At 54.8% G+C, this 57,224-nt stretch carries 56 protein-coding genes, 1 tRNA gene and 1 other RNA gene (1 of these 58 running past the window's edge); 14 read left to right on the top strand and 44 right to left on the bottom strand.

From position 1 onward, the window contains the following. Positions 1–273: 273 nt before the first annotated feature. Together MUU51_RS07845 and actS are read right to left on the bottom strand one after the other, a co-directional pair. A tRNA-Gly gene (locus tag MUU51_RS07845) sits at positions 274–347 on the bottom strand. 93 nt (positions 348–440) lie between these two features. Next, positions 441–1,178: an amidase activator ActS gene (actS, locus tag MUU51_RS07850; protein ID WP_159773858.1), complete on the bottom strand. Its 738-nt coding sequence runs from the start codon at positions 1,176–1,178 to the stop codon at positions 441–443. 216 nt (positions 1,179–1,394) lie between these two features. Here actS and idi point away from each other — a divergent pair, with 216 nt between their 5' ends. After that, entirely contained in the window at positions 1,395–1,946 is a 552-nt protein-coding gene (gene idi, locus MUU51_RS07855) for an isopentenyl-diphosphate Delta-isomerase (RefSeq protein WP_159773860.1), read from the top strand. 86 nt (positions 1,947–2,032) lie between these two features. Here the strand turns inward: idi and lysS are convergent, their stop codons facing one another. The 5 genes from lysS to xerD form a co-directional block, all read right to left on the bottom strand. Then, on the bottom strand, positions 2,033–3,550 hold the full coding sequence (gene lysS / locus MUU51_RS07860; RefSeq protein ID WP_159773862.1) for a lysine--tRNA ligase: 1,518 nt from the start codon (positions 3,548–3,550) through the stop codon (positions 2,033–2,035). Between the two features lie 9 nt (positions 3,551–3,559). Beyond that, positions 3,560–4,658 (bottom strand): peptide chain release factor 2 gene (gene prfB / locus MUU51_RS07865; protein ID WP_159773864.1). Its coding sequence is split into 2 segments (ribosomal slippage): positions 3,560–4,582 and positions 4,584–4,658, totalling 1,098 coding nucleotides; the frame shifts between segments, so codons are not numbered across the junction. A 90-nt stretch (positions 4,659–4,748) separates the two neighbouring features. Then, positions 4,749–6,482, bottom strand: a complete 1,734-nt coding sequence (recJ, locus tag MUU51_RS07870) for a single-stranded-DNA-specific exonuclease RecJ (protein WP_159773866.1) — start codon at positions 6,480–6,482, stop codon at positions 4,749–4,751. Positions 6,483–6,487: 5 nt separating this feature from the next. Further along, positions 6,488–7,201 (bottom strand): bifunctional protein-disulfide isomerase/oxidoreductase DsbC, encoded by a 714-nt coding sequence (gene dsbC / locus MUU51_RS07875; RefSeq protein ID WP_159773868.1) that lies wholly within the window; start codon positions 7,199–7,201, stop codon positions 6,488–6,490. Between the two features lie 28 nt (positions 7,202–7,229). Further along, positions 7,230–8,126 (bottom strand): site-specific tyrosine recombinase XerD, encoded by an 897-nt coding sequence (gene xerD / locus MUU51_RS07880; protein WP_159773870.1) that lies wholly within the window; start codon positions 8,124–8,126, stop codon positions 7,230–7,232. A 98-nt stretch (positions 8,127–8,224) separates the two neighbouring features. Between xerD and fldB the strand changes: the two genes are divergently transcribed. Continuing rightward, on the top strand, positions 8,225–8,746 hold the full coding sequence (fldB, locus tag MUU51_RS07885; RefSeq protein ID WP_159773872.1) for a flavodoxin FldB: 522 nt from the start codon (positions 8,225–8,227) through the stop codon (positions 8,744–8,746). A gap of 7 nt (positions 8,747–8,753) precedes the next feature. Here fldB and MUU51_RS07890 read toward each other — a convergent pair whose 3' ends face one another. Both MUU51_RS07890 and sdhE read right to left on the bottom strand, forming a co-directional pair. Further along, a complete protein-coding gene (locus MUU51_RS07890; protein WP_159773874.1) occupies positions 8,754–9,164 on the bottom strand; it encodes a protein YgfX in 411 nt (136 codons plus the stop codon). Next, positions 9,145–9,411 (bottom strand): FAD assembly factor SdhE, encoded by a 267-nt coding sequence (sdhE, locus tag MUU51_RS07895; protein ID WP_110511985.1) that lies wholly within the window; start codon positions 9,409–9,411, stop codon positions 9,145–9,147. The genes MUU51_RS07890 and sdhE overlap by 20 nt, the downstream gene beginning before the upstream one ends. 247 nt (positions 9,412–9,658) lie before the next feature. Here sdhE and ygfZ point away from each other — a divergent pair, with 247 nt between their 5' ends. The 4 genes from ygfZ (at position 9,659) to MUU51_RS07915 (ending at position 12,664) form a co-directional block, all read left to right on the top strand. After that, a complete protein-coding gene (gene ygfZ, locus MUU51_RS07900; protein WP_159773876.1) occupies positions 9,659–10,642 on the top strand; it encodes a tRNA-modifying protein YgfZ in 984 nt (327 codons plus the stop codon). 133 nt (positions 10,643–10,775) lie between these two features. After that, the gene (locus tag MUU51_RS07905; RefSeq protein ID WP_159774049.1) at positions 10,776–11,537 is read left to right on the top strand and encodes a helix-turn-helix transcriptional regulator; all 762 of its coding nucleotides are present in this window, start codon (positions 10,776–10,778) and stop codon (positions 11,535–11,537) included. 90 nt (positions 11,538–11,627) lie between these two features. Beyond that, positions 11,628–12,350, top strand: a complete 723-nt coding sequence (locus tag MUU51_RS07910; RefSeq protein WP_235033667.1) for an AzlC family ABC transporter permease — start codon at positions 11,628–11,630, stop codon at positions 12,348–12,350. Next, the gene (locus tag MUU51_RS07915) at positions 12,350–12,664 is read left to right on the top strand and encodes an AzlD domain-containing protein (RefSeq protein WP_258967548.1); all 315 of its coding nucleotides are present in this window, start codon (positions 12,350–12,352) and stop codon (positions 12,662–12,664) included. The genes MUU51_RS07910 and MUU51_RS07915 overlap by 1 nt, the downstream gene beginning before the upstream one ends. A gap of 81 nt (positions 12,665–12,745) precedes the next feature. Here the strand turns inward: MUU51_RS07915 and trhA are convergent, their stop codons facing one another. Continuing rightward, the gene (gene trhA / locus MUU51_RS07920) at positions 12,746–13,405 is read right to left on the bottom strand and encodes a PAQR family membrane homeostasis protein TrhA (RefSeq protein WP_159773880.1); all 660 of its coding nucleotides are present in this window, start codon (positions 13,403–13,405) and stop codon (positions 12,746–12,748) included. 161 nt (positions 13,406–13,566) lie between these two features. After that, positions 13,567–13,878 (bottom strand): N(4)-acetylcytidine aminohydrolase, encoded by a 312-nt coding sequence (gene yqfB / locus MUU51_RS07925; RefSeq protein ID WP_258967549.1) that lies wholly within the window; start codon positions 13,876–13,878, stop codon positions 13,567–13,569. Positions 13,879–13,922: 44 nt separating this feature from the next. Here yqfB and MUU51_RS07930 point away from each other — a divergent pair, with 44 nt between their 5' ends. Beyond that, positions 13,923–14,657, top strand: a complete 735-nt coding sequence (locus tag MUU51_RS07930) for a MurR/RpiR family transcriptional regulator (protein ID WP_159773884.1) — start codon at positions 13,923–13,925, stop codon at positions 14,655–14,657. A 119-nt stretch (positions 14,658–14,776) separates the two neighbouring features. Continuing rightward, positions 14,777–16,210: a 6-phospho-beta-glucosidase gene (locus tag MUU51_RS07935; protein ID WP_258967550.1), complete on the top strand. Its 1,434-nt coding sequence runs from the start codon at positions 14,777–14,779 to the stop codon at positions 16,208–16,210. Between the two features lie 88 nt (positions 16,211–16,298). On the opposite strand, the gene MUU51_RS07940 is transcribed toward MUU51_RS07935, so the two are convergent. The 8 genes from MUU51_RS07940 to MUU51_RS07975 form a co-directional block, all read right to left on the bottom strand. Continuing rightward, positions 16,299–17,042 carry an SDR family oxidoreductase gene (locus tag MUU51_RS07940; RefSeq protein WP_159773889.1) on the bottom strand — a complete coding sequence of 248 codons (744 nt, stop codon included), beginning with the start codon at positions 17,040–17,042 and terminating at the stop codon, positions 16,299–16,301. A 59-nt stretch (positions 17,043–17,101) separates the two neighbouring features. Then, on the bottom strand, positions 17,102–19,975 hold the full coding sequence (gcvP, locus tag MUU51_RS07945; RefSeq protein WP_258967551.1) for an aminomethyl-transferring glycine dehydrogenase: 2,874 nt from the start codon (positions 19,973–19,975) through the stop codon (positions 17,102–17,104). 212 nt (positions 19,976–20,187) lie between these two features. After that, positions 20,188–20,574: a glycine cleavage system protein GcvH gene (gene gcvH / locus MUU51_RS07950; protein ID WP_159773893.1), complete on the bottom strand. Its 387-nt coding sequence runs from the start codon at positions 20,572–20,574 to the stop codon at positions 20,188–20,190. Between the two features lie 27 nt (positions 20,575–20,601). Continuing rightward, complete coding sequence (gcvT, locus tag MUU51_RS07955) at positions 20,602–21,696, bottom strand: glycine cleavage system aminomethyltransferase GcvT (RefSeq protein ID WP_258967552.1); 1,095 nt, start codon at positions 21,694–21,696, stop codon at positions 20,602–20,604. Positions 21,697–22,115: 419 nt separating this feature from the next. Further along, a complete protein-coding gene (gene ubiI / locus MUU51_RS07960) occupies positions 22,116–23,318 on the bottom strand; it encodes an FAD-dependent 2-octaprenylphenol hydroxylase (RefSeq protein WP_258967553.1) in 1,203 nt (400 codons plus the stop codon). A gap of 11 nt (positions 23,319–23,329) precedes the next feature. Further along, positions 23,330–24,496 (bottom strand): 2-octaprenyl-6-methoxyphenyl hydroxylase, encoded by a 1,167-nt coding sequence (ubiH, locus tag MUU51_RS07965; protein ID WP_159773899.1) that lies wholly within the window; start codon positions 24,494–24,496, stop codon positions 23,330–23,332. Then, positions 24,493–25,806 carry a Xaa-Pro aminopeptidase gene (gene pepP, locus MUU51_RS07970; protein ID WP_159773901.1) on the bottom strand — a complete coding sequence of 438 codons (1,314 nt, stop codon included), beginning with the start codon at positions 25,804–25,806 and terminating at the stop codon, positions 24,493–24,495. Before pepP ends, ubiH begins: the two co-directional genes overlap by 4 nt. A 25-nt stretch (positions 25,807–25,831) precedes the next feature. After that, complete coding sequence (locus MUU51_RS07975; RefSeq protein ID WP_159773903.1) at positions 25,832–26,410, bottom strand: YecA/YgfB family protein; 579 nt, start codon at positions 26,408–26,410, stop codon at positions 25,832–25,834. A 167-nt stretch (positions 26,411–26,577) separates the two neighbouring features. On the opposite strand from MUU51_RS07975, the gene zapA reads away from it, so the two are divergent. From zapA to MUU51_RS07990, 3 genes are all read left to right on the top strand, one after another. Then, on the top strand, positions 26,578–26,907 hold the full coding sequence (zapA, locus tag MUU51_RS07980; RefSeq protein ID WP_110511969.1) for a cell division protein ZapA: 330 nt from the start codon (positions 26,578–26,580) through the stop codon (positions 26,905–26,907). Positions 26,908–26,948: 41 nt separating this feature from the next. Next, positions 26,949–27,132, top strand: a non-coding RNA gene (gene ssrS, locus MUU51_RS07985) — 6S RNA. 18 nt (positions 27,133–27,150) lie between these two features. Next, positions 27,151–27,747: a 5-formyltetrahydrofolate cyclo-ligase gene (locus MUU51_RS07990; protein WP_258967554.1), complete on the top strand. Its 597-nt coding sequence runs from the start codon at positions 27,151–27,153 to the stop codon at positions 27,745–27,747. 94 nt (positions 27,748–27,841) lie between these two features. Here the strand turns inward: MUU51_RS07990 and serA are convergent, their stop codons facing one another. Further along, the gene (gene serA / locus MUU51_RS07995; RefSeq protein WP_159773907.1) at positions 27,842–29,074 is read right to left on the bottom strand and encodes a phosphoglycerate dehydrogenase; all 1,233 of its coding nucleotides are present in this window, start codon (positions 29,072–29,074) and stop codon (positions 27,842–27,844) included. A 262-nt stretch (positions 29,075–29,336) separates the two neighbouring features. Next, positions 29,337–29,996, bottom strand: coding sequence for a ribose-5-phosphate isomerase RpiA (rpiA, locus tag MUU51_RS08000; RefSeq protein ID WP_159773909.1), 660 nt, complete (start codon positions 29,994–29,996; stop codon positions 29,337–29,339). 160 nt (positions 29,997–30,156) lie between these two features. Between rpiA and argP the strand changes: the two genes are divergently transcribed. Beyond that, a complete protein-coding gene (gene argP, locus MUU51_RS08005) occupies positions 30,157–31,050 on the top strand; it encodes a DNA-binding transcriptional regulator ArgP (RefSeq protein WP_159773911.1) in 894 nt (297 codons plus the stop codon). A gap of 50 nt (positions 31,051–31,100) precedes the next feature. Here argP and MUU51_RS08010 read toward each other — a convergent pair whose 3' ends face one another. Together MUU51_RS08010 and argO are read right to left on the bottom strand one after the other, a co-directional pair. Beyond that, the gene (locus tag MUU51_RS08010) at positions 31,101–31,838 is read right to left on the bottom strand and encodes an oxidative stress defense protein (protein ID WP_159773913.1); all 738 of its coding nucleotides are present in this window, start codon (positions 31,836–31,838) and stop codon (positions 31,101–31,103) included. A gap of 90 nt (positions 31,839–31,928) precedes the next feature. Beyond that, positions 31,929–32,564, bottom strand: a complete 636-nt coding sequence (argO, locus tag MUU51_RS08015) for an arginine exporter ArgO (RefSeq protein WP_159773915.1) — start codon at positions 32,562–32,564, stop codon at positions 31,929–31,931. Between the two features lie 204 nt (positions 32,565–32,768). Here argO and dctP point away from each other — a divergent pair, with 204 nt between their 5' ends. Then, positions 32,769–33,815, top strand: coding sequence for a TRAP transporter substrate-binding protein DctP (dctP, locus tag MUU51_RS08020; protein WP_258967555.1), 1,047 nt, complete (start codon positions 32,769–32,771; stop codon positions 33,813–33,815). 49 nt (positions 33,816–33,864) lie between these two features. On the opposite strand, the gene MUU51_RS08025 is transcribed toward dctP, so the two are convergent. The 11 genes from MUU51_RS08025 to tkt form a co-directional block, all read right to left on the bottom strand. Beyond that, the gene (locus MUU51_RS08025) at positions 33,865–34,728 is read right to left on the bottom strand and encodes a small-conductance mechanosensitive channel MscS (RefSeq protein WP_159773919.1); all 864 of its coding nucleotides are present in this window, start codon (positions 34,726–34,728) and stop codon (positions 33,865–33,867) included. Positions 34,729–34,920: 192 nt separating this feature from the next. Then, a complete protein-coding gene (gene fbaA, locus MUU51_RS08030) occupies positions 34,921–36,000 on the bottom strand; it encodes a class II fructose-bisphosphate aldolase (RefSeq protein WP_110511960.1) in 1,080 nt (359 codons plus the stop codon). Between the two features lie 103 nt (positions 36,001–36,103). Then, positions 36,104–37,267, bottom strand: coding sequence for a phosphoglycerate kinase (pgk, locus tag MUU51_RS08035; protein WP_159773921.1), 1,164 nt, complete (start codon positions 37,265–37,267; stop codon positions 36,104–36,106). A 47-nt stretch (positions 37,268–37,314) separates the two neighbouring features. Then, a complete protein-coding gene (epd, locus tag MUU51_RS08040) occupies positions 37,315–38,334 on the bottom strand; it encodes an erythrose-4-phosphate dehydrogenase (RefSeq protein WP_159773923.1) in 1,020 nt (339 codons plus the stop codon). A 287-nt stretch (positions 38,335–38,621) separates the two neighbouring features. Continuing rightward, on the bottom strand, positions 38,622–39,332 hold the full coding sequence (locus tag MUU51_RS08045; RefSeq protein ID WP_159773925.1) for a nucleoside/nucleotide kinase family protein: 711 nt from the start codon (positions 39,330–39,332) through the stop codon (positions 38,622–38,624). Then, entirely contained in the window at positions 39,329–39,838 is a 510-nt protein-coding gene (locus tag MUU51_RS08050; protein WP_159773927.1) for an MltR family transcriptional regulator, read from the bottom strand. The genes MUU51_RS08045 and MUU51_RS08050 overlap by 4 nt, the downstream gene beginning before the upstream one ends. An 18-nt stretch (positions 39,839–39,856) precedes the next feature. Next, on the bottom strand, positions 39,857–40,822 hold the full coding sequence (glpX, locus tag MUU51_RS08055) for a class II fructose-bisphosphatase (protein WP_258967556.1): 966 nt from the start codon (positions 40,820–40,822) through the stop codon (positions 39,857–39,859). After that, a complete protein-coding gene (locus MUU51_RS08060) occupies positions 40,819–42,096 on the bottom strand; it encodes a zinc-binding dehydrogenase (RefSeq protein WP_159773931.1) in 1,278 nt (425 codons plus the stop codon). The genes glpX and MUU51_RS08060 overlap by 4 nt, the downstream gene beginning before the upstream one ends. Before the next feature lie 23 nt (positions 42,097–42,119). Further along, a complete protein-coding gene (locus MUU51_RS08065; protein ID WP_258967557.1) occupies positions 42,120–43,496 on the bottom strand; it encodes a PTS mannitol transporter subunit IIBC in 1,377 nt (458 codons plus the stop codon). 27 nt (positions 43,497–43,523) lie between these two features. Further along, complete coding sequence (gene cmtB, locus MUU51_RS08070) at positions 43,524–43,967, bottom strand: PTS mannitol transporter subunit IIA (protein WP_258967558.1); 444 nt, start codon at positions 43,965–43,967, stop codon at positions 43,524–43,526. Positions 43,968–44,310: 343 nt separating this feature from the next. Then, positions 44,311–46,302 (bottom strand): transketolase, encoded by a 1,992-nt coding sequence (gene tkt / locus MUU51_RS08075; protein WP_258967559.1) that lies wholly within the window; start codon positions 46,300–46,302, stop codon positions 44,311–44,313. A gap of 288 nt (positions 46,303–46,590) precedes the next feature. Here tkt and loiP point away from each other — a divergent pair, with 288 nt between their 5' ends. Then, on the top strand, positions 46,591–47,349 hold the full coding sequence (loiP, locus tag MUU51_RS08080) for a metalloprotease LoiP (protein WP_159774053.1): 759 nt from the start codon (positions 46,591–46,593) through the stop codon (positions 47,347–47,349). 44 nt (positions 47,350–47,393) lie between these two features. On the opposite strand, the gene MUU51_RS08085 is transcribed toward loiP, so the two are convergent. From MUU51_RS08085 to MUU51_RS08130, 10 genes are all read right to left on the bottom strand, one after another. Next, positions 47,394–49,034, bottom strand: coding sequence for a thiamine pyrophosphate-binding protein (locus tag MUU51_RS08085; RefSeq protein WP_258967560.1), 1,641 nt, complete (start codon positions 49,032–49,034; stop codon positions 47,394–47,396). A gap of 14 nt (positions 49,035–49,048) precedes the next feature. Then, positions 49,049–50,518 carry an aldehyde dehydrogenase gene (locus tag MUU51_RS08090; RefSeq protein ID WP_159773939.1) on the bottom strand — a complete coding sequence of 490 codons (1,470 nt, stop codon included), beginning with the start codon at positions 50,516–50,518 and terminating at the stop codon, positions 49,049–49,051. A gap of 9 nt (positions 50,519–50,527) precedes the next feature. Then, positions 50,528–51,298: an aspartate dehydrogenase gene (locus MUU51_RS08095; protein WP_159773941.1), complete on the bottom strand. Its 771-nt coding sequence runs from the start codon at positions 51,296–51,298 to the stop codon at positions 50,528–50,530. A gap of 9 nt (positions 51,299–51,307) precedes the next feature. After that, positions 51,308–52,102, bottom strand: a complete 795-nt coding sequence (locus MUU51_RS08100) for an SDR family oxidoreductase (RefSeq protein ID WP_258967561.1) — start codon at positions 52,100–52,102, stop codon at positions 51,308–51,310. Next, positions 52,086–52,856, bottom strand: coding sequence for an alpha/beta fold hydrolase (locus MUU51_RS08105; protein ID WP_159773945.1), 771 nt, complete (start codon positions 52,854–52,856; stop codon positions 52,086–52,088). The genes MUU51_RS08100 and MUU51_RS08105 overlap by 17 nt, the downstream gene beginning before the upstream one ends. 9 nt (positions 52,857–52,865) lie before the next feature. Then, complete coding sequence (locus MUU51_RS08110; RefSeq protein WP_159773947.1) at positions 52,866–53,396, bottom strand: cupin domain-containing protein; 531 nt, start codon at positions 53,394–53,396, stop codon at positions 52,866–52,868. A gap of 10 nt (positions 53,397–53,406) precedes the next feature. After that, positions 53,407–54,663, bottom strand: coding sequence for an MFS transporter (locus MUU51_RS08115; protein WP_159773949.1), 1,257 nt, complete (start codon positions 54,661–54,663; stop codon positions 53,407–53,409). A 26-nt stretch (positions 54,664–54,689) separates the two neighbouring features. Then, positions 54,690–55,886, bottom strand: coding sequence for an NAD(P)/FAD-dependent oxidoreductase (locus tag MUU51_RS08120; protein WP_159773951.1), 1,197 nt, complete (start codon positions 55,884–55,886; stop codon positions 54,690–54,692). Then, complete coding sequence (locus MUU51_RS08125) at positions 55,883–56,809, bottom strand: VOC family protein (protein ID WP_159773953.1); 927 nt, start codon at positions 56,807–56,809, stop codon at positions 55,883–55,885. The genes MUU51_RS08120 and MUU51_RS08125 overlap by 4 nt, the downstream gene beginning before the upstream one ends. Before the next feature lie 88 nt (positions 56,810–56,897). Continuing rightward, a protein-coding gene (locus MUU51_RS08130; RefSeq protein WP_159773955.1) for an IclR family transcriptional regulator crosses the window boundary here: on the bottom strand, positions 56,898–57,224 show its 3' end. 462 nt of this gene lie beyond the right edge of the window; 327 of the gene's 789 nt are visible here — the last part of the coding sequence; the start codon falls outside the window, past its right edge — the gene reads right to left on this strand; it ends in the stop codon at positions 56,898–56,900.

Genomic DNA, 57,224 nt, shown 5'->3' on the forward strand with positions numbered 1-57,224 from the left:
ATTATATCGTTGGGTATTACAGCGCGCTCAGGCCGCATGAATATAACGGCGGGTTACCCCCCAACGAATCGGAAAATCGATACTGGGAAAACTCTAAAGTGGTGGCCAGTTTTTGTTGACCACTACAAAGCATTTGTCGGATGAATAGTATTGCTTTGAATCATGCTTGTAAGCCCATAAGGGTTACACAGTAGGTTACAGTCAGCTACTGTCAGGAGGCGTTAAGCCATGTCCTCAAGGGATTCAATAAGATAGGCACTGAAAGAATGGTCATGGAGCGGGTGAAGGGAATCGAACCCTCGTATGCAGCTTGGGAAGCTACCGTTCTACCATTGAACTACACCCGCGAAAGACGCGCCCGTAAAAGGGGTGAAGGCATTATAGACTTAACGCCTTCACTGACAAGCCTTTCTGCAATTAAGTGGCTATTATATAACCGCTTAGCATTTCGGTTTGCTGCCCTGCGGTGGCAAATAACGCAGCGGATCGATAGCGGTGGCGCGGTAGCGAATCTGGAAATGCAGCTTCACAGAGTCGGCATCGCTGTTGCCCATGGTGGCAATCTGCTGGCCGATCTTCACCGACTGTCCGTTGTTAACCATCATTTTATCGTTATGCGCATACGCGGTGATGTAATCATCATTGTGCTTAATCATGATCAGATTGCCGTACCCGCGGAGCTGATTCCCGACGTAAACCACTTTACCCGCGCCGGATGCGTAAATCGGCTGGCCGCGCGAACCCGCGATATCAATCCCTTTGTTGCCGCCATCGGCGGTGGAATAGCGCAACACCACTTTGCCGCTGGTCGGCCAGCGCCAGCAGCGTTGTCCTACCGGCGGCCAGGAAGACTGCGGCACAGCGGAAGATGGCGTGACTTTTGCCGTCCGGCTGCCGGAGGATTTTTTTGATCCCGAGCTGCCGCTCACTTTCAGACGCTGTCCCACTTCGATGGTATACGGCGGTGAAATGCCGTTCATGCGGGCGAGGCTGCTGACGCTGGTGCCGGTCATGCGAGAGATTTTTGACAGCGTATCGCCGCGTTTTACGGTATACACGGAGCCGCTGTAGCTGCCTTCGGAGCCTGATTTACTGCCGGAACAACCAGCCAGAATCAGCCCAATAAACAGGCACAGAAAAAGGCGTAATGGGTGTTTCATCAGGCGTCCTGCTCTCAAAGCGAGTCCTCGGTGTCGAAAAAATGGATGGCATATGATACCAGTCGTAGCCCGTATGCCAATGTTTAGCATGCTTTTTGATAAACAACCCTTTGGCAAAAATGGCGCATCACATCCAAAACCCATCCCCTCTGACGCCCTGGGCATTCAGCCTGAGAAAGATTGTCGTATAATAAAGCCCGGTTATATGACTGAGATATTGTGTCCGGAGAAGCGATGAGCAGGCAAGAGCACGTCATTTTACTCGATGAGCAGGGAGCAGCTATCGGCACCCAGGAGAAATATGCCGCCCATAATACCGCCACGCCGCTGCATCTGGCCTTTTCCTGCTGGTTGTTCAACGCAAAAGGTGAGCTGCTGTTAACCCGGCGAGCGCTCAGTAAAAAAGCCTGGCCAGGCGTCTGGACAAGTTCAGTCTGCGGTCATCCCCAGCTCAATGAAACATCAGAAGAAGCGCTTATTCGACGTTGCCGATATGAAGTAGGTGCCGAAGTAAAGGACATCACGCCCGTCTACCCGGCGTTCCGCTACCGGGAAATTGACAGTTCCGGCATCGTTGAGAATGAAGTCTGCCCGGTGTTTGCCGCTCAGGTGACTAACGAGATAATGCTAAACAGAGATGAAGTAATGGAGTATCGCTGGCTGAACCTGGAAGATTTACGCCAGGCTATCGAGGCCGCTCCGTTTCTGTTTAGCCCGTGGATGGGACGGCAATTTGCCCACACCCCAGCCCGCGATGCACTGTTCCAGTTTGCCCATGCCGTGTAACATGCAAGACATAAAAAAAGCCCGGTTGCTCAAGCAAATCGGGCTTTTTTACACCGGAGACCATGACGTCTCCGGTTATGTTCGACTTATTTAGTCGGACGCATTGCCGGGAACAGGATCACATCACGGATGGTATGGCTGTTGGTGAACAGCATAACCATACGGTCGATACCAATACCCAGACCCGCCGTTGGCGGCAGACCGTGTTCCAGCGCGGTAACGTAGTCTTCATCGAAGAACATCGCTTCGTCATCACCGGCTGCTTTCGCATCAACCTGGTCCTGGAAACGCTGCGCCTGGTCTTCTGCATCGTTCAGCTCGCTAAAGCCGTTACCGATTTCACGGCCACCGATGAAGAATTCAAAGCGATCGGTAATTTCCGGGTTCTCATCATTACGACGCGCCAGCGGAGACACTTCTGCCGGGTATTCAGTAATGAAGGTCGGCTGAATCAGATGTGCTTCTGCCACTTCTTCGAAGATCTCAGTCACGGTACGACCCAGACCCCAGCTCTTCTCAACCTTAATACCGATTTCAGCCGCGATAGCTTTCGCCGCGTCGAAGTTATCCAGATCAGCCATGTTGGTTTCTGGACGGTATTTTTTGATGGCTTCGCGCATGGTCAGCTTCACGAACGGCTTACCAAAGTCGAAGGTCTGATCGCCATAAGGCACTTCAGTTTTGCCGAGAATATCCTGCGCCAGAGTACGGAACAGAGATTCGGTCAGCTCAATCAGGTCTTTGTAATCTGCATACGCCATATAGAGTTCCATCATGGTGAACTCTGGGTTATGACGAACGGAGACGCCTTCATTACGGAAGTTACGGTTGATTTCGAACACGCGTTCGAAGCCACCCACCACCAGACGCTTCAGGTACAGTTCCGGCGCGATACGCAGGTACATGTCGAGGTCGAGGGCATTGTGATGGGTGATGAACGGACGCGCGGACGCGCCACCCGGGATCACCTGCATCATTGGGGTTTCAACTTCCATAAAGCCACGGCCAACCATGAACTGACGGATACCCGCCATAATCTGGGAACGGACTTTAAAGGTGTTGCGGGACGTATCGTTAGCGATGAGGTCCAGGTAACGCTGACGGTAGCGCGCTTCCTGATCCTGCAGACCGTGGAATTTATCCGGCAGTGGGCGCAGGGCTTTGGTCAGCAGACGCAGCTCGGTGCAATGAATGGACAGCTCACCAGTCTTGGTTTTGAACAGCTTACCTTTCGCGCCGAGGATATCGCCCAGGTCCCATTTCTTGAACTGGTCGTTGTATACGCCTTCCGGCAGATCGTCACGGGCAACGTACAGCTGGATACGGCCGCCAACGTCCTGCAGCGTCACGAAGGACGCTTTACCCATGATACGACGGGTCATCATACGGCCAGCAACGGTGACTTCAACGTTCAGCGCTTCCAGCTCTTCATTTTCTTTGCTGCCGAATTCGGCGTGCAGCTGGTCGGAGGTACTGCCGCGACGGAAATCGTTCGGGAAAGCGATGCCCTGCTCACGCAGCGCAACCAGCTTCTCACGACGAGATTTCAATTCGTTATTAAGATCGACGACTTCGTCAGCGCCCTGTGCTTGTTGTTCAGACATATTGGTTCCTCATAACCCTGCTTTCAAACTTGCTTCGATAAATTGGTCGAGGCTGCCGTCCAGTACCGCCTGGGTATTGCGGGTTTCAACCCCGGTACGCAGGTCCTTGATACGGGAATCGTCCAGTACGTATGAACGAATCTGGCTGCCCCAGCCGATGTCCGATTTGTTATCTTCCGCCGCCTGCTTCTCAGCATTTTTCTTCTGCATTTCCAGCTCGTACAGCTTAGCTTTCATCTGCTTCATGGCCTGATCTTTGTTCTTATGCTGCGAACGGTCGTTCTGGCATTGCGTGACGGTATTGGTTGGAAGGTGGGTAATACGCACCGCAGATTCTGTACGGTTAACGTGCTGACCACCAGCACCGGAGGCGCGGTACACGTCGATACGCAGATCGGCTGGATTGATTTCGATATCGATATCGTCATCCACTTCCGGGTAGACGAAAGCGGAACTGAACGAGGTATGACGACGGCCACCGGAGTCAAACGGGCTCTTACGTACCAGGCGATGTACGCCAGTTTCAGTGCGTAACCAGCCAAAGGCGTATTCGCCCTGAATACGGATGGTGACAGATTTGATACCCGCCACTTCGCCTTCAGACTCTTCGATGATTTCTGTTTTAAAGCCGCGCGCTTCTGCCCAACGCAGATACATACGCATCAGCATGCTGGCCCAGTCCTGCGCTTCGGTGCCACCAGAACCCGCCTGGATATCGAGATAGCAATCTGCTTTGTCGTATTCACCAGAGAACATGCGGCGGAATTCCAGCTGTGCCAGCTTGTCTTCCAGCACGTCGAGCTCGGCGACGGCTTCATTGAAGGTTTCTTCGTCATCGGCTTCAACAGCCAATTCCAGCAGGCCGGAAACGTCTTCCAGACCCTGAGACATCTGGTCCAGGGTTTCAACAATGGCTTCCAGTGAAGAACGCTCTTTACCCAGAGCCTGTGCGCGATCGGGTTCGTTCCACACATCCGGCTGTTCCAGCTCGGCGTTTACTTCTTCCAGACGCTCTTTCTTGGCATCATAGTCAAAGATACCCCCGAAGAACGTCTGAACGCTCCGTGAGGTCTTGAATGCGATTTTTTACCGGATTAATTTCAAACATGGTCGATTATCTTTTCTGGGCTTGTATAAATGCGGTGATAAGAGCGGGATTTTAACGGATCTCCGCTCTTTTTTATAGGAAATACTGACGCTAAATTGGCCAGATATTGTCTATGATCAGTTGCAGGCTGCGGTTGCCGCGAAACTCGTTGATATCCAGCTTGTAGGCCAGTTCCACTTCGCGCACGCCGTTGTCCGGCCAGCAGGTGGTATCTACGTTAAACGCAATGCCGTCGAGCAGTGGGCCCCCGCCAACCGGTTCGACCATCACCTTCAGGTGACGCTCGCCCACCAGTCGCTGTTGAAGCAGACGAAAACGCCCATCGAATAACGGTTCCGGGAACATCTGCCCCCACGGGCCCGCATCACGCAGCATCTGTGCGATTTCCATGGTCATATCCGCCGCCGCCAGTGGGCCATCGGACACCACTTCGCCCTGTAACAACGCCGGGTCTAACCATTCGGTCACCAGTTCGCCGAAACGCTGCTGGAAATCGTCAAAGCGCGCCTCTTCCAGCGACAAACCTGCCGCCATCGCGTGACCGCCGAACTTGATCATCATGCCAGGATACAGCGTATCGAGACGCTCCAGGGCATCACGCATGTGCAGACCCTGAATCGAACGCCCGGAGCCTTTCAGCGTGCCGTCACCCGCTGGCGCAAAGGCAATCACGGGGCGGTGGAAGCGCTCTTTGATACGTGAAGCCAGAATACCGACCACGCCCTGATGCCATTCTGGATGGTACATGGCGAGACCGCCGGGCAGTGCTTCGCTGCTGCGTTCAAGTTTCTCACACAGCGTCAGCGCTTCCGCCTGCATCCCCTGCTCGATTTCTTTTCGCGTCTGGTTCAGCGCATCGAGTTCATTCGCGAGCTGACGCGCCTCGCCGATATTGTCACTGAGCAACAGCGCAACGCCGACGGACATATCGTCCAGCCGCCCCGCCGCATTCAGGCGCGGGCCGAGTGCAAAACCGAGATCGCTGGCCGCCAGTTTTTGTGCGTCGCGATTAGATACCTCCAGCAGAGCTTTGATGCCCGGACGGCATTTTCCTGCACGGATACGACTCAGCCCCTGCCACGTCAAAATGCGGTTGTTAGCATCGAGCGGAACCACGTCCGCGACGGTGCCAAGCGCGACCAAATCCAGCAGTTCTGCAAGGTTAGGCGCGGCAATGCCCTGCGCCTCAAACCAGCCGCGATCGCGTAAATGAGTGCGCAACGCCAGCATCAAATAAAACGCGACGCCGACACCGGCCAGCGATTTCGACGGGAAATCACAATCACGCAGGTTCGGGTTAATGATGGCCTCTGCCGCAGGCAGCGTATCGCCAGGCAAGTGGTGATCGGTAACCAGCACGGGAATACCTAGCGCATGCGCACGATCGACGCCGGAGTGCGAAGAAATACCGTTATCGACGGTCAATATCATCTGTGCACCGCGGGCATGAGCCTGATCCACCACTTCCGGGCTTAAGCCATAGCCATCTTCAAAACGGTTCGGCACCAGATAGGTGACATTGCTACAGCCCAGCTGGCGCAGCCCCAACACGCTGAGCGCAGTGCTGGTTGCACCATCGGCGTCAAAATCACCGACCACGACAATCCGCAACCCTTCGCGAAACGCGTCGTAAAGCATCTCAACGGCTTTCTCAACGCCGGAGAGCTGCTGCCACGGCAGCATGCCTTTGACGCTACGCTCGAGATCGGATGCACTCAGAACCCCACGGCTGGCATACAGCCGCTGGAGCAAAGGCGGGAGATCGGCCGGCAGCTGCGCCGAGCTGTCCGCTTCCCGGCGACGAAGTTGTATCTGCTGTTTCACGCCGATTATTTACCGCTGGTCTGTTTTTTATGCTCGTCGAGGAAGGCTTTCATTTCCTGCGGGCCCTGATAGCCCGGCACCACGTAGCCGTCGTTCAGCACGATTGCCGGTGTGCCGTTCACGCCAAACTGCACGCCCAGCGCGTAGTGGTTCGCGATATTCATATCGCAGCTCGCCGCCTGAACGCCTTTGCCGTTCATCGCGTCATCAAACGCTTTATTGCGGTCTTTGGCGCACCAGATGGATTTCATGTCCTGCTCCGCCTGGCTCTGCACGCCCTGACGTGGGAAGGCCAGATAACGCACGGTTATCCCCAGCGCGTTGTAGTCTTTCATCTCTTCATGCAGCTTGTGACAATAACCACAGGTGATGTCCGTGAAGACAGTAATCACATGTTTTTCCTGCGCCGCTTTGTAGACAATCATCTCTTTATCCAGCGCATTGAGTTTGCCCATCAGCAGCTGGTTGGTGACGTTCACCGGCTGCGCACCGCTGACGTCGTACATTGGGCCCTGGATGATGTGCTTGCCGTCTTCGGTCACGTACAGCACACCGCTGTTAGTCAGTACCGTTTTCATGCCAGCAACCGGGGAAGACTGGATATCCGTGCTCTGCACGCCAAGCTTTGCCAGAGACTGCTGAACGGCCGCATCGTCAGCGTGAGCAGTACCGCACAGTGCCGCCGCCAGCAGGGAGAACATCGCTAAACCTTTTTTCATAACCTTTCCTGTCTCTTTCGTTTGCAGCTCACGCACGTGGGTGATGCTGTTGATGAAGTTGCCGCAGCCGCTCCGTGGCGACGTGCGTATAAATCTGTGTTGTCGAGAGATCGCTGTGACCGAGCAGCATCTGCACCACGCGCAAATCCGCGCCGTGATTGAGTAGATGCGTGGCAAACGCATGACGCAGCACGTGGGGCGACAGTTTTGCGCTGTCGATACCCGCTAGCACCGCATAATGTTTGATCCGGTGCCAAAATGTCTGGCGCGTCATCTGCTGGGCACGTTGGCTGGGAAACAGCACGTCGATAGACACGCCGTTGAGCAGCCACGGGCGACCGTGCTCGAGGTAATTTTCCAGCCAGTACACCGCCTCTTCGCCAAGCGGAACCAGCCGTTCTTTATTACCTTTACCGATAACCCGGACCACCCCCTGACGCAGGCTGATATCACTCATCGTCAGCCCGACCAGTTCGGTAACGCGAAGCCCGGTGGCATAAAGCACTTCGAGCATCGCTTTGTCGCGCAGTTCCAGCGGAATATCCACCAGCGGTGCCTGCAGCAGGCGATCGACCTGCGCTTCGCTCAGATCTTTGGGCAAACGCTGCGGAAGCTTCGGAGATGCCAGCTGCGCGCTGGGATCGTCCGGACGCCGTTTTTCCCGATACAGATGCTGAAAGAAGCGACGCATTGCGCTTAACAGACGGGCCGAGCTTGTGGCTTTGTAACCGCCCTCGACCCGCTCCGCCAGCAAAGACTGCAGGTCTGAACTTTGCACCGTTTCGCTCGTCAGGCTGTTTTTGTGCATCCATTCTACAACCATCGTTAAATCACGACGATAGGCGCTAAGGGTATTCTCAGCGAGGTTTTTCTCAAGCCAAAGCGCATCGAGAAACTGTTCGATTTGCGCGAGATCCTTTTCCACGTAGCCTCCTGTGGGTGCAGTCCCCCTCATTATGCCTTAAGGCGACGCCTTTCTGATACACTAGCGCAAAGTCATAGCAAGCACTGAGAGTTTTCGCGATGAAAATTGGCCTCTTTTACGGTTCCAGTACCTGTTATACCGAAATGGCAGCGGAGAAGATCCGCGACCTTATCGGCGCAGAGCTGGTGACGTTGCATAATCTGAAGGATGATTCTCCTTCACTGATGGAGCAGTACGACGTTCTGATCCTCGGTATTCCGACCTGGGATTTTGGTGAGATTCAGGAAGACTGGGAAGCCGTCTGGGAACAGCTGGATAACCTGAATCTTGACGGCAAAATTGTCGCGATGTATGGCATGGGCGATCAACTGGGCTACGGTGAGTGGTTCCTCGATGCGTTAGGCATGCTGCACAACAAGCTTATCAGCAAAGCGGTGAAGTTCATCGGCTACTGGCCGACAGAAGGATATGAGTTCACCAGCCCGAAACCGGTTATTGCGGACGGCCAACTGTTCGTCGGCCTTGCGCTGGATGAAACAAACCAGTACGACCTGAGCGACGAGCGCTTGCAGACCTGGTGCGAACAGATCCTCGTCGAGATGGCCGAACAGTTCTCCTGATTTGACGTTACTGTTGCGCTGGCTGTTGCAAAATAGTCCGGCGCAAATCCCGCCACTCTCCCGTATCCATACTATCTGCCGCCAGCCACAGGTGCATTTTCTTGCGTCCATCGACCCGCCGTAGACGCAGCATCATGCCGCTGTTCAGCACCCAGGGTGTACCCAGTAGGTCCCACTCCTGGTTTTGCCAGCGCAGACGAGAATCTATCAGCAGTTTTATCTCTCCCTGAGTGCCGTTAATCCGCCGCTGGCTGCGCACGCAGTCAAATACCACCAGCGACAGTAGCAGCAGCCATAACGGCGTATAGCTCAGCGGCCATGGCATCAGCAAAATAAAAGCCGCCACCAGACCGTGGAGTAATAAAGAGACCCATTGCGCGCGCCATGAGACGCGTAGATCAGATTGCCACAGGACCACGTTCCCGATTCCGCGTTTGAATAAGTTGCACCATCCGTTGCATTTCCGCATCCGCTGGCTTGCCGTGATTCATCAGCCAGTTGAACAAATCCGGGTCGTCGCATTCCAGAAGACGAATAAACAGCGCTTTATCGCCGTCGCTCAGTGTGTCGTACTCATACTCAAAAAACGGCATGATGGAAATATCGAGCTCGCGCATTCCCCGACGGCACGCCCAGTGGATTCGGGCTTTATTGTTGATGTCCATGTTGTCCTTCCTGAATATCGATACAAAGTAGTTTAACGCGTTTTATTCACTTACATTACAGCAATATTGGTAATTGCGGCGCTGTTTCAGAGAAATACCTTACAGAATGAAAGGCATTACATTATTTTCCACGCCGCCTCGTAAAACAGAATAATGGCACAAATGGACTTCGGAAAGGGCTTGCAATGCGCAATAGCTCTTTTACCATGAGTCATTAACACTGCGTTAAGCTATTCAGGACACGACTATGGCTTTTACTCCTTTTCCTCCACGCCAGCCCTCTTCTTCTGCACGTTTGCCGTTAACGCTGATGACCCTCGATGACTGGGCACTGGCAACCCTTAGCGGTAAAGACGGCGAAAGCTATTTGCAGGGCCAGGTGACGGCAGATGTCGCACAATTGACCGAACATCAGCATTTGCTGGTGGCGCATTGTGATCCGAAAGGCAAGATGTGGAGCAATCTGCGTCTGTTCCGCGAACCGGAAGGCTTCGCCTGGATTGAGCGCCGTAACCTGCGCGACGCACAGCTCACCGAACTTAAGAAATACGCCGTGTTCTCGAAAGTGAGCATTGCCGCTGACGACAGCCGTGTGCTGCTCGGCGTGGCCGGTTTCCAGGCGCGCGCGGCACTGGCGAATATCTTTGCTACGCTTCCAGATAACGAAAACCACACCGTTCGCGACGGTGACAGCACCCTGCTGTGGTTGGAATACCCTGCCGAGCGTTTCCTGCTGGTTGTCAGTGAAGAAACGGCCCACCGCGTGACCGACGCACTGCGTGGCGAAGCCGCGCTGAACAATAGCCAACAATGGCTGGCACTGAATATCGAAGCCGGTCTTCCGGTTATCGACACGGTAAATAGCGCGCAGTTTATTCCTCAGGCCACCAATATTCAGGCACTTGGCGGCATCAGCTTTAAAAAAGGCTGCTATACCGGTCAGGAAATGGTGGCCCGTGCGAAATTCCGCGGCGCTAACAAGCGTGCTCTGTGGTCTTTGGCCGGAAACGCCAGCCGCGTGCCGGAAGCCGGTGAAGACCTCGAACTGCAGATGGGTGAAAACTGGCGTCGGACAGGCACCGTGCTGGCAGCCGTTCAGCTCGATGATGGGAGCGTGCGTGTTCAGGTGGTGATGAATAACGACATGGAGCCTGACAGCGTATTCCGCGTGCGTGATGATGCCGGTTCGCTGCACATTGAACCATTGCCGTACTCACTCGAAGAAGCCTGACGAGCCTGTCGTCGGGTTTAATTGGGCATGACGACAGCAATTTTATACAAAACAGACGCGGAGGGGTGACGTGTTATTGAATAACAAAGAGCAAACTCACTTCCACCGCATCGACACGCTGGGTGGCATCGATATGCTACAGGCGCGCTATTACAAGCAGCGCTTTGCGCGGCATGTGCATGACACCTTCTGCATCGGCGTTATCGATCAGGGTGCGCAGCGCTTTTATCGCTCCGGTGCCGAGCACGTCGCGCCGCGCGGAGACATCATTATTGTTAACGCCGACGATGTGCATACCGGAAGCTCTGAGCTCGAGCACGGCTGGGCATATCGCGCTATTTATCCGCACCCGGATATGCTGAATAACATTCTCCGCCAGGTGCCGGACGGCAAGGATTTCATCCCCTGGTTCCCCGACGCGGTTATTCACGATCCAGGCCTTTCAGAGCAGCTCCTGCTGACCTTCAGCATGCTAGGTAAAGAAGGCAATAATTTGCTGAAAGAAACCCTGCTGCTCTCATCCCTGACATTGCTCAGCGTTCGCTATAGCCGCACGCGAAAAGTGCCGCCTGAACTTCCCGCCGCGACCCAACGTATTTTGCAGGCTAAAGAGTTGATCGATAGCTGTCCGGAAGAAGAGCATACTCTGACCCGGCTGGCGCAACTGGCTGGCCTCAGCCACTGGCATTTCCTCAGGCAATTCAAAGTGGTCACCGGTATGACCCCGCATGCTTATCTGATACAGGCTCGGTTGCGCAAAGCCCGCACACTGCTGCGCCAGGGCTTCACCATTCTCGATACCTCAGTCAGTTGTGGTTTCACCGATCAAAGTCATTTCCATCGTCACTTCAAAAATTCGGTTGGGCTGACCCCGGGAGAATTTATCAAAGCCTGAGGCGTTCAGTCTGAGCAATAATATCCAATACACCGCCCCGCCTGTTCTGTAGCGTTAACAACACCTCCGTAAAATCAGTTAACGTATCCCATGAGAAAAGCCATCATTGATTCCAGCACTTATTATGATCAACGCCGCTCGTCGTTTATGCGCGGCGCGATAGAAATGCTGCCCTTGTGCGTGTCGGTTATCCCATGGGGGATCCTCGCCGGTTCGATGGCGATTCAGGCAGGACTAACGTTTTGGCAAAGCATTGGCATGTCAGCCATTATTTTCGCCGGTGCGGCTCAGCTGGTAACGCTGGGGATGACCATGGCCGGAGCCAGCGTAGTCACGATTATGGTGTCGGTATTTTTTATTACTTCCCAACATTTTATTTATGGTCTGACAATGCGGGAATTTGTTTCCTGTCTGAAAACCAAAGTACGCTTACCGATTGGTTTTTTGCTGACGGATGAATTATTCGCACTCAGCGAGACCAAAGACAAACGTACAGAATTAACGCCGGGTTATTTGCTGGGGGCCGGGCTGACGTTTTATCTCTCGTGGAATATTTTCAGCATAATGGGTATTATTATGGCCTCGTCCGTACCGAATCTCGATAAATATCATCTGGATTACTCTATCGTCGCCACCTTTATCACTATTGTGGTACCGATGATAAAGAAAATAAGTACTCTCGCGGGTGTGACGGTATCACTGGTGCTGTCGATGGTACTGAGCTATTACCAGTTTGAAGGGGCAATTGTGCTGGCTGGCCTGTGCGGCATGTTCTCTTCGGTCATTGTATCGGTTATGGCTAAGGAGCAATAATGAGCTGGATCCTGATTCTGGCGCTGGCGGCAATCGTCTTTTTCAATCGCTATGTGTTTCTTGAACCGAATGTGCCGTTGAAAATACCGGGCATTATTAATAAAGCCTTAAAGTATTCCGCCCCGTGTTTACTGACCGCTATTTGCGGCCCGATTATTTTGATGGATCACGGCGTGGTTCGATCGTTTCCCCTGAATCCTTATTTTGTGGCCGCCATTTTTAGCATCATCATTTCACTTGTCATCCGCAATATTGTCAGCGCCGTGCTATTAAGTCTGGCGATATTTTATGGCATTACTTATTTTTTACAGTAAGTTCAAACCGATGCACAAGGCCATCCCGCCGGAGGTCAGCAATATGGACTGGCCTCCGGGAGGTTTAGCCGTCCCCGGAGATCAAACTTTCCCAACGTAGAGGTAAATTGCCAGAAAATGACAGACGCTGCCCCCAAGGACAAAGCCATGCCAGATGGCGTGATTGTAGGGAATACGCTTGCAGACATAGAAGATGACCCCGAGAGAGTAAATCACCCCACCTGCGGCCAGTAGTGTGATGCCACCCGCCGACAGCTTCACCGCCAGTTGATACACCACAATCAGCGACAGCCAGCCCATCATCAGATAGGTCACCAGCGACAGCACTTTAAAGCGGTGCGCGATGGTCAGTTTGAACAGAATACCGAGCAGCGCCAGGCTCCAGATAACAACCATTAATCCGCGTGCCAGCCCTGAATCCAGCCCCACCAGCAGAAACGGCGTGTAGGTCCCGGCAATTAACAGATAAATCGCGCAGTGGTCGAATTTCTTCAGCCAGAGCTTGGCGCGCTGATGCGGGACGGCGTGGTAAAGCGTGGACGCGAGAAACAGCAGGATCATGCTGCCGCCATAAAGACTGTAGCTGGCAATCGCCGTTGCGCTGGCGTTGGCATCCACGGCCTGCACCAGCAGCAACACCAGACCGACAATTCCAAACACCAGCCCGATACCGTGGCTGATGCTATTGGCGATTTCCTCCGCCAGTGAATAACCCTGCGTAATTAATGGTTTGCTAACCATGCTGCACTCCGAGAGGATAAAAATACGTTAACGCATCACTAGCCTATCTGAGAATGATTCTAGTGAACACCTGTTAGCTAAAATAAAAAGACACCATTTAACTAAACATTAAAAATCATAAAGTTAAACTCAATTTTCAACGCACAGATGTTTCCTAAAAATCAAACACACTGAAATTCAATGACATAAAATTGCTGCTGATCGGGGTAGATCTCCGCAATCACCGCTTTCAGCTCAGGCAGCGTCATGTTTTCCTGCTGCGCGTGTTGTTCAGTCAGGGAATCCAGGGTCACCTCTGAGGTGGCGGTCACTTTGATGGTGCAAAAATAGCCGTCATCTTCAAAACGCCCTACGCGCAGGACATCGCCTGTTTTGAAGTGTGATTCGCTGGCGTCCCGGATGGTGATGGTCTTACGCCTGGCCAGAATGTCTTCCTGAAAGCGTTGAAAAAAAGTGATGTCGTTCGGGGCCATGTTATGATTCCTGTATTGAATTTGCCGGATGAGTGCCTGCCAACGTGAGTCTTTTCTCCCACGCCGCCATCGCAAGTCTCAACAATCTTGAGATGATGGTCTATCAGTATGTCATTAAAAATCGTGACAAAGTCATGTATATGACGATTCGCGAGCTGGCCGATGTGGCGGGTGTTTCCACAACTACCGTGCTGCGCTTCTGCCGGAAGCTGAACTGCGAAGGCTATTCCGAATTTCGGGTACGTTTTAAACTGTATCTGGAACAAGATGAGCCGCAGCAAAGCCAGTTTGCAGCCAGTGAAATTATCAGTTTTTTCAAAAGCGTCAATAATGAAGATTTTGATAAGCTCATTGATGAAGCTGTGGATATTATCCTGGCGTCGGAACGTATTATATTTGTTGGTGCGGGAACGTCTGGCGCATTAGCCAAATATGGCGCACGTTTTTTCTCTAACGTCGGAAAATTCAGTAATCATATCGACGATCCTTATTTCCCGGTCACCAATGACATGGCCAAAAATGCACTGGCAATTGTGCTTTCCGTTTCCGGTGAAACCGAAGAGATCCTGCGCTTCGCTGGCCAGTTCAGTCTGCACCGCTGCAAGGTGCTATCAATCACCAGTCACGAGCACTCACGACTTGCCAGGCTTGCCGACTTTAATCTCTCCTGGCATATATCGCCGATCCGCATTGGTGGCGTCTACGATATTACAACGCAAATACCGGTTATTTATATTCTTGAAACTCTCGGTCGTAAACTGGCGAAAAAACTGGCATAAAAAAACGCCCTGTTTTTTGGATGTAACAAATTACCTAATGCTGAATTTGTTATATCGTGACATTTAACTCCCCTTTGTTAGACTCATTCCCATCAGTAATATCAGTGGGAACGACAACGATGAAAAAATTAACCTTACCTAAAGACTTTTTATGGGGTGGCGCAGTGGCGGCACACCAGGTTGAAGGCGGCTGGAACAAAGGCGGCAAAGGCCCGAGCATTTGCGACGTGCTGACCGGCGGCGCACACGGCGTGCCACGCGAGATTACCGACCAGGTTGAGCCGGGTAAATACTACCCGAACCACGAAGCCATCGAATTCTATGACCACTACAAAGAAGACATTAAGCTGTTCGCTGAAATGGGCTTCAAATGCTTCCGCACCTCGATTGCCTGGACCCGAATCTTCCCGAAAGGCGACGAGACTCAGCCGAATGAAGAAGGGCTGAAATTCTACGACGACATGTTCGACGAGTTGCTCAAATACAACATCGAACCGGTAATCACCCTTTCCCACTTCGAGATGCCGCTGCATCTGGTGCAGGAATACGGCGGCTGGACTAACCGTAAAGTGGTTGATTTCTTTGTGCGTTTTTCCGAAGTGGTGTTCGAGCGATATAAGAGCAAGGTCAAATACTGGATGACCTTCAACGAAATCAATAACCAGCGCAACTGGCGTGCGCCATTGTTCGGCTACTGCTGCTCCGGCGTGGTGTATACCGAACACGACAACCCGGAAGAAGTGATGTATCAGGTGTTGCATCACCAGTTCATTGCCAGCGCGCTGGCGGTTAAAGCGGCTCGTGAAATTAACCCGGAAATGCAGGTGGGTTGCATGCTGGCGATGGTGCCGCTGTATCCATTCTCCTGCAAACCGGATGACATAATGTTTGCCCAGGAATCCATGCGCGAGCGCTACGTCTTTACTGATGTCCAGCTACGCGGCTATTACCCGACTTATGTGCTCAATGAATGGGAACGACGTGGATTTAACATTGCCATGGAAGATGGCGATGCGGAGATCCTGCGCGATGGCACCTGCGCGTACCTCGGTTTTAGCTACTACATGACCAACGCGGTGAAAGCAGAAGGCGGCAGCGGTGATGCGATTTCAGGCTTCGAAGGCAGCGTGCCAAACCCGCACGTCAAAGCCTCCGACTGGGGCTGGCAGATTGACCCGGTTGGCCTGCGTTACGCAATGTGCGAGCTGTATGAACGTTATCAGAAGCCGCTGTTTATCGTTGAAAACGGTTTTGGCGCGTATGACAAAGTCGAAGAAGACGGCAGTATTAATGATGATTACCGTATTGATTATCTGCGGGCGCACGTAGAAGAGATGATGAAGGCTGTGACGCACGACGGCGTGGACCTGATGGGCTACACCCCATGGGGCTGCATTGATTGCGTCTCCTTCACCACCGGCCAGTACAGCAAACGCTACGGCTTCATTTATGTGAACAAGCATGATGACGGTACTGGCGATATGGCGCGTTCGCGTAAGAAGAGCTTTAACTGGTATAAAGAAGTGATTGCGAGTAACGGCGAGAAACTGTAATTGCATCCTTGCCCGGTGGCGCTTCGCTGACCGGGCCTACTGGGATTGCAGGCCCTGCAAGCAACGCGTCGCCGGGCGAAATCCAACGCTATCTCCCACCCGCGATATCCATAAAACTCCCGGTCACATACGACGCTTTGGCGCTCAACAGCCAGACAATCGCCTGGGCCACTTCTTCGGGCTGGCCGCCGCGCAGCATCGGCAATGCTGATTTTACGCGATCCACGCGTCCTGGCTCACCGCCGGATGCATGCATTTCGGTATAAATAAGCCCTGGACGCACACAGTTTACGCGAATACCTTGCGCCGCCACTTCCAGCGCCAGCCCGGTAGTGAGCGAGTCGACCGCCCCTTTTGACGCCGCGTAGTCAATGTATTCGAAAGGCGCGCCCAGCCGCGACGCAGCAGAAGAAACGTTAACGATCGCCCCGCCCTTTCCGCCGTGTTTATGCGACATACGCTTCACCGCTTCGCGGCTGCAAAGGAAATACCCGGTGACGTTGGTCGCCAGCACGTGATTAATTCGCTCGGCGGTCAGATTTTCGATGGTGCTCTGCTGAAACAAAATCCCGGCGTTATTCACCAGTGCCGTCAATGGCTCACCTTCTCTGTCGAGCGCCTCAAATAGCGACATCACCTGCGTTTCATCGCTGATGTCCGCGCGCACGGCGAACGCTTTTCCGCCCTTTTCGATAATCTCGTTCACCACCTGCGTGGCGGCGTTGACGTTATGGTGGTAGTTCACCGCGACGGTGTAGCCTTCCTGCGCCAGTTGTAACGCTGTCGCTTTGCCAATTCCCCGGCTAGCGCCAGTGACCAGTGCAATACCCATGCTATTCTCCCAAAGGAAAGGGCGCCTAAGCGCCCTTGAAAGATAGATTATTCAGTTAATTACTGATATTCGCTCATCGGCACACACGAGCAGAACAGGTTGCGGTCACCGTAGACGTCATCGAGACGTTTCACGGTTGGCCAGTACTTGTTCGCCATGCCTGCCGGGAACACCGCCACTTCACGGCTGTAACCGTGGTTCCACTCCGCTACCAGCTCATTCTGGGTGTGCGGCGCGTTCACCAGTGGGTTATCTTCCAGCGGCCATTCACCCTGATGGACCTGGCTGATTTCATTACGGATAGCCAGCATCGCATCAATAAAGCGGTCAAGTTCGACTTTGCTTTCCGATTCCGTTGGCTCAACCATCAGCGTGCCCGCTACCGGGAAGGACATGGTCGGCGCATGGAATCCGTAGTCGATCAGACGCTTAGCAATATCCAGCTCGCTGATGCCGGTCTCTTCTTTCAGTGGACGAATATCGAGAATGCATTCGTGTGCTACGCGGCCATCGCGTCCGGTATACAGCACCGGATACGCATCTTGCAGGCGGGTCGCAATGTAGTTGGCGTTAAGAATCGCCACCTGGCTTGCCTGCTTAAGACCTTGCGCACCCATCATGCGGATGTACATCCAGCTGATTGGCAGAATTGATGCGCTACCGAACGGTGCCGCGGAAACCGCGCCCTGACGGGTCAGCATGCCTTCGATTTGTACCACGCTGTGGCCTGGTACGAACGGTGCCAGATGCGCTTTCACGCCAATCGGCCCCATGCCTGGGCCGCCGCCACCGTGCGGGATGCAGAAGGTTTTGTGCAGGTTGAGATGTGACACGTCCGCGCCGATAAAGCCCGGCGAGGTGATGCCCACTTGGGCATTCATGTTGGCACCATCGAGGTACACCTGGCCGCCAAACTGATGCACGATTTCGCAGACTTCGCGGATGGTTTCTTCGTACACGCCGTGAGTGGACGGGTAGGTCACCATGATGCAGGACAGGTTTTCGCCCGCCTGCTCCGCCTTCTCACGCAGGTCAGCCAGGTCAATGTTACCCTGTTTGTCGCAGGCCACGACCACGACCTGCATGCCCGCCATTTGCGCGGAAGCCGGGTTGGTGCCGTGGGCTGAACTTGGGATCAGACAGATATCGCGATGCCCATCGTTGCGGCTTTCGTGGTAATGACGAATCGCCAGCAGGCCTGCGTATTCACCCTGCGCGCCAGAATTCGGCTGCATGCACAGTGCGTCGTATCCGGTCAGTTTCACCAGCCAGTCGGATAACTGGTTGATCATCTGATGATAGCCTTCAGCCTGATCTGCCGGGCAGAACGGGTGCAGTTCAGCAAATTCCGGCCAGGTGATCGGGATCATTTCCGCTGCGGCGTTGAGTTTCATGGTACAGGATCCCAGCGGGATCATCGCCTGATTCAGCGCCAGATCTTTACGCTCCAGGGAGTGCATGTAGCGCATCATCTCGGTTTCGCTGTGGTAGCGGTTGAACACCGGATGGGTCAGGATGTCGTCTTCACGCAGCATCGCCTGCGGAATAGAGCGGCTGTCGTGCGCCACGTCTTTATCCAGGCTGTCGATGTTCAGGCCGTGATCGTCACCCACGATAACGGTCAGCAGCGCCAACACGTCTTCGCGAGTGGTGGTTTCATCCAGCGTGATTCCAACCGCGTGATGAATGTCGCTGCGCAAGTTGATTTCTGCGGCTTCTGCACGGGCCAGTACGGCGGCTTTGTCGGCGACTTCAACGCACAGAGTGTCGAAGAAGTGTTCGTGACGCAGCTTCAGGCCTTTCTGTTGCAGGCCGGTCGCCAGGATATCGGTAAGGCGGTGTATACGCCCGGCAATACGCTTCAGGCCCACCGGGCCGTGGAACACAGCATACAGACTGGCGATGTTGGCCAGCAGCACCTGAGAGGTACAGATGTTGGAGTTCGCTTTCTCGCGGCGGATGTGCTGCTCGCGGGTCTGCATCGCCATGCGCAGCGCGGTGTTACCGGCGGCGTCTTTCGACACACCAATAATACGGCCCGGCATGGAGCGTTTGAATTCATCTTTTGCCGCAAAGAAGGCTGCATGTGGGCCGCCGTAGCCCATCGGCACGCCGAAACGCTGAGCGGAGCCAAACACGATATCTGCGCCCTGCTTGCCCGGCGCGGTCAGCAGGACCAGCGCCATAAAATCGGCAGCAACGCTGACAACCACTTTGCGTGCTTTCAGCTCGTTAATCACCGGGCTGTAATCATGTACTTCACCGGTGGTACCGACCTGCTGCAACAGCACGCCGAACACATCCTGATGGTCGAGCGCTTTTTCAGCGTCGTCGACAATCACTTCAAAACCAAAGGTTTCAGCACGGGTGCGTACCACGTCCAGGGTCTGCGGATGAATATCAGCAGCCACGAAGAAACGGTTGGCGTTTTTCAGTTTGCTGACGCGTTTAGCCATCGCCATTGCTTCCGCCGCGGCGGTGGCTTCGTCGAGCAGTGATGCAGAGGCGATATCCAGTCCGGTCAGGTCAAGCGTGACAGTCTGGAAGTTCAGCAGTGCTTCCAGTCGGCCCTGTGAAACTTCCGGCTGATAAGGCGTGTAGGCGGTGTACCAGCCCGGATTTTCCAGCATGTTGCGCTGAATAACCGGCGGCAGCTGCACGGCGGTGTAGCCCATGCCAATGTAAGACTTAAAGCGCTTGTTGCGGCTAGCGATGCCTTTCAGCTCGGCCAGTGCGGCGAATTCGGTGGTCGCGTCACCCACCTGCGGTGGCGTCGCGAGCTGAATATCCTGCGGCACAATCTGGCCGGTCAGCGCGTCTAACGACTCTGCGCCAACGGTATTCAGCATTTCCTGTTGCTGCTGCGCATCTGGGCCAATATGTCGGTCGATGAATGCGCCGCGGTGTTCAAGCTGGCTTAAGGTCTGTGTCATGAGCGATGGTTCCTGAAACGTGCAGTGAATCGGTAATGTCTTAACTAACATGCCCGGTGGCGCTGTCGCTTACCGGGCCTACACTATGAATCCGCAAATATTTCGCGTAGTGGGAAGGCGGCGACGCAGCAAATCCCCAGGAGCTTACATGAGTAAGTGACTGGGGTGCGCGAGGAAGCCAACGCCCCCACAACGTGAAATATGAAGCGTATTTAATCGTCTAACAGCGCTTCGTACGCGGTGGCATCCAGCAGAGCGGCAACTTCTGCTTCATCGCTGGCTTTGATTTTGAAGATCCAGCCGTCGGTATACGGCTCGCTGTTAACCAGCTCTGGGGAATCGCTCAGCGCGTCGTTGACGGCCACGATTTCGCCACTGATAGGTGCATAGATATCAGAAGCCGCTTTTACGGATTCCGCTACCGCGCAGTCATCGCCAGCGTCAACGGTTTTGCCCACTTCTGGCAGGTCAACAAACACCATGTCGCCCAGCAGTTCTTGCGCATGCTCGGTGATACCTACGGTGTAAGAGCCATCGGCTTCTTTGCGCAGCCATTCGTGTTCTTTGCTGTATTTCAGTTCTGCAGGTACATTGCTCATTAAAATTTCTCCAGAAAAAATAATCGATTACACGACGGCTTTGCCGGCGCGTACAAATACAGGCTTGGTGACGGTGACGGGCATTTCGCGGTTACGGATTTGAACCACCGCCGTTTCACCGATACCCGCAGGCACGCGAGCCAGCGCAATGCTGTAGCCCAGCGTTGGCGAGAACGTGCCGCTGGTGATCACGCCTTCGCGCTGATTGCCCTGCGCATCGGTAAAGCGCACCGGCAGTTCGCCACGCAGAACGCCTTTCTCGGTCATCACCAGGCCAACAAGTTGTTCAGTGCCGTGCTCACGCTGAGCTTCCAGCGCTTCTCGGCCAATGAAGTCACGGTCTGTAGGTTCCCAGGCAATGGTCCAGCCCATATTGGCCGCCAGCGGAGAAACGCCTTCGTCCATCTCCTGACCGTACAGATTCATCCCCGCTTCCAGACGCAGCGTGTCACGCGCGCCCAGACCGCAAGGCTTAACGCCGGTTTCGACCAGCGCATGCCAGAAGTCTGCCGCTTTCTCATTCGGCAGTGCAATTTCATAACCCGCTTCGCCGGTGTAACCGGTGGTCGCCACAAACAGGTCACCTGCCTGCACGCCGAAGAACGGCTTCATGCCTTCTACCGCGCTGCGCTGCTCATCGTTGAACAGGCTGGCAGCTTTAGCTTGCGCATCCGGGCCCTGTACCGCAATCAGCGACAGATCGTCACGCACGGTGATGTCGATGCCGTACGGCTCAGCGTGTTGGCTAATCCAGGCAAGGTCTTTTTCACGGGTGGCGGAGTTGACGACGAGGCGGAAATAATCTTCGGTGAGGAAATAGACAATCAGGTCATCAATGACCCCGGCGGATGCGTTGAGCATGCCGGTGTAGAGTGCCTTGCCGGGCCTGGTCAGTTTGGCAACGTCATTGGCCAGCAAGTAGCGCAGAAATTCACGGGTACGGCTGCCGCGCAGGTCGACGATGGTCATGTGTGAGACATCGAACATTCCGGCGCTGGTGCGTACCGCGTGGTGCTCATCAATCTGCGAGCCATAATGCAGCGGCATCATCCAGCCATGGAAGTCCACCATGCGTGCGCCACACAGCGTGTGTTGTTCATACAAAGGCGTCTGTTGAGCCATCTTGTCCTCATTGAATAAGCGGGGCTACAGGTGCTTTGCGGACTCAGAAGTCGCCGCAAAGCCCAGCGCCGATACCGCTCAGGGCACCGACGCAAACGTTCTCTTTCGTCTGACGTTACCACCGAAAACCGTGGTAAACCATAAGGCAAAGCAATCCATCAGATTAGCTTATGACCAGAATGCGCGAAAAACTCTACAGAACGATCGACTGGCTTTCTGCGACTAATGCCACATAAAATTAACAATACTGTTCAGGATTTGGTGATAAATGATATTTCACGTGGGAAATTGGGCTGATTTTTCGTAAGGGAATTTTTGTAACATTAATAAAACTAATGCGAAAAAAGCAGTGAGATTAGATTATTTCAAACGAGGGAAACACACCCGACAAGACTGCCGGGTGAGGAAGTGTGATCGACTTAACGCAGCCAGCCTGGAAGATCGTTCAGACCCATCGCCTGACGAATAAGCTGAGGTTTTACCCCTGGCAGCGTGTCGGCCAGTTTCAGGCCGATATCGCGGAACAGTTTCTTCGCCGGATTGACTCCGGCAAACAGTTCGCGGAAGCCCTGCATACCCGCCAGCATTAATGCGGCACTGTGCTTGCGACTGCGCTCGTAGCGGCGCAGATAGAAGTGCTGGCCGAAATCTTTCCCCTGCGCGTGCAGACGGCGAGTTTCGTCGATCAGTTCTGCGGCATCCATAAAGCCGAGGTTTACCCCCTGCCCGGCCAGCGGATGAATGGTGTGCGCCGCATCACCCACCAGTGCCAGACGATGCGCGGCAAACTGGCGGGCATAGCGCCCGGTTAGCGGGAACACCTGCCGCTCGCTTGCCACTTCACACAGACCCAGACGGTTATCAAAAGCCACGTTCAGCGCCTGATTGAATGTCGCGTCGTCGGCCTGCTGCATTTTCGCGGCGTCTTCCGGCGCTAACGACCAGACGATGGAGCACAGATGCGGGTCGCTTAATGGCAGAAACGCCAGAATGCCTTCGCCGTGAAACGCCTGGCGCGCCACCGCCTGATGCGGTTCGGCGGTGCGAATAGTCGCCACCAGCGCGTGATGGCGATAATCCCAGGAGGTCAGCGGAATATCCGCTTTGCCACGAAGCCAGGAGTTCGCACCATCCGCGCCAATCACCAGGCGCGCAGTCAGCATGTTGCCGTCTTTCAGCGTCAAAAAGGCCTCGTTTTCGCCCCATGCCACCTGCGCCAGTTCGGCGGGTGCCATCAGCGTGACGTCTTTACAGCGTTCCGCTTTTTTCCACAGCGCATGATGGATCACGCCATTTTCGATGATGTGCCCTAAATGGCTATAGCCGAGACTTGCATCATCAAACGCGATGCGCCCAAAGCTGTCTTTATCCCACACTTCCATGCCGTGATAGCAGCTGGCGCGTTCGCCCACAATGTCATTCCAGACATCGAGGCGTGAGAGCAGTTTTTCACTGGCGGCGTTGATGGCGGAAACACGAAGCTGCGGGGCGGAATCTGCCGCTACGGGCTGGGGCTGATGTTGTTCAATGACCGCCACGCGCAGTCCACTGCCCTGCAATCCGCAGGCCACGGCGAGGCCGACCATTCCACCACCGACGATAGCGATATCTACATTTTGCACGTTGTTGTTCCTTATCTCGCTACCTGACCCAGGGTACGCTGCGCCAGCGCATCACGCGCCGGAGTGAATAATTCCATCGCCATCAGCCCGACATTTCGTCCGGCCACCAGCGGTGCCCAGCGATTGGCGAACAGATGGACCAGTCCGTCGGTCACGCCGACCGTCGCACTTTTATCGTCGGCCCGGCGCTGTTGATACTGGCTTAACAGCGCATACTCGCCCGGATCGTTTGCCTGCGCGAGCATTTCTGCCAGCGAAATAACATCGCGTAGTCCGAGGTTAAAGCCCTGTCCGGCAATCGGATGCAGAGTTTGCGCCGCATTACCTACCAGCGCCATGCGGTGCGATATCGCCCGGCTGGCAGTGGTCAGGGAAAGCGGGTAAGCATTGCGACTGCCGCTGTGGGTAATGCGCCCGAGTCGCCAGCCAAAGGCCTGCTGCAGTTCCTGGCAGAACCGAGCATCAGACCAGCTCAGAACCTCATCACGGTTTTCCAGCGGATGGCACCACACCAGCGAACAGCGTCCATCTGACATCGGCAACATCGCCAGCGGGCCATGTTCGGTAAAACGCTCAAACGCGCGGCCGTCGTGCGGCACGGCGGTGGTCACGTTGGCGATCACTGCCAGCTGCTCGTACGGCTGCTGTTGCCATGCGATACCACATTGTTCGCCGAGCGAAGAACGTGAGCCGTCTGCGGCAACCAGCAGTTTCCCGGAGAGTGTAACGCCGTTATCAAGCGCCACATCGACGCGGTCCTGGCTGCGGGTAAAACTGTCAACCCGCGCCGGACAATGTAAGCTCACGCCAGGCGCTTTGCGTAACAAGGCGAAAAGACGCTGGCCGACATCGTGCAGCTCGACCACCTGCCCTAACGCAGGCAGGCTGTAATCGTCGGCATCCAGCGTCACGAAACCTGCATGGCCACGGTCGCTGACGTGAACGGTCCGAATAGCCGTGGCACATTCACGCAGTGCCTGCCAGATACCTACACGGGCCAGTTGTTGACAGGTCCCTGCGGCCAGTGCGATAGCGCGAGCATCAAAGCCCGGATGCGCCAGTGAATCCGGTGCGACGGCTTCCACTAAATGTACCGGCAGTTTGCCTGCACTGAGATGTGAGATCGCCAGCGCCAGCGTTGCGCCGGTCATGCCGCCGCCTACGATAATCACGCTCATTGGGCGTGCGCCGCCATCAAGGCTTCGATATCGTCCGCGCGTTTTACCACGCTGGCGGTCAGATTCTCGTTGCCGCTTTCAGTTATCACAATGTCATCTTCAATACGAATGCCGATACCGCGGTATTGCTCCGGCACGTCGGCGTCCGGGGCGATATACAGCCCGGGCTCAACGGTCAGTACCATTCCCGGCTCGAGCACGCGGGAACGATCCGCGCCGTATTCGCCAACATCGTGAACGTCCAGGCCCAGCCAGTGGCTAAGGCCGTGCATGAAGAATTTACGGTGTGCGTTGTCGGCAATCAGCTGGTCAACTTCCCCATTGAGGATGCCGAGCGACACCAATCCACTGACCATCACGCGCACGACTTCGCCAGTGACATCCTGCATGGTTGTTCCAGGACGGTACAGCGTCAGCGCGGTGTCCAGCGATTCGAGCACGATGTCGTAGATTTCACGCTGCGCCGGCGTGAATTTGCCGTTTACCGGGAAAGTACGCGTGATGTCGCCCGCGTAGCCACGATATTCGCAGCCCGCGTCGATCAGCACTAAATCGCCGTCACGCAGTTCAGATTCATTTTCGGTGTAATGCAGAATGCAGCCGTTTTCGCCGCCGCCAACGATGGTGTTGTAGGATGGGTAACGCGCGCCGTGGCGGGTAAATTCATGGTGAATTTCACCTTCGAGCTGATACTCAAACATGCCCGGACGGCATTTTTCCATCGCGCGAGTGTGCCCCAGCGCGGAGATTTCCCCGGCCCGGCGCATCACTTCAATTTCTTCCGCAGATTTGAACAAGCGCATTTCGTGCACCAGCGGACGCCAGTCGACCATCGCCGCTGGCGCTTTCAGATTCTGACGCGCGCCTTTGCGCAGTTTATCCAGCGCATTGAACACGATGCTGTCGGCATAAGCGTATTCGCCCTGCGCGTGATACACCGCGTCCAGACCGTTCAGCAGCTGATACAGCTGCTCGTCGATTTCGCTGAACGCCAGCGCACGATCCACGCCCAGCTTTTCAGGCGCGGCATCCTGGCCCAATCGACGGCCAAACCAGATTTCGGCGGTCAGGTCGCGAACGCGATTAAACAGAACGCTGTGGTTGTGGGTGTCATCACTTTTAATCAGCACCAGCACCGCTTCTGGCTCGTTAAAGCCGGTGAAGTAGCTGAAATCACTGCTTTGGCGATACGGGTATTCCGTGTCGGCGCTGCGTATGGCTTCCGGTGCGGCAAAAATTAATGCCGCGCTGCCTGATGGCATCTGCGCCAGCAGCTTTTGCCGACGCTGAAGGTACTCTTGCTGAGTCATGACACCCTCCTGAGCATTCTTATTGTTAGTGTAAGGTCGGTTTGCGAACTTCTGGCGCGGTCGGCTGTTGATGCGTGAAGGTATCGTGGCACAGCAAAGCGGCAACACGAACGTACTCGACGATTTCTTCGAGCGACATCTCGAGCTCTTCCTGATCTTCGTCTTCTTCATAACCCAACTGGGCAATGTTACGCAGATCGTCGATGGCTTCGCCGGTTTCGCCTTTCACTTTCTCAAGCTTCGGCTGAGTAACACCCAGTCCCAGCAGGAAGTGATTGACCCAGCCAGATAGCGCATCGGCACGCTCAAAAACGCTGACGTTATCGCCATCCGGGATATACAGCTGGAACTGGAAACCTTCGTCTTCCAGCGCATCGCTGGTGACGGCGTGGACCTTACGCAGCACTTCAGCCAGCTCGTGGCCGAAAGCCATGCCTTCGTTGGTCAGGTCATGCACCAGCGGTAACCAGCTGCTGTCTTTGTTGCCGCCACACAGCATGCCGCTAATCAGTCCGTGCATTTCGGCAGGCGTTAAACCTACACCCTGTTGGGTAAGTAACTGGTTCACATCGTTGTAACCAGGCATTTCGTTCTGTATAGACATGCGCATTCGTCATCGTTGGGGGGAAGTTTCATGTTATGCTACCACTTTGGACCCTGGTGAACCAGAAAAGGGCTTGTATGTTCACACTGGGGTAGCTATAGTGTCGCCCCTTCGCGGGCCCCGGTGCGGGCTGTGAAGGTTGCGCAGTCAATCAGCAGGAAGGTGGCATGTCTGCAGAACCCGTCGATATCCAAATTTTTGGCCGTTCACTGCGAGTGAATTGCCCGCCTGAACAAAGGGATGCCCTTAATCAGGCCGCGGACGATCTGAATCAGCGGTTGCAAGATCTAAAAGAACGCACTAGAGTCACAAATACTGAGCAGCTGGTCTTCATTGCCGCCCTGAACATCAGCTACGAGCTGACGCAGGAAAGAGCGAAGACGCGTGATTATGCTGCCAGCATGGAAACACGTATTCGGATGCTGCAACAGACCATTGAACAGGCACTTCTTGATCAAGGTCGCACAACTGAAAAGACGGGTCCAAAGTTTGAATAACACTTCCGGGTTTACTATGGTAGAGTGACCCTGAAGACAAAATTTCTCTGAGATGTTCGCAAGCGGGCCAGTCCCCTGAGCCGATATTTCATACCACAAGAATGTGGCGCTCCACGGTTGGTGAGCAAGCTCGGTTCGTCCGAGAAGCCTTAAGACTGTGACGACATATTCACCTTGAACCAAGGGTTCAAGGGTTACAGCCTGCGGCGGCATCTCGGAGATTCCCTACCTTCTGTTTCTACCATGACACTCGTGCCTGAAATCCCCTCAGCAAGACAAAACATTCGCCAGATTATCCGGCAGCGCAGACGCGCACTGACTCCAGACCAACAACAGCATTTTGCCGAACAGGCTGCTTATCGCATGATGGCGTATGCGCCGGTGATGATGGGCCAGACCGTGGCGCTGTTTCTCTCTTTCGACGGTGAGCTCGATACCCGCCCACTTATTGAGCAGCTTTGGCTCAGCGGCAAGAAAGTGTATCTGCCGGTTCTGCATCCGTTCAGCTCTGGAAATCTGTTGTTCCTTTATTACCATCCCCATTCCGAACTGGTTATGAACAGGCTGAAAATTCAGGAGCCGAAACTGGACGTGCGCGACGTGCTGCCGCTCAGTGAACTGGATGTGCTGATTACGCCGCTTGTGGCGTTTGACGCGCAGGGCCAACGATTAGGTATGGGCGGTGGGTTTTACGACAGGACGCTGCAAAACTGGCAGCAGCACGGCCTGCAGCCGGTCGGTTATGCGCATGATTGTCAGCTGGTGGAGACTCTGCCTACAGAGAAGTGGGATATTCCGCTACCCGCGGTGGTGACGCCAGCAAAAGTGTGGCAGTGGTGATAAATATTTGCCCGGCGGCGCGTTGCTTGCCAGGCCTATAAAACGGTACAACGTAGGCCCGGCAAGCTTTACGCCGCCGGGCAAACACCGCTAATCAGTACAACAGACGCGCGCGAATAGTCCCCGGGATCGCCTTCATGCTTTGCAGCGCTTTCTCCGCAACATCTTCTTCCGCTTCAATATCGATAACCACATAGCCCATCTGCGGCGTGGTTTGCAGATACTGCGCGGCAATGTTCACACTCTGCTCGGCAAAGATCTGGTTGATTGCGGTCAGCACGCCCGGACGGTTTTCGTGGATGTGCAGCAGACGACGACCACCGTGTAACGGCAGCGACACTTCCGGGAAGTTAACCGCTGAAAGCGTAGAACCGTTGTCGGAGTATTTGGCCAGTTTGCCCGCCACCTCCAGACCGATATTTTCCTGTGCTTCCTGAGTAGAACCACCAATGTGTGGCGTCAGGATCACGTTGTCGAATTCGCATAATGGCGAGGTGAATGGATCGCTGTTGGTCGCAGGCTCAGTCGGGAACACATCGATTGCCGCGCCCGCCAGGTGCTTACGCGCCAGCGCATCGCACAGCGCAGGAATGTCGACCACCGTGCCACGTGCGGCGTTGATTAACAGTGAACCAGGCTTCATTAGCGCCAGTTCTTCTGCGCCCATCATGTTCTTCGTTGAGGCATTTTCCGGAACATGCAGACTCACCACGTCGCTCATGTTCAGCAGATCGGAAAGATGCTGAACCTGTGTCGCATTGCCGAGCGGCAGTTTGTTTTCGATATCGTAGAAGAAAACGTGCATCCCCAGCGATTCCGCCAGAATACCGAGCTGCGTGCCGATATGGCCGTAACCGATAATCCCCAGCTTCTTACCGCGTGCCTCAAAGCTGCCCGCCGCCAGTTTGTTCCAGATCCCGCGGTGCGCCTTAGCGTTCGCTTCTGGAATACCGCGCAGCAGTAACAGCAGCTCACCAATCACCAGCTCCGCCACGGAACGGGTATTCGAGAACGGCGCGTTAAAGACCGGAACGCCACGTTTTGCCGCCGCGTTCAAATCGACCTGGTTGGTGCCGATGCAGAAACAGCCGATGGCCACCAGTTTCTCCGCCGCCTGAATAATGTCTTCAGTCAGTTGAGTACGGGAGCGCAGGCCGATGAAATGGGCATCACGGATCGATTCTTTCAGCTGCTCTGCGTCGAGCGCGCCTTTGTGATATTCAATGTTGGTGTAGCCTGCCGCACGAAGGTTATCGAGTGCTTTTTGATGCACGCCTTCCACCAGCAGAAACTTAATCTTGTCTTTTTCCAGTGATACCTTAGCCATTTCCCCGCCCTGTCTGTCTTGTATCGTTGTTGTGGTGAACGAACGTCCACCTCAGCAACATATCAAAAAAAACTATTGCAGCAATATGAACGTTTGCGTCGGCGTGCTGAAGAAATGTCATTCAGTGGAAATTGACAGCATAAAATGCTGAATGGGGAGATTGATGCAGCGAGTTAATCAGATGCAGCCGATAAATGTGACACAAGTCACCGAATTTCGCCTGTCGAAAATTTTTTACGGGAGCCAGGCGGCTCCCGTCAGATCATTTCACGATAGTTTTGACACCTTCGGCGGTACCAATCAGCGCCACATCCGCGCCACGGTTGGCGAACAGGCCGACGGTGACCACGCCAGGAATCGCGTTAATCGCGTTTTCCAGCGCAATCGCATCCAGAATTTCCAGGCCGTGCACATCAAGGATAACGTTGCCGTTATCGGTCACCACGTTCTGACGATATTCCGGGCGGCCGCCCAGTTTCACCAGCTGACGAGCCACCGCACTGCGTGCCATCGGGATAACTTCCACCGGCAACGGGAAATTACCGAGGATAGCCACCTGTTTGGAGGAATCGGCAATGCAGATAAACTTGTCGGCAACGGAGGCGATGATTTTCTCGCGAGTCAGCGCCGCGCCACCGCCTTTGATCATCTGCATGTTTCCGTTAATCTCATCAGCACCATCAACGTAGACGCCCAGGCTGTCCACTTCGTTGAGATCAAACACGTGAATACCTAAGCTTTTCAGCTTTTCGGTAGAAGCGTCTGAGCTGGAAACGGCACCTTCAATCTGGCCTTTCATGGTACCCAGTGCGTCAATAAAGTGCGCGGCGGTCGAGCCCGTGCCAACACCGACGATAGTTCCCGGTTGTACATATTGAAGTGCTGCCCAGCCAACTGCTTTTTTCAGTTCATCCTGCGTCATGATTTTTGCCTGTGATGTGATGGGATGCCGCGCATTATAGATCATTCACCCCAGATATGTCCTTGCAGACGCCAGGTGTTGCGGCCCCAATTTGGTCCTGTATCTAACGTAAATTTATGTCATAGTGCGGATAACACAAGATGAGGAGTCAGTCAGAGCAATGAAACGTCCGGACTACAGAACACTACAGGCATTGGATGCGGTTATTCGGGAACGCGGGTTTGAACGCGCCGCACAAAAGCTGTGTATTACCCAGTCCGCCGTCTCTCAGCGAATCAAACAGCTGGAAAACATGTTCGGCCAGCCTTTACTGGTGCGAAGCGTGCCTCCTCGTCCGACCGAGCAAGGGCAGAAACTACTGGCGCTGCTGCGTCAGGTTGAGCTGCTAGAGGAAGAGTGGCTGGGCGATGAGCAAACCGGCTCCACGCCGCTGCTGCTGTCGCTGGCGGTCAACGCCGACAGTCTGGCAACCTGGCTGCTGCCCGCACTGTCTGCGGTGCTGTCTGATTCGCCGATTCGTCTGAACCTTCAGGTTGAAGATGAAACACGTACGCAGGAACGTCTGCGTCGTGGTGAAGTGGTGGGTGCGGTCAGTATCCAGCCACAGGCGCTGCCAAGTTGCCTGGTCGATCAGCTCGGTGCGCTCGATTATCTTTTCGTCGCGTCAAAGTCATTTGCGCAACGCTACTTCCCCAACGGCGTAACGCGCTCTGCCCTGCTGAAAGCACCCGTGGTGGCGTTTGACCATCTCGATGATATGCATCAGGCCTTTTTGCAGCAGAATTTCGATCTGCCGCCGGGCAGCGTACCGTGCCATATCGTCAACTCGTCGGAAGCCTTCGTGCAGCTGGCGCGCCAGGGCACCACCTGCTGTATGATCCCGCATCTGCAAATCGAGCGTGAGCTGGACAGCGGTGAACTTATTAACCTGACGCCGGGCCTGTTCCAGCGCCGGATGCTGTACTGGCACCGCTTTGCGCCAGAAAGCCGCATGATGCGCAGGGTAACCGATGCCCTGCTGGAGTACGGCCACAAAGTTCTCCGCCAGGATTGATCAAAAACGCCGGGTTTCCCCGGCGTTTTCATTTATAACACTACGGCTTTTTATTCCGCTTTATTCTGCGGTTCAGCCTGCGTCGGTTCGAGCTGGAAGACAACGTCTACCTGGTCGTCGAACTGAATAGTTGGCTGTTCGTAGGTTTCCTGCGCGGAAGGTGCAGCGGCTGCATCGGCCTTCATCATGCGAACCATTGGGCTCGGCTGATAGTTAGACACGTGATAGCGCACGCTATAGACCGGACCGAGTTTGGCGTTAAAGCCGGAGGCCAGCTCTTTTGCCTGATGCACAGCATCGTCAATCGCCGCTTTACGGGCTTTATCTTTGTACTCTTCCGGTTGCGCAACGCCAAGCGATACGGAGCGGATTTCATTCAGACCCGCTTTCAGCGCGCCGTCCAACAGCGAATTGAGCTTATCCAACTGACGCAGCGTGACTTCAACGGTACGCACCGCGCGGTATCCTTTCAGAATGCTTTTGCCGTTCTGATAGTCATAATCCGGCTGAGTACGGAGGTTGGCAGAACTGATGTCTTTTTTAGCGACATCGTTTTTCTCAAGGAAAGAGAGATACTGGGCTACGCGATCGTCGGCCTGTTTCTTCGCCGTTGCAGCATCTTTTGCCGCCACGTTGACTTCAATCGCCAGAGTCGCGATATCAGGCGCTGCGTCTACGCTTGCCGTTCCGGAGGTCACAATGTGCGGTCCATCTGGCAACTCATTTGCCTGTACCGACATCGCACCGAATCCCACTAATGCCGCCAGGGCCATCACTTTAAACTTCACTGTCATTCCTCCTTGTTACGTCTTGACCCCAAAACAGGGCGCATGCCTGCAAGCTTAGCTTCTGAGGCCTGAATGTCCATAAGACAAGCCTTAGTTGAACAAGGCGTGAACATGGGAGATGCCATCTTTCGCCAGCTGGAAAGCGATAAACCACATCACCAGGCCGACCAGGATATTAATGGTGCGCTGCGCTTTGGCAGTGCGTAAACGCGGGGCCAGCCAGGCGGCGAGCAGTGCCAGACCAAAGAACCACAGGAAAGACGCACTCACGGTGCCAAGCGCGAACCAGCGTTTTGGCTCTGCGCCCAACTGCCCGCCGAGGCTACCGAGCACAACGAAGGTGTCCAGATAAACGTGCGGATTAAGCCAGGTGACCGCCAGCATAGTGGCAATAATCTTCCAGCGGCCCTGCTTCATCACTTCCGCGGTCGCCAGTTCCAGATTGCTGCCCATCGCCGTTTTCAGCGCGCCAAATCCGTACCATAACAGGAACGCAACGCCGCCCCAGGTGACGAACGCCAGCAGCCACGGCGACTGCATCAGTAACGCGCTGCCGCCAAACACGCCGGCGCATATCAATACCAAATCACTGACCGCACAAAGGAAGGCAATCATGATGTGATACTGACGGCGAATCCCCTGGTTCATGACAAACGCATTCTGCGGGCCAAGAGGAAGGATCATGGCCGCACCGAGGACAAGCCCCTGAATATAATAAGATAACACGATAGTTTTTCTCACGAATGTTCGTTAATGACGAGACTATAACGCGCGTTCCTCATTAGCTGAAATGGATAATGCTAATACTATATTAATATAACTAATAATGCGTATTCCTTGCGCGAATGCATATTCATGCACCAGGCGTGAGTTATACTGCATATTGTATTTTCCTGGTGACTTTCCCTTTCACTTGTTCAAGGACAGATCATGAAATTAAAGCCGTTTTTAGTCCAGAGCGTTGCCCTCGCTCTGCTCATTTCGATATCGCCGGTTCAGGCGGAAACCGTATTGCGCTACACCGATCACGAACCGCTCAGCAACATGCGTACCAAAGTGATTAAAGACGTTTTCTTTGCCGCCATCGCTGAGGAGTCACACGGGCGGCTGCGCGTGGAAGATCACTGGAACGGCGAGCTCTCGGTCAGCTATGACGCGCTGAAAACGGTCAGCGAAGGGAGAGTCGCGGATATGGGCATCGTGGTACCGGAATACACCGCCGAGCAATTACCGCTACATCAGATCTTCAAAAGCTTCCCGCTGGGGCCAGACAACGGCGACGCACAGGTGGAATTCTTCCATAACGTGTTCCGTGATTTACCGCAGTTTTCCGCTGAGCTTGCCGCCAATAACCTGGTGAACCTGCAATTTTTCCTCGGCTATCCAGCGGCGTTTTTCGCAACCAGTCCTTTGCTGAAATACGACAATCTGAAAGACACTACCTGGCGCACCGCAAGTTTCTGGCATCAGGCGTATCTGGAAAATGCAGGGGCGAAGGTCGTCAAAATGCCATGGAATGCGCAAATCACCGACGCATTGCGTAACGGAACGCTTAGCGGCCTGCTGGTTAATCTGGATAGCGGCGATGACATTCACGCCTGGCAGGCGGCGAAGGAAGTTCGCGTTTCGCCGCGTCTGTGGCTGGGACATGTTTATCTGCTAGTGATGAATAAAACGCGCTGGGAAAACCTGTCAGAAGACGATAAAGCCGCCATTCGTCGGGCTGCTGCGCGCACAGAGAAAACGCTGGGCGTGACGCTCGACACCAGCCTGAAACAGATGACTCAGAACATGAGTCAGCAAGGCGCGCATGTTCGGACGCTGACCCCGCAGGAGCTGAACACCTGGCAGCGCACCAGCCGTTATCAGGCCGTTCAGGCCGATTGGGTGAAGAAGCAGGAAGCCAACGGTGTCGCCAACGCGGGCGAAACGCTGAACGCGGTGGCAAAGCAGCTTCATGTGATAACCAAAGAATGATGTAAAAAAGCCCGCTCGCGGCGGGCTTGCGTTCAGTAATGAGCCGAAATTACGCGGCTTCTGATTGCTCTTTCACGCGTTTGAAATTCACATCCATCTGCGGATACGGGAAGCTGATGCCGTTGGCATCGAAGTCACGCTTCACACGCTCAAGCACATCCCAGTACACGTTTTGCAGGTCGCCACTTTTGCTCCAGGCACGAACCACAAAATTAATGGATGAAGGCCCTAACTCGTTCAGACGCACGGTGATGTCACGATCTTTCAGGATGCGCTCATCGGACTCAACGATATTGGTCAGCAGCTGCTTCACCTTATCGATATCGGAATCATACGCCACGCCAATAATGAATTCGTTACGACGCACCGGCTCGCGGGAGAAGTTGATGATGTTCCCGGCGATGATTTTACCGTTCGGGATAACTACGATTTTGCCGTCGATGGTGCGCATGGTGGTGGAGAAAATCTGCACATTGAGCACGGTACCGGCCACGCCGCCGAGATCAACATATTCACCCGCACGGAACGGACGGAACATCACCAGCAGCACGCCAGCCGCCAGGTTGGAAAGTGAGCCTTGCAGCGCCAGGCCGACAGCCAAACCTGCGGCACCGAGGACGGCAATAACCGATGCGGTCTGCACGCCGACGCGACCGAGCGCGGCTATCAGGGTGAAGGCAATAATTGCATAGCGCAGCATTGCTGACAGGAAGTCAGCCACAGTGGCATCAATCTGACGCGCGCGCATCACACGGTTAACGGCATTCGAGACCAGTCGGGCGATAATCATCCCGATGACGATAATGGCGATAGCCGCGACGATATTCACCGCATAGCTCAGCAGCAGCGCCTGGTTGCGTACCAGCCATGAGCCTGCGTGGTTTATACTGTCGACAACGTTCAAATCTTCCATCTGATAATCCTTATAGCTACCCTAACGGGGAATAAAACTCGACGAATCTGCAAACAGGCAGTCCGTTAAGGGTAAACAAGAATTGTCGGTTTTGCCAAGTAGTTCACAGAATTAAGCAAAATTATCCTGTTGAAAAGGCAATAAAAAAGCCCGCTAAATAGCGGGCTTAGGGTAGAAATCAGCTTTCAAAAATTACAGAACGTCAACCGCGTTCAGTTCTTTGAATGCCTGCTCCAGACGAGTAATCATAGAGGTCTGAGCAGCACGCAGCCATACGCGTGGATCGTAGTATTTCTTGTTCGGCTGGTCATCGCCTTTCGGGTTGCCCAGCTGACCCTGCAGGTAAGCTTCGTTTTCTTTGTAATAGTTCAGGATACCTTCCCAGGTTGCCCACTGGGTATCGGTATCGATGTTCATTTTGATTACACCGTAGCTTACGGAGTCTTTGATTTCCTGAGCAGAAGAACCGGAACCGCCGTGGAAGACGAAGTTCAGGCTGTTGTGCGGCAGGTTGTGTTTCTTGGACACGAATTCCTGAGAATCACGCAGGATAGTCGGGGTCAGAACCACGTTACCTGGCTTGTACACACCGTGCACGTTACCGAAGGAAGCAGCGATGGTGAAACGTGGGCTGATTGCGTTCAGTTTGGTGTACGCGTAGTCAACGTCTTCTGGCTGAGTGTACAGAGCGGATGCGTCCATATGGCTGTTATCAACGCCATCTTCTTCACCGCCGGTGCAGCCCAGTTCGATTTCCAGAGTCATGTCCATTTTGGCCATGCGCGCCAGGTATTTGGAGCAGATCTCGATGTTCTCTTCCAGAGACTCTTCGGACAGGTCGATCATGTGGGAAGAGAACAGGGGTTTACCGGTAGCAGCGAAGTGTTTTTCGCCCGCGTCCAGCAGACCGTCGATCCACGGCAGCAGTTTCTTCGCGCAGTGGTCAGTGTGCAGGATAACCGGAACACCGTAGTGCTCAGCCATCTGATGAACATGGTGTGCACCAGAGATAGCACCCAGGATAGCAGCACCCTGAGGAACGTCAGTTTTCACGCCTTTACCTGCGATGAACGCAGCGCCACCGTTGGAGAACTGAACGATAACAGGTGCTTTAGCTTTTGCAGCAGTTTCCAGTACGGCGTTGATGGAGTCGGTACCCACACAGTTGACCGCTGGCAGTGCAAAGTTGTTCTCTTTTGCTACCTGGAAAACTTTCTGTACGTCATCACCGGTGATAACACCTGGTTTTACGAAATCAAAAATCTTAGACATGATTGTTTGTCCTGTATCGTCGGCATTTAGAAAAAACGTTTGTGCCACCGAAGGTGTTACGGTGGCAAAAAATCAACGGGCAGGTTAACCCTGCCCGGAATCATTACTTCTTAGCGCGCTCTTCGAGCATCGCTACTGCTGGCAGCACTTTGCCTTCCACGAATTCGAGGAATGCGCCACCGCCAGTGGAGATGTAGGAGATCTTGTCGGAGATACCGAACAGGTCGATTGCCGCCAGAGTGTCGCCGCCGCCTGCGATGGAGAACGCTTCGCTATCGGCGATGGCGTTAGCCACAATTTCAGTACCTTTACGGAAGTTCGGGAACTCGAACACGCCAACCGGGCCGTTCCACAGAATCGTTTTAGCGTTTTTCAGGATATCAGCCAGTTTCTGTGCAGAAACGTCGCCCAGGTCCAGAATCTGCTCTTCATCTTTGATGTCGTTAACAGATTTCAGGGTTGCTGGTGCAGTTTCGGAGAACTCAGTCGCCACGCGAACGTCAGTCGGAACCGGGATATCGCAGGTGGTCAGCAGACGTTTTGCTTCGTCAACCAGGTCAGCTTCGTACAGGGATTTGCCCACGTTGTGGCCCTGAGCGGCAACGAAGGTGTTGGCGATGCCACCACCGACGATCAGCTGGTCAGCGATTTTGGACAGAGAATCCAGAACGGTCAGTTTGGTGGAAACTTTAGAACCACCAACGATAGCAACCATTGGGCGAGCTGGGTTACCCAGTGCTTTACCCAGTGCGTCCAGTTCTGCTGCCAGCAGCGGGCCTGCACACGCGACGTCAGCAAATTTGCCGATACCGTGGGTGGAAGCCTGTGCACGGTGTGCAGTACCGAATGCGTCCATCACGAATACGTCACACAGCGCAGCGTATTTCTTAGACAGCGCTTCGTCGTCTTTTTTCTCGCCTTTGTTAAAGCGAACGTTTTCCAGAACCACCAGTTCACCGGCAGCAATTTCAACGCCGTCCAGGTAATCTTTTACCAGGCGAACCGGGTTAGATAATTTGTCTTTCAGGTAGTTAACTACCGGAAGCAGAGAGAATTCTTCGTTGTACTCGCCTTCGGTCGGACGACCCAGGTGAGACGTCACCATCACTTTAGCGCCCTGTTTCAGAGCCATTTCGATGGTTGGCAGGGATGCACGAATACGCGCATCGCTGGTCACTTTTCCGTCTTTAACCGGAACGTTCAGATCGGCACGGATGAAAACGCGTTTACCAGCCAGATCCAGATCGGTCATCTTAATTACAGACATGGTGAATCCTCTCGTTGATTCTAAAGTTTTGCAGACGCGACAGCGCCTTACCTGAAACCTGTATTGGCCATCGCTAACGTGGTGTCGAGCATTCGGTTAGCGAAACCCCATTCATTATCACACCAGACCAGCGTTTTGATCAGATGCGCACCGCTCACCCGCGTCTGCGTGCCATCGACAATGGCACTGTGCGGATCGTGGTTAAAATCTATTGAGACCAACGGTAATTCCGTATAGTCAACTATACCATGAAATGCCCCCAGCGCCGATTTTTGCAGCAACTGGTTGACTTCACACGCGTTTACCGGATGCTTCACGGTCACGCTGAGGTCGATTGCGGTGACGTTAATCGTCGGCACGCGCACGGCAATGGCTTCAAATCGGTCATTAAACTGCGGGAAAATTCGGGTGATGCCAGCAGCCAGTTTAGTATCAACTGGAATAATCGACTGACTGGCTGCACGGGTACGACGCAGGTCCGGATGATACGCATCGATAACTTGCTGATCGTGCATCGCCGAATGGATAGTCGTGACCGTTCCCGATTCAATACCCCAGGCATCGTCGAGCAATTTGATGACAGGAATAATGCAGTTGGTGGTGCAGGATGCGTTGGAGACAAGACGGTGGTCGCGTTGCAATTCGTGGTGATTGACACCGTAAACGACCGTTGCGTCGAGGTCGTTGCTGCCAGGATGTGAAAAGAGCACTTTCTTAGCGCCCGCTGCCAGATGCATTTCGCCATCGGCCCGGGTGCCATACACGCCGGTGCAATCGAGCACAACATCAACACCCAGTTCCCGCCACGGCAGCGCTTCCAGCGAAGGCTCGTGTAACAGGCGAATGACGTCATCACCGACGTAAAGCTGCTCTCGTTCCTGGCGAACATCCCAGGCAAAGCGGCCATGGCTGGTGTCATATTTCAACAAATGCGCGATGCCCGCAGCATCAGCCAGTTCGTTGATTGCCACTACGGTGATCTCCGCACGACGCCCGGATTCATATAAAGCACGAACCACGTTACGTCCAATGCGACCGAAGCCATTAATCGCTACGCGTACGGTCATAGGTCTCCTGCAAGACTTTCCCTGAAGTGTGTGGCTGAGAGCGTAATCCAGCCTCACCAGGAAAGGAATCCTTGCTGTCGCAAACCGCGACTGATTGATTATTTGTCGAACATTTAATCGACTGAAACGCTTCAGCTAGAGTAAGCGAAACCTGGAATAAAGGGAATCCGTGACCCGCAACAGAAAACAGTTATCTGATCTACGTCACATTTTCCCATGCCCTTTTGCAGCGATTAAGAATAATTTACCCCTGCATTTCGCTGAGCGCTATTCACTCACGCCCATATTCAAACGAAACGATAGTCGCCTTCTTCGGTCATCGCCAGCGTCACGTCGGCAGGCACACTCTCACTGAGAACGCGGTCAACATTTGGTCCATCGGTACGTCGATAAAAAGCGATAGCGTCCTGCTTGCTCAGGCCACCGGCTTGTTTTCTGGCAATCAGTCTCTGGCTCAACGCAGCCGCCGGGGCGGTGATGAAAATCGAGAAATCACAATATTCCCGCAGCTTGCACCAGTCGGCATCGTCGCGCAGCAACCAGTTACCTTCCACCACTACCAACGGCGCAGTCACCTGCAAGGCGTGCTCCTGCGGATCGTGCTTTTGCCGATCGTACTGGGGCCATGTGCCCTGCCCTTCACGGATTTGTTGCAGATTTCCCGCCAGCTTTGCGACGTCAAAGGTCTCTGGCGCGCCTTTATAGGGACGTAAACCTTCCGCGTCCAGCCAGTCGTTGTAGTGGTGAAAACCGTCCATCGGCAGCGTTTGCAGCGCCGGGAGTTCGGCGTCCTGTGCGGCGAGCCACGCCCAAAACGCCGTGAGCGTCGACTTTCCGGTACCCGGTGGCGCGCTCAGAAAAACAATCGTGCGTTGGTGCTGCGCGGCTGCGTGCAGTCTCGCCAGCCTTTGCAGCAGAGGTTTATGGACGGTTTCAATATCCTGTTCACTAAAATGGGCAGTAACGTCAATCCCATTAATGGTCAGCATTATCTTCACGGCGTTAATTCCTTGAGAATTGCCGTTACTGCGAGGGCCAACGCGGTTTTGATAATCCCGATGAAGCGACTTTCCGAGTACAACGCGAAATCGGCAAACTTCATGCCCTTCAGAGCGTCATACATCGGGGTGTTATCGGTTATCGCATTCACGTTACAGATAAAGTCCCAGGTCAACTCATCGGTAAAACCCGGGGCGTTATCCTGCCCGCTCAGAAACTGATGGAACTGGGAAAAATGGGTGATATCGGCGTACAGCCATTTATCCATTTTTCCCAGCGCATAGATCAGGCGGAGCGCCACATCGAGGTCATCGAGCGGCCCGCTTTGCGCAAGTAACGGCTTCACTGCATATTCCACAATTTCCTCATCGTTGTTGACGAATAACGACGGCAGAAAACGCTTAATTGCCTGCAGCAAAATCGCATTCGCAGCGGCCATAAAGGCAGGCAAAGTTTCCTGAGCGTTCAGTTGCTCAAGGACGTCATCTTCGGTCAGTACGGTCATTCGTCTCTCGATAAATCATCAGGAATGCAGGGAGTTTATAATATTACACGTCCGGTCTGTACCGTTGATCAGCATAGTGTGCGTCCGCACACCTTCGTTGGTTCGGCTAATACCCTGGAGTAAATCTCCACCGGTTACGCCCGTCGCACTCAATAAAATATCCTGGCTGCTCACCAGCTCGTTCAGCGTATAAACCTGATTGACCACCACGCCCATTTCCACGCAGCGGCGGCGCTCATCAGTGGCAATACGTCGATGCGCGTCGCTTTCTCCTTTTGCCTCACAAAAATCGATCAGCTCGGCCTGCATATCGCCCGTCATCGCCCTCACCGCACAAGCAGAAATCACACCTTCTGGCGCACCGCCGACGGTGTACATCACGTCGAAAACGTTATCCGGCTGGCAGGTCAGCACGCTGGCGGCAACATCGCCATCCGGCAGCGCAAACACTTTTACCCCCAGAGCAGAGGCTTCCTCAATTGCCGCCTGAGAGCGTGGTTTATCCAGCGTGACCATCTTCAGTTCGTGAAGCGGTTTACCCAATACGCGGGCAACGTTGCGCAAATTGTCACTGAGCGACAGCGACAGATTAATCGCCCCGCGCGCTTTGCGATTCACCACCAGTTTTTTCATATACATATCAGGTGCATGCAGCAGACTACCCGCCGGTGCAAAGGCCATTACCGCCAGCGCGTTGCTTTGGCCCATCGCAACCATTCGGGTGCCTTCAATCGGATCAACGGCGATATCCACCCCTGGCCCGCCGGACCCGACTTCTTCGCCGATATACAGCATCGGCGCCTTATCAATCTCACCTTCGCCAATCACGATGCGTCCCTGCATCGGGATATCGTTCAGCGCCTGACGCATTGCCGCCACCGCCAGACCATCAATCGCGTTCTTATCACCGCATCCGGTTTGCGGCCAGGCGGCAAGCGCCGCCTGCTCCGTGGTACGAATCAGCGGCCATGCCAGCGAGTTCATTGCGCAGCCTCCCCGAGATCGACGCCAAACTGCGCCAGCAGATACTTCTCCGCCTGCTCATTCCAGATGCCGTGCGTCGGTTCCACCAGCCGTGCCAGTTCGCGGAACAGCGGATCGGTTTTGCCTTTCTCAGCAAAATCGGCAATCGCCGTGAGTGGCATGGTGACACCGTTGTAAATCAACTTTTTCCCGCCAGGGATGTCCGGCAGATTGAGCACGGTGTCGGGTACCGCATCCAGCCCGCCAATGTGCGTCACCATAAAGGAAGGCTGCAACTGCCCGGCCGCGCTCAATGCAATGGCTTCTTCCATATCACCCGTTGAGCCACCGGAAGTACCGACGACGTGAGTCCGGTTGTAGTGCACGTTGTAAAAGTTAAACGGCACGCTGAAGTTTTTATCCGTCGGACCGGCGAAGAAGTTCAGGCAGCCATCTTCCGCCAGTAGCCCATCCGCCAGTGCCACTACCGCAGGGACGGCAGCGTAGACAAACACGTCGTCGAAGCCCGCGTCGCCGGTCAGGGCGCGCAGTTCGTCCTGTGGATTTTCCATTTCGCTCGTGTTGACGTAAATCAGCTCAATACCTTTGCTCGCCGCCAGCGCCACAGGCAGCAGTTTTTCCGCCTGTGCCAGCCGTGTCTCGTCAATATCCACCACCACAATGCGCGCAGGCGCAATGTCGCCGTGAATGGCGTAATCGATGGCACCAATACCCATTGGTCCGGCGCAGGCCAGCAACGCCAGATTACCGCCGGGTTTTATCCCCATCTGGTGTTCATACACATACGGCGTGGTGTGATAATTCGCTTTATAGGCGCCGATAATGCAACACATCGGTTCTGCCAGCGACGCCGCTGCAAAATAAGAACCGTTATACGGTAATACACAGCCCAGATTAATTGCCTGCTCGGGAATAATCATATAGGTGGCGTTACCACCGAAATATTCATAGCTATATCCCGCGGAGTAACCGCTGGGTAATCCCATTGCCGGTTGCAAAACAAAACGCTGACCTTTTTTATATTTGTCAGCCAGATTTTTTCCGACCTCTACAATAATACCTGCGCATTCATGCCCGGTAATAACAGGATGTTGTGCTAAATCATCCGGCACACGTTTATGTTCACTTCCCAGCAATGCAGCTTTCCAGGTGGATAAACACACGCTGTCGGAAATAACGCTCACCAGCAGTTCGTTGTCATTAATTTCAGGTAATTCAAACTCACGGATGCGAACATCCCGCGGCCCGTAAATGGCCGCCACTTTGGTTTTCATTGTTGACCTCGATAAATAATGTGTCAGGCGCTAAGCTGTTTAAATAATGTGTCGAGCTGTGGATCACCGATATAGTTATTAATTAATACCAACGGCTTATGGCTGACGCGTTTAACACGGCCTTCAAGGCTGGCATGAGTCACAATAATATCAGCATCCTGCGGTACGTTTTCGATAGCGTAATGTTTAACGTCAATACTCAGCCCGTTCTTTTCAAGGCGCTTGCGGAAAGTGGTCGCCCCCATCGCACTGGAGCCCATTCCGGCGTCACAAACGAACGCGATACGCTGAACGTTCGCATACGAAAATGCCCCTTCCTGCTTCATGGTTTTCACGCTCTGCGCTGACTGGGTAAAGGTGTCTTCCCCTTCCACTACCGTGTTTTTCTCCATTTTGAGGATCAAAGCGGTTACCGAAAATGAGACCACCGCCCCCACAGTCACTCCAGCCAGAGTCGCCACAAATGACCCTTTCGGCGTAAGCGCCAGATAGGCAAAGATAGAGCCAGGACTCGGACCGGCCACCAGCCCGCCGCCAAGCAGATTAAAGGTATAAATGCCGGACATGCCGCCCGCAATCATCGCCAGCAGGGTCAGCGGCTTCATCAGCACATACGGGAAATAGAGTTCATGAATACCACCGAGGAAGTGAATAATCATCGCTCCCGGGGCCGATTTTTTACTCATCCCTTTGCCAAACACCGCAAAGCCCAGCAGCAGCCCCAGCCCAGGCCCCGGGTTAGAGGCGACCATAAAGAAGATGGACTTACCGGTTTCAGAGGCCTGCTGCATGCCCAGCGGATAATAAACCCCCTGATCGATAGCATTATTCAGAAACAGGATCTTAGCCGGTTCATTGATTATCGACAGCAACGGCAGATAACCGGTATGAACCAGCGCTTCGATACAGCCTTTGACGAAGTTGTTGGCAATCAACACTGCAGGGCCAATCACTTCAAAGCCGAGCAGACACAGCAACATCCCGGCAATACCCAGCGAGAAGTTATTGATAACCATCTCAAACCCGGCAGGGATCCGTTTCTCCAGTAGTTTGTCGATATGTTTAATCACCAGACCGCCGAGCGGGCCCATGATCATCGCGCCGATAAACATCGGAATATCCGCACCAACAATGACGCCGATGGTACCGATACCGCCCATCACCGCACCACGTTTGCCGCCGACCAGATGTCCCCCGGTCGAGCCAATCATCACCGGCAGCAGATACGTGATCATCGGCCCGACAATTTTGGCGAAATGCTCATTGGGCAACCAGCCGGTCGGTATAAATAAAGCGGTAATAAACCCCCAGGCAATAAATGCACCAATATTGGGGATGACCATGGCGGTCAAAAAGCCCCCAAAAGCCTGGACTTTTGCACGAGCAGACTTATTTTCCATAATGAGATCCTGAGAAGGAAACGGGAATTAAGCGCGGGCGAGAATATCCGCAAGCTGTTCTTCAGATTGTGCCGCTAATAATTCTGAAAGATTCTCTTCTTCACACAACAGCTCGCTTAGCGCCTGAATGGCATCGATATGTGAAGTTGAATCCGCAGCGGATAATCCGATTAATAATTTAACCGGTTCATTATCTTCACCAAACCCAACATGTTGTTTAAGTAAAGTGAGCGATAATCCTGTTTTCAGCGCACCACATTCTGGCCGGGCATGTGGCATTGCCACACCGGGAGCCAGAATATAATACGGGCCATTATTCAACGTAGACTCTTTTATCTCCTGAACGTATTTTTCATTAACATAGCGGTGTTTTAATAACGACTCCATCGAAAAGTCGATGGCCTGTTGCCACGACTCTGCCGAGTTCCTGATCGATATCGATGACGCAGGGAAATAATCGATTAATCGCATAACGGATCCTCACATTTTATTTTCGGGGATGGCCAGTTTTAAAAATCTGGCTGATGAAAACAAAATACGCGCGGCGAGAGATGAATGCAATCGAGGGGATTTAAGCGAGCTTTTAGCCGACTGGATAAACCGAGCAGTACAAATCAATAAGTTGCAACGAATAATAAAAATAGCAAGCCTGTAAATGTGATTCACATTGCAGATCCAGAAAAATCACAAAATCAATAATTGCAATGCAGATCACACTTAAGGCATTGCCAGACGAAATTTAATTCATTCCAAAATAAAAAGGGCCGCCTGTGCGACCCTTTTTCCTCTTCCATTGCTGGCAGCAGAAGAGATTTTACAGCAGTTCTTTCGCCTTCGCGACAACGTTCGCCACGGTGAAGCCGAACTCTTCGAACAGCAGCTCTGCCGGAGCAGACTCACCGAAGGTGGTCATACCGACGATAGCGCCGTTCAGGCCGACATATTTGAACCAGTAATCCGCGATACCCGCTTCGATAGCCACACGCGCAGAGACGGTTTTCGGCAGTACGGATTCACGGTAGGCCGCATCCTGTTTGTCGAATGCGTCGGTAGACGGCATGGAAACCACACGCGCTTTAACGCCTTCAGCAGAGAGCTGCTCCCACGCTGCAACAGCCAGTTCAACTTCAGAACCGGTTGCGATGAAGATAACCTGCGGCTGACCGTCGCAATCTTTCAGAACGTATGCACCACGTGCCACGTCTGCCAGCTGCTGAGCGGTACGATCCTGTTGCGCCAGGTTCTGACGAGAAAGGATCAGCGCGGTTGGGCCATCGTGACGCTCAACGGCGTATTTCCACGCCACTGCGGATTCAACCTGGTCACATGGACGCCATGTACTCATGTTCGGCGTCACGCGCAGGGATGCCAGCTGTTCTACAGGCTGGTGAGTCGGGCCATCTTCGCCCAGACCGATAGAGTCGTGGGTGTAGACCATCACCTGGCGCTGTTTCATCAGCGCAGCCATACGTACGGCGTTACGTGCGTATTCAACGAACATCAGGAAGGTAGAGGTGTACGGCAGGAAACCGCCGTGCAGCGCGATACCGTTGGCAATCGCAGTCATACCGAATTCACGCACACCGTAATGGATGTAGTTACCCGCGGTGTCTTCGTTGATCGCTTTAGAACCAGACCAGATAGTCAGGTTGGACGGCGCCAGGTCAGCAGAACCGCCGAGGAATTCTGGCAGCCATGGACCAAACGCTTCGATAGCGTTCTGAGAGGCTTTGCGGCTCGCGATTTTCGCAGGATTTGCCTGAAGATTCTCGATGAAAGCCTGAGCTTTTGCATCGAAATCGGCTGGCATTTCGTTCTTCATGCGACGGGTGAATTCTTTAGCTTCCTCTGGGAAGGCTTTAGCGTAAGCAGCGAACTTCTCGTTCCAGGTGGCTTCTTTAGCCTGGCCTGCTTCTTTCGCATCCCACTGAGCATAGATTTCAGACGGGATTTCGAATGGCGCATATTTCCAGCCCAGCTGCTCGCGCGTCGCGGCAACTTCAGCTTCGCCTAGCGGAGCACCGTGGGAATCGTGCGTACCGGCTTTGTTCGGAGAACCGAAACCGATGATAGTTTTGCACATCAGCAGAGACGGTTTGTCCGTCACTTTGCGCGCTTCTTCTACTGCACGCTTGATAGCGTCTGCGTCGTGACCGTCAACGCCAGTAACAACGTGCCAGCCGTAGGCTTCGAAACGCTGTGCGGTGTTGTCAGTGAACCAGCCTTCAACGTGACCGTCGATGGAGATGCCGTTGTCGTCGTAGAACGCAACCAGTTTACCCAGCTTCAGCGTACCCGCCAGGGAGCACACTTCGTGGGAGATACCTTCCATCATGCAGCCATCACCCATGAATGCATAGGTGAAGTGGTCGACGATGTCGTGACCTGGACGGTTGAACTGCGCGGCCATGGTTTTTTCCGCGATAGCCATACCGACTGCGTTGGCAATGCCCTGACCCAGCGGGCCGGTGGTGGTTTCTACACCGGCGGTGTAGCCCACTTCCGGGTGGCCTGGGGTTTTGGAGTGCAGCTGACGGAAGTTCTGAAGTTCAGACATCGGCAGATCGTAACCTGTGAGGTGCAGCAGGCTATAAATCAGCATAGAGCCGTGACCGTTAGACAGCACGAAGCGGTCACGATCGGCCCAGGATGGATTCTGTGGATTGTGGTTCAGGAAATCACGCCACAGGACTTCGGCAATGTCAGCCATACCCATAGGGGCACCCGGGTGGCCGGATTTGGCTTTCTGTACTGCGTCCATGCTCAGCGCACGAATAGCATTAGCAAGCTCTTTACGTGAGGACATTTTGACTCCAATCGGACTAATGAAGGCAATGCCAAAACGGCTTGACGACAGCGCGTTTTAGGCTACGCCGGAAAAAAGTGTGAACAATGTAACCCAAGCCGCAAGTCATGTACATGGAGCATCCGCGCGGTGCCTGGGAAATCTCTGGATTGTGCCTACAGGTTGCGCAATCTCCTCACTCCCTTGTCATTATTTTCTTTATACTTTGGCTAATTTCCGTTTCTTTGAATAACGGAATATTTCAGATAATAGCGATAACTGACGACCCTTAATTACGGAAAATTAATGATGAAATTGCACTCTCTGGTAGTGGCCCTTGGCTTAGCGAGCGTTCTGACCGGGTGTCAGAACATGGATTCAAACGGACTCATGAGTTCAGGCGCCGAAGCCTTCCAGGCGTATACGCTGAGCGACGAGCAGGTAAAAACGTTAAGCGACCAGGCATGTAAAGAGATGGACAGCAAAGCCACTCTCGCCCCTGCTGGCAGCGATTACGCCAAACGCCTGAACACCATCGCCACGGCGCTGGGCGATAACATCAATGGTCAGCCGGTGAACTATAAGGTTTACGTCACCAAAGACGTCAACGCCTTTGCGATGGCCAATGGCTGCATCCGCGTCTACACCGGGCTAATGGACATGATGACCGATAACGAAGTGGAAGCGGTGATTGGTCACGAAATGGGTCACGTCGCGCTCGGCCACGTGAAGAAAGGGATGCAAGTTGCGCTCAGCACCAACGCGTTGCGCGTGGCGGCAGCGTCTGCAGGCGGTATGATTGGTAGTCTGTCGCAGTCACAGCTTGGCGATTTGGGTGAAAAACTGGTGAACGCGCAGTTCTCCCAGCGTCAGGAATCTGAAGCGGATGATTACTCTTACGATCTGCTGCGTAAACGCGGGATCAACCCATCGGGTCTGGCGACCAGCTTTGAAAAACTGGCGAAACTGGAAGCGGGACGTCAAAGCTCGATGCTCGACGATCACCCGGCCTCCGAAGAGCGCGCGCAGCATATTCGCGATCGTATGAAGGCGGATGGGATTAAGTAAGCGTGAATCCCCTCTCTGTATCGCAGAAAGGGGAATCGCGTGACTCAGTAAAGCGTTTTCTGCGGCGGACCGGCAAAACGAAGTGCGCCAATCTTCCCCATTCTGACTTCCACCACCGACGGCCCAGGCATCGCCAGTGCTTCGGTCATCACTGCCTGGAAATCTTCCGCCCGCTCGATGTTCCACGCCTGCAGACCCATGGCCTGAGCCAGCAGAGTGAAATCTGGCGTATGCAGTTCATTGTAATACTGACGGCCGCCAAAATACTTATCCTGAATACCGCGCATCACGCCATAGCCACCATCATTCATGATAAGCAGCGTCAGATTGGCTTTTTCCTGTGCCAGCGTCGCCATTTCCCCGAGATTCAGGCTCAATCCACCATCACCGACTAACGCAACAATCTTCCGCTGCGGGTTAGCTATCGCCGTACCGATAGCCATCGGCAGGCCCATACCAATCGCCCCGGCCAGCGAATGGATGTTCATCAGCGGACCATGGGCGCGAAACAGACGACTGCCCCACAGGCTGCCCGAGACCGTAATATCGCGGACCAGAATGCCATCATCGGGAAGCGCCTGCGCGATAGCATCGTTCAGTTGCGCATAAGCACCACACTGTTCACGCAACCCGTGTTCCGCAAGCATGAGCGCCTCTTTTATTTGCGCATCCCAGTGGGCATTACCCCATTCGCGCCCCTGGACTTTTTCCGCCAGCGCGCCCAGCAACGCAGCACAGTCGACAATCAGTGTGTTGTCCATCAGGTAGTTGCGGCTGGCCGCCGCCGGGTCGATGTCAATCTGCACCCGCGGAGAGGGCAACTCCAGCGTCCAGGAACGGGTTTCATTGCTACGCAGGCGTGATCCTGCCACCAGGGTAAAATCACATTGCGCCATCAACGCCTCAACGGATGGCGAATTGTGGAAGGCTCGCAGGCTGGCACGATGGCTGTCCGGCAGTACGCCACGTCCGTGAGTGCTGGAAATCACCGTCACCCCGGCATCCGCCAGCTTTTTCACCGCCGCTGCACTGTCAATCGCCCCACCGCCCAGCCACAGCAGCGGTTGTTTTGCCAGCCTGAGCTGTGTCCATAGGGTATCGACCATCGTCTGATCCACAGATGCAACCGCTGTATTTTTCAGCGGAGCCGTCACCAGTGAAAGCGGGATCTTCGTCCCCTGAATATCAATCGGGATCTCGACCGACACCGGCCCACACGGCGGCGTCTGCGCATCCTGAATCGCCTTATGCAAAATCGCTATTGCCTGGTTGGCATTGCTGATGCGATAAGCCCGTTTCGAACTGGCTTTCAGGAAAGTCAGTTGATCGCGGGTCTCGTGAATAAAGCCGGTGTCCGCATCCAGCCAAGTTTTCTCCACCTGGCCGGTCAGGTGCAACAGCGGCGTGCAGGCGTTCATCGCCTCGACCAGTGCGCCGACCGCATTGCCTGCCCCTGCGCCGGTACTGGTCAGCGCCACACCAAGACCGGAAAAACGGCCATGGGCGTCGGCCATCGTGACCGAACCTGCTTCTCCGCGCGCCGGGACAAAGCGGATATTGCCGCGCTGACCAATCGCATCGGCAATGGGCAGATTATGAATGGAGATGACGCCGTAAATAGCCTCAACATTGTACTGCTCCAGCGTTCTGGCGATGGCGTCGCCGACGGTTATCATTTCACTCATTGCTCACCCTTCTCTCAGTCACACCAGTGGTTGACGTTATTACCCGTCGCCAGATAAATACTCTTTTGTTGCATCCAGGCCTTCAGCCCCTGGATGCCTTTTTCGCGGCCAAGACCGCTCTCTTTAAAGCCGCCAAACGGGGTCGAAATGGAGAACACTTTGTAGGTGTTGATCCACACCGTACCGGCTTCCAGCCTATCGCTTAAGCGCAGTGCACGTCCGCTATCCCGTGTCCAGATGCCCGCGGCCAGGCCGTAAACAGAATCATTGGCGTCGCGGATCAGTTGCTCCTCATCGCGAAAGGTGATCGCCACCAACACCGGACCGAAGATCTCTTCCTGACAGGCGCGCGCGCCGTTCGTCAGTCCTTCGATGATGGTGGGCTGGAAATAACTGCCTGCTGCCAGCGCGGGATCTGCGGGGATCTCGCCGCCGCACAACACCCGCCCACCTTCACGTTTTGCCAGCTCGACGTATTCCAGCACGCTGTCACGATGCTTTTCATTGATCAGCGGCCCGATGTGAGTGCCGTCGTCAAACGGGTGACCTATCCGTAAACCACGCGCCAGCTCCAGCAGACGCGTCATCAGCTGGGGGTGGACGTTTTCATGCACAAACAGCCGTGAACCGGCGATACACGCCTGGCCACCTGAGCTAAAAATGCCATAGCAAATGCCCCGCGCCGCCTGCTCAATATCGGCATCTTCCAGCACGATGGTCGGTGATTTCCCCCCCAACTCCAGCGAGGCCGGAATGAGTTTTTCCGCTGCCACGTGCGCCAGCCGACGTCCGGTGCTGGTGCCGCCGGTAAACGAGATTTTGCGCACCAGAGGATGACGAGCCAGCGCGTCGCCAATCACCGACCCTTTCCCCGGCAGCACACTCAACAGCCCGGCGGGTAAACCGGCTTGTTCGAAGATCCGCGCCAGCTCCAGTGCCATCAGCGGCGTCGCTTCCGCCGGTTTAAGGATCACCGCGTTACCGGCGGCGATCGCCGGTGCCACTTTTTGCATCTCGCTGGCGATCGGCGAGTTCCAGGGGGTGATCGCTGCCACGACGCCCAGCGGTTCGTAGCGACTCAGCGTCAGCAGATCCGCCTGACGCGGGGTGGGCAGCTCCCCTTCCAGCAGTTCGCAGGCGGCCGCAAAATAACGGGCGCATCCCGCGGCGCTCATCACCAGCCCGCGCGTTTCCGCCAGTGGTTTACCGTTGTCCCGACTTTGCAACTGCGCCAGTTCATCGATACGGGATTCGATAATATCCGCCACCTTATGCAGGATTTTCGCCCGTAGGTGAGGCAGCATGTTGCGCCAGGCGGGTTCGCGCCAGGCGCGCTCCGCCGCCGTAATCGCCTCCTGCAGATCGTCGAGACTCGCCGCATGTAGTGTGGCATTCACCGAACCATCAGCCGGAAAGTGGCTGTGCATCAGGTTGCCGCCCCCGTGACGCCAGTGGCCGCCGATAAAAATCGTTACTTCATCCATCGCAGCCTCTCAGCGTTGTGCCAGTTCACGGCAGGCGCGTACTGCGCTCAGCGCCGCCAGGGTGGAGGTTTTTGGGTTGCTGGCCAGCGGTAAGCCGCTCAGCTCCAGGTGGAATTCACCGAATCCCCCTTCGACATGGAGTGTGTGCGTGTTGCGTTGAGTCGCCGGGTCGACCATCAGCTGTACGCGGGTGTCGTCCATACCGACGCCGCCCAACGCTACCGTCGCCGCAACGTTGGCATTTGCCGGGAACAGTCGTGCCGCTTCACGGGCGCTGCCTTCAAAAAAGATTGTCGCTTCGCTGACCGTATTGAGGTTGATCAGCATTTCAGCGTAGCTACCGCGCCAGCTGGCAGGGCTTTTACGCGACTGGTAAGTCACCCGTTCGAGACCGCCCTCTTTCGCCGCTTCCAGCCCGTCGATACCGGCCACCGCCCCTGACAGCAGCGTCAACCTGCCACCTGCCTGCTGTAGGCGCTGTTCCAGTGCGCTATCGGCCAATGCTCCCGTGGAGACAACCGCCAGATGCCAGCCGCGCGCGAGAATGGCTTCAGCATAGTGCGCAACCGCTTGCTGGCTGGCGCACTCAAGGACCAAATCCGGGTTTTCCGTGCAGGTTTGCGGATCATCAAGCACCTTCACCGCATCACCGAAGCGGGTGCGGATCGTCGCATGATGCGCTTCACGCGCAACAATCCAGCCTAATGCCACCTGCGCCGGCAACCGCTCAATCACCGCCTGCGCCATGGCACCGTAGCCAATCAGCATGATTTTTTTCATCTCCCCTCCTTACAGGTGACGGCAAAAACCGCCGGAGACATCCAGGGCCGCGCCGGTGGTAAACGACGCCAGCGGCGAAGCGAGGAACAGCAGCGCCTGTGCAGGCTCCTGCGGCTTACCGAGACGCGCCATCGGGATCCCGCGTTTCCAGGCAATATCCGCCGTCCACTCGGGCCAGGTCTGATTCTTGTCCGCGCGGTTTTCAAAACGTCGCTGCCACTGCCCGGACTCCACCATCCCCAACAGAATGGAGTTAACACGAATGCCTTTCCCCACCAGATCTTTGGACAGCGTCAGCGTCATATTAAGCAGCGCCGCACGGGCGGCGGAGGTGGCAATCATGTGCTCTTCCGGCTGCAGCGCCAGCAGCGAATTGACGCAGGTAATGGAGGCAATATCCGATTGCTCCAGCTGCGGCTGGAAGGCCTTCACCGGGTTAATCACGCCAAACAGCTTCAGCTCCGCTTCGTGCAGCCACGCTTCGCGCGGAGTGTCGGCAAAATGCGCCACGTAGCCCTGCCCGGCGTTATTGATCAGCATGTCCGTACCGCCAAAACGGGTTGCCACCGCAGCGGCAAAGTCCTGTACCTCTTCTTCTTTCAGCACGTCGCAGCGATAAGAAAAGATATCCGCGCCGGGATACTCGTTTTGCAGTGCCGCTTGAGCGCTAGCCAGTCGGTCAGCGTTGCGGCCGCAGAAGGCGACTTTCGCCCCTTCACCCAGCAGCAGACGCAGCGTTTCAAAGCCGATCCCTGACGATCCTCCGGTGACTACCGCTACACGTCCTTCAATTTGTGCATTCATCGCGCACCTCTTCCCCTACCCGTAAAAGCTGTTGATTAAAAAAAGTTTCGTTATCGAGATAGCTGGCATGTCCCGCACGCGGGATCGGGGTGTATGGCATGCCATAACGCAGCGCCAGACCATGAACCCGTTCTGGCTGAGTAATTGCGTCCTGTTCGCCGCACCACAGCTCAAACCGGCCACGATAATCGCCCAGCCAGCGGTGAATATCGTCGTGCGCCAGCATCCATGCCGCAGCCAGATAGCCCTCGCGATGTAGCCTGCGCATGCCAGCGGCGACAGTAGCGATGTCCGCCTCGTGCGCACACGGATGCAGCAGCCTCGCCGCCCGGGTTTGCGCCAGCACGTCCGTTCCCTGCGCCATCTGCTGCTGACGGTCCTGCCAGACTTTTTCCCGCTGTTCCGGCTCCGCCTGGCCGTAGCCCTGAGCGGCATCGGCTAAAATCAGGTGCAGCACACGCTGGGGATACTTTGCCGCAAAGGCGCTGGCAACCAGCGCGCCAAGGGAGTGTCCCACCAGCACCGCTTGCTGAACGCCTGCGCGGTCCAGCATCATCGCCAGTGCATCGGCATACTCGCCCGCATCAGCATGCTTACCCGGTAGCATCGGGCTTTCGCCATAACCGGGCATATCCCAGGCCAGCACACGGAAACCGGCCAGCCCCATCTGTTTATGCCAGGAGGCTGCACCGGAGCTGATACCGTGGAGCAACATCAGCGGTGTGCCATGCCCTTGTTCACGAAAACCCGTCATACCGCCTCCTTAATGACGTTTTACTTTCGACAGAGGATGATCTTCCGGATAGGTTGGGATATTCGGCTTTCTGGTGCCCAGCATCACGCACATCAGCGCTTCCTCTTCACCGTGATTAAACAACCCACGATAGACGCCCGCCGGTACAGAAATCAGGTCACGCTCACGCAGCACGGTTTCGGTATAGCGGTCACCGTCCTGAATCATCAGCGTTATCTGCCCTTTGAGCATGAAAAACACTTCTTCCACGTCATCATGCAGGTGCAGCGGCCCCTCGCATTTCGATGGCAGCACCATGGTGGAGAAAGTGAAATTATCTGCGGCGACGGTATTGGTGTCGCTGGCAACGCCAGTAGCACCGGTACCGATATAACGCATCTGGGCGCGACGATATTTAGGGTCAAAATCGGCCTGGAATTTCAGCGCATTCCAGTCATATTTACGTCCTTCAAAGCGCGCGATACGCGACTCCACCCACTCTTCCATCGTCAGATGCTCTGGTTTGATACCCTGTTTTGCAGTTACGGTTGAATCAGTCATCGTTTTATCCTCAGTAACGTCTCAGCAGCGGCAGTAACAGGACGCAGCCCACAGCCGCCATCACCGCCAGAAAAATCATCCCGGAATCCATGCTGTGGGTGAAGGCGATAAGCGCCCCCATCACCGCTGGCGACAGAGCGCCTGCAAAGTTTCCCAGCCCGTTGAAAATACCTCCCGCGGTGGCGCTGACCCGGGGATGAGTCGCCTTCGCCAGCAGCGCAAAGATGTTGGGTGCACCTGTGCCCCACATGAAGGTGCTAAAGCTCATCGCCGTAATGATCGTCAGCGGCGTACTCAAGTGCATCACGGCGACCAGACCCACGGCGGCCCCGGCCAACGAAATAAAGCAGGCGGCGGCACGTTTATCGACACGGTCAGAGAGCCAGGCGCCAATCACTTCGCCCACCAGCATGGCAATAAACGGCATTGACGACAGCCATCCGGCATGTTCCAGATGGATACCTTTGCCTTTGATCAGATAGCCAGGCAGCCAGCCGTTGATGCCCCACAGATAGGTCAGGAAGGCGATATTAAAAATGCAGATGAGCCAGAAATGGGGGCTCACAAACAGCTCGCGACGCGCGGCACGCCGCGCTTCCTGCGACACCTTCGCTCCGGCTGTTTTGTTCTCCAGTTGGATCCCGCGCAGCCCGATACGCACCAAAAACAGCACCGGAAGCGTCAGCATTGCCATCACAAAGAAGGTGCTCTGCCAGCCAAAGGTGTTGAGTAGCCATATCGACAGCGGAAACCCAATGGCTGCACCGACTGGCGTACCAAGTAGCCACAACATGGTCGCGCGCGCCTGTAGCCGCTGCGGAAAGGTATGGCGGACAACCGCGAACGCCAGCGGGAACAGCGGCCCTTCGGCGATGCCGAGCAAAATGCGCAGGGTGACCATCGCCGTGTAGTTATGCGTGAAGCCCATCATCACCATTAAGAGGCACCACACCACCATCATCCCGGTGAGCAGGCGCAGCGGGGCGATACGATCACCTAATCCGCTCAGCAATACCGACGAAAAACCGTAGCTCAGCAAGAACGCACTCATCAGAATGCCGAGCCGCGTGGTGTCAAAATCAATGCCCATCGCCTGCTGGAAATGGCTGTCGGAAAACAGTGCGGCAATGCTTATCTTGTCAAAAAACGCCAGCAGTACGCAGGCCAGCAATGACAACGGAATTGCCCAGCGGACCGCTTTTTCAGGCGTACGGACGCCCTCACCGCTTGCCTCGATCGGCGCGGCGTTTGTCTCTAATGTGGTCATCTCTCCCCCTTAAGGGTGCGCGAGTGTTATCGCAATGACATCAGCGAAAAGGTCAGGTCATCGAGCGGTACGGCAGACAGATCCCGTCCTGCCGCCATCCAGCGCTTCGCCAGTTTGACGGTCCGTGGGTCGTTAAACGCCACCAGTTGACTGAGGCGACCGTCAGCGTCTATCGAGAAAAATAGCGACCCTTTGGGATCCTCACGCACCACCGTCCGGCTGCCTGGTTGTGGGATCCCGAGGATCTGAATATTGTGCGCATATTGATCCGACCACAGCCACGGCGCTTCGTCATATCCCGCAGCCTGCGGATCCAGCATCGCTTTAGCCGTCGCGATTGCCTGGTTCTGGGCGAATGCCCACGACTGAATACACAGGCCATACTGGTGATGCTGAGCCACATCCCCCGCCGCGAAAATAGCTGGATCGGTGGTCTGGCCTTGCGCATTAACGACGATCCCGCGCTCAACGGTCAGCCCCGCCTCATGCGCCAGCTCAAGATTGAGATCAACGCCAATCCCTACCACCACCGCATCAAAAGTTTCACGCTGGCCGTCACAGTGGATAACCGGCAGACCATCACGCTCTTCCAGCTCAAGCGCGCCACAGCCACTGCGAATCTCAACGCCCTGTGCACGATGGACGCGTGCCAGTTCTTGCGACACGTCGCCGCTCACCGAGCGCATACACAGCGCCGGTTGCTGTTCAAATACGGTGACGTCCACGCCGCTCTTTCGCGCTGATGCGGCAATTTCAAGACCAATCCAGCCGCCGCCAACAATCCCCAGCCGCGAGAGGGTTGTCAGCCGCTGTTTCAGACGCTGCGCATCCTGCCAGTGGCGCAGCGTGTAAACCTGCGGGTGTTTCGCCCATCCGTCGCCAGGCAAACGAGCCCGACCGCCGGTGGCAATCAGCAGCTTGTCGTAGCCGAGCCGCTCGCCATTACTCAGCCGTATGGTTTTTTCTTCACGATCAATGGATTCAGCGCGCAGAGGGCGATACCAGTTAAGGTTTAACGCTTGCTGGGCCTCCTCGCTAAACAACCGTGGCAGCGCCGCTTCAACCTCCAGCAATGTCGCCTTTGACAGTGGAGGACGCTCATAGAAATCCCACGGCTCTTCAGCAATGACGCAAATTTCACCGTCGTAACCTTCGTCACGCAGCGTTTTCGCCGCCCAGCCGCCCGCCTGACCACCGCCGATAATCACTATCCGCGCCGTCATACCGCCTCCGGTTTTTTCTGCTGACGACGGGTATCGTGGTCGATGCCGCCTTCCACCGCCCATTCGGTAAAGGAGACCAGCGAATGTTCCAGCTCGCGCGGCTGCCAGTTCTCGGTCAGGAAATCATCGTTGGTGTAGTACTCAAATGCGCCGCCAGTCGGGCTGTTGACGTACCAGAAATAGGCGGAAGAGACCGGATGGCGACCCGGACCGATAAAGGTGCTCCAGGCGTTTTTGTTCATCGCAATACCGCCGCCAATCACTTCATGGATATCGCGCACGGTGAAGGCAACGTGATTAAGACCCCGCTTGCGGTTGGGTAACTGTAATAAAAAGAGGTTATGGTGACCGCCGCGCACACCACAGCGCAGGAATACCGCCCGGTTGATATAGCGATCTGAAACCTGGAAACCGAGCACTTCACGGTAGAACGTTTCAACCGCTGCCAGCTCTTCGACGAAAAACACCACATGACCGACGTTGATAGGCTGCGCACGATCATAAACCGGACTTGGCGTATCAATTCGACGCACATCGCCCCACTGGTTAATCGGCTCGACGTTAAGCTCCACTGCGGTTTGTTGGCTAACCTGCACCCGCAGCGTCATACCGTTCGGATCCTGACACTCCAGCGCGCCGTCTACCTCACGAAAAGCCGGCTGTTGTGCCAACTTAGGTCGCAGCGCATCCAGTGCCGCCTGGTCCGCTACGCCCCAGGTCATACGGCGTAATGTGTTGCCTGCTTCAAAGGCCGGCGGCAAGTCCGGGCTCTGAGTCGGGTTCAGCTCCACCCGCGCACCGCTTAGGGTCGTAAAGCGCTGGCCGCTGGCATCGCCCGCCAGGCCAAAATCACGCATAAATTTGGCGCAATGGCTCAGATCGTCGACACCAAATTCCAGCTTTTCAATTCCGGTTACACTCATTGTTCGTAGCCTCTTTACTGTTCTGTCACCCAGATTTGGGCGTAAAACATGCCCGACGCAATCAAGCGCCTGCCATTAACGTATTGATTTAACTGGCTTGTGACAGATAACCTAAAAAGCCAGAAATTTTGTCCGCCGCGATGCTGACGTCGTTTTGCAGCCGTTCCCTGTCGGTTTGCGGGATCTCATCCGATGGCACGAGAATGCTCACTACCGCCGCCACTCGACCGCTGCGATCGTAGACCGGGTAGACAATGGAGGAGATGCCATGACGGTAGAAGGATTCACCAATCACATAGCCGCGCGCTTTATCCTGCTGCACCATCTGCCACAGCGTTTCACGGTCATGGAGTTGTCCCGGCGTGTTGCCTGGCAGTTGCTCATCAGGAAACAGCACTTCAAATTCGCTGCGTGA

The organism is Scandinavium manionii (assembly GCF_024764775.1).
In the GTDB taxonomy this organism is placed as follows: domain Bacteria; phylum Pseudomonadota; class Gammaproteobacteria; order Enterobacterales; family Enterobacteriaceae; genus Scandinavium; species Scandinavium manionii.

Bases quoted from the DNA above. Each gene is read 5' to 3' on its own strand.
- idi (WP_159773860.1), top strand. From the start codon at position 1,395: ATGAGCAGGCAAGAGCACGTCATTTTACTCGATGAGCAGGGAGCAGCT.
- lysS (WP_159773862.1), bottom strand. From the start codon at position 3,550: ATGTCTGAACAACAAGCACAGGGCGCTGACGAAGTCGTCGATCTTAAT.
- dsbC (WP_159773868.1), bottom strand. From the start codon at position 7,201: ATGAAAAAAGGTTTAGCGATGTTCTCCCTGCTGGCGGCGGCACTGTGC.
- fldB (WP_159773872.1), top strand. From the start codon at position 8,225: ATGAAAATTGGCCTCTTTTACGGTTCCAGTACCTGTTATACCGAAATG.
- sdhE (WP_110511985.1), bottom strand. From the start codon at position 9,411: ATGGACATCAACAATAAAGCCCGAATCCACTGGGCGTGCCGTCGGGGA.
- ygfZ (WP_159773876.1), top strand. From the start codon at position 9,659: ATGGCTTTTACTCCTTTTCCTCCACGCCAGCCCTCTTCTTCTGCACGT.
- MUU51_RS07905 (WP_159774049.1), top strand. From the start codon at position 10,776: ATGCTACAGGCGCGCTATTACAAGCAGCGCTTTGCGCGGCATGTGCAT.
- MUU51_RS07910 (WP_235033667.1), top strand. From the start codon at position 11,628: ATGAGAAAAGCCATCATTGATTCCAGCACTTATTATGATCAACGCCGC.
- MUU51_RS07915 (WP_258967548.1), top strand. From the start codon at position 12,350: ATGAGCTGGATCCTGATTCTGGCGCTGGCGGCAATCGTCTTTTTCAAT.
- trhA (WP_159773880.1), bottom strand. From the start codon at position 13,405: ATGGTTAGCAAACCATTAATTACGCAGGGTTATTCACTGGCGGAGGAA.
- yqfB (WP_258967549.1), bottom strand. From the start codon at position 13,878: ATGGCCCCGAACGACATCACTTTTTTTCAACGCTTTCAGGAAGACATT.
- MUU51_RS07935 (WP_258967550.1), top strand. From the start codon at position 14,777: ATGAAAAAATTAACCTTACCTAAAGACTTTTTATGGGGTGGCGCAGTG.
- MUU51_RS07940 (WP_159773889.1), bottom strand. From the start codon at position 17,042: ATGGGTATTGCACTGGTCACTGGCGCTAGCCGGGGAATTGGCAAAGCG.
- gcvP (WP_258967551.1), bottom strand. From the start codon at position 19,975: ATGACACAGACCTTAAGCCAGCTTGAACACCGCGGCGCATTCATCGAC.
- gcvH (WP_159773893.1), bottom strand. From the start codon at position 20,574: ATGAGCAATGTACCTGCAGAACTGAAATACAGCAAAGAACACGAATGG.
- gcvT (WP_258967552.1), bottom strand. From the start codon at position 21,696: ATGGCTCAACAGACGCCTTTGTATGAACAACACACGCTGTGTGGCGCA.
- ubiH (WP_159773899.1), bottom strand. From the start codon at position 24,496: ATGAGCGTGATTATCGTAGGCGGCGGCATGACCGGCGCAACGCTGGCG.
- pepP (WP_159773901.1), bottom strand. From the start codon at position 25,806: ATGACTCAGCAAGAGTACCTTCAGCGTCGGCAAAAGCTGCTGGCGCAG.
- MUU51_RS07975 (WP_159773903.1), bottom strand. From the start codon at position 26,410: ATGTCTATACAGAACGAAATGCCTGGTTACAACGATGTGAACCAGTTA.
- zapA (WP_110511969.1), top strand. From the start codon at position 26,578: ATGTCTGCAGAACCCGTCGATATCCAAATTTTTGGCCGTTCACTGCGA.
- MUU51_RS07990 (WP_258967554.1), top strand. From the start codon at position 27,151: ATGACACTCGTGCCTGAAATCCCCTCAGCAAGACAAAACATTCGCCAG.
- serA (WP_159773907.1), bottom strand. From the start codon at position 29,074: ATGGCTAAGGTATCACTGGAAAAAGACAAGATTAAGTTTCTGCTGGTG.
- rpiA (WP_159773909.1), bottom strand. From the start codon at position 29,996: ATGACGCAGGATGAACTGAAAAAAGCAGTTGGCTGGGCAGCACTTCAA.
- argP (WP_159773911.1), top strand. From the start codon at position 30,157: ATGAAACGTCCGGACTACAGAACACTACAGGCATTGGATGCGGTTATT.
- dctP (WP_258967555.1), top strand. From the start codon at position 32,769: ATGAAATTAAAGCCGTTTTTAGTCCAGAGCGTTGCCCTCGCTCTGCTC.
- MUU51_RS08025 (WP_159773919.1), bottom strand. From the start codon at position 34,728: ATGGAAGATTTGAACGTTGTCGACAGTATAAACCACGCAGGCTCATGG.
- fbaA (WP_110511960.1), bottom strand. From the start codon at position 36,000: ATGTCTAAGATTTTTGATTTCGTAAAACCAGGTGTTATCACCGGTGAT.
- pgk (WP_159773921.1), bottom strand. From the start codon at position 37,267: ATGTCTGTAATTAAGATGACCGATCTGGATCTGGCTGGTAAACGCGTT.
- epd (WP_159773923.1), bottom strand. From the start codon at position 38,334: ATGACCGTACGCGTAGCGATTAATGGCTTCGGTCGCATTGGACGTAAC.
- MUU51_RS08050 (WP_159773927.1), bottom strand. From the start codon at position 39,838: ATGACCGTACTGACCGAAGATGACGTCCTTGAGCAACTGAACGCTCAG.
- glpX (WP_258967556.1), bottom strand. From the start codon at position 40,822: ATGAACTCGCTGGCATGGCCGCTGATTCGTACCACGGAGCAGGCGGCG.
- MUU51_RS08060 (WP_159773931.1), bottom strand. From the start codon at position 42,096: ATGAAAACCAAAGTGGCGGCCATTTACGGGCCGCGGGATGTTCGCATC.
- MUU51_RS08065 (WP_258967557.1), bottom strand. From the start codon at position 43,496: ATGGAAAATAAGTCTGCTCGTGCAAAAGTCCAGGCTTTTGGGGGCTTT.
- cmtB (WP_258967558.1), bottom strand. From the start codon at position 43,967: ATGCGATTAATCGATTATTTCCCTGCGTCATCGATATCGATCAGGAAC.
- tkt (WP_258967559.1), bottom strand. From the start codon at position 46,302: ATGTCCTCACGTAAAGAGCTTGCTAATGCTATTCGTGCGCTGAGCATG.
- loiP (WP_159774053.1), top strand. From the start codon at position 46,591: ATGAAATTGCACTCTCTGGTAGTGGCCCTTGGCTTAGCGAGCGTTCTG.
- MUU51_RS08085 (WP_258967560.1), bottom strand. From the start codon at position 49,034: ATGAGTGAAATGATAACCGTCGGCGACGCCATCGCCAGAACGCTGGAG.
- MUU51_RS08090 (WP_159773939.1), bottom strand. From the start codon at position 50,518: ATGGATGAAGTAACGATTTTTATCGGCGGCCACTGGCGTCACGGGGGC.
- MUU51_RS08095 (WP_159773941.1), bottom strand. From the start codon at position 51,298: ATGAAAAAAATCATGCTGATTGGCTACGGTGCCATGGCGCAGGCGGTG.
- MUU51_RS08100 (WP_258967561.1), bottom strand. From the start codon at position 52,102: ATGAATGCACAAATTGAAGGACGTGTAGCGGTAGTCACCGGAGGATCG.
- MUU51_RS08105 (WP_159773945.1), bottom strand. From the start codon at position 52,856: ATGACGGGTTTTCGTGAACAAGGGCATGGCACACCGCTGATGTTGCTC.
- MUU51_RS08110 (WP_159773947.1), bottom strand. From the start codon at position 53,396: ATGACTGATTCAACCGTAACTGCAAAACAGGGTATCAAACCAGAGCAT.
- MUU51_RS08115 (WP_159773949.1), bottom strand. From the start codon at position 54,663: ATGACCACATTAGAGACAAACGCCGCGCCGATCGAGGCAAGCGGTGAG.
- MUU51_RS08120 (WP_159773951.1), bottom strand. From the start codon at position 55,886: ATGACGGCGCGGATAGTGATTATCGGCGGTGGTCAGGCGGGCGGCTGG.
- MUU51_RS08125 (WP_159773953.1), bottom strand. From the start codon at position 56,809: ATGAGTGTAACCGGAATTGAAAAGCTGGAATTTGGTGTCGACGATCTG.